Annotated in this window: 54 protein-coding genes, 1 tRNA gene and 2 pseudogenes (1 of these 57 cut by a window edge); 30 read left to right on the top strand and 27 right to left on the bottom strand. The window is 73.2% G+C overall.

Going from position 1 to position 55,579, the window contains the following annotated elements:
• Positions 1–621, bottom strand: partial view of an MFS transporter gene (locus ACW69E_RS19345; RefSeq protein WP_457499520.1) — the 5' portion only. Its footprint begins 750 nt before the window's first position; 621 of the gene's 1,371 nt are visible here — the first part of the coding sequence; the start codon lies at positions 619–621; its stop codon lies beyond the left edge, outside the window.
• A 44-nt stretch (positions 622–665) separates the two neighbouring features.
• Between ACW69E_RS19345 and ACW69E_RS19340 the strand changes: the two genes are divergently transcribed.
• From ACW69E_RS19340 to ACW69E_RS19325, 4 genes are all read left to right on the top strand, one after another.
• The gene (locus tag ACW69E_RS19340; protein WP_457499519.1) at positions 666–1,697 is read left to right on the top strand and encodes a GlxA family transcriptional regulator; all 1,032 of its coding nucleotides are present in this window, start codon (positions 666–668) and stop codon (positions 1,695–1,697) included.
• Positions 1,698–1,866: 169 nt separating this feature from the next.
• Positions 1,867–2,697, top strand: a complete 831-nt coding sequence (locus tag ACW69E_RS19335) for a hypothetical protein (protein WP_457499518.1) — start codon at positions 1,867–1,869, stop codon at positions 2,695–2,697.
• A complete protein-coding gene (locus ACW69E_RS19330) occupies positions 2,669–3,475 on the top strand; it encodes a radical SAM protein (RefSeq protein WP_457499517.1) in 807 nt (268 codons plus the stop codon). Before ACW69E_RS19335 ends, ACW69E_RS19330 begins: the two co-directional genes overlap by 29 nt.
• Positions 3,472–4,002, top strand: coding sequence for a nucleoside deaminase (locus tag ACW69E_RS19325; RefSeq protein WP_457499516.1), 531 nt, complete (start codon positions 3,472–3,474; stop codon positions 4,000–4,002). Before ACW69E_RS19330 ends, ACW69E_RS19325 begins: the two co-directional genes overlap by 4 nt.
• Before the next feature lie 79 nt (positions 4,003–4,081).
• Here ACW69E_RS19325 and ACW69E_RS19320 read toward each other — a convergent pair whose 3' ends face one another.
• From ACW69E_RS19320 to ACW69E_RS19310, 3 genes are all read right to left on the bottom strand, one after another.
• Positions 4,082–4,447, bottom strand: a complete 366-nt coding sequence (locus ACW69E_RS19320; RefSeq protein WP_457499515.1) for a hypothetical protein — start codon at positions 4,445–4,447, stop codon at positions 4,082–4,084.
• A gap of 172 nt (positions 4,448–4,619) precedes the next feature.
• The gene (locus ACW69E_RS19315; RefSeq protein WP_457499514.1) at positions 4,620–5,312 is read right to left on the bottom strand and encodes a permease prefix domain 1-containing protein; all 693 of its coding nucleotides are present in this window, start codon (positions 5,310–5,312) and stop codon (positions 4,620–4,622) included.
• Positions 5,309–5,650 carry a PadR family transcriptional regulator gene (locus ACW69E_RS19310; protein ID WP_206347253.1) on the bottom strand — a complete coding sequence of 114 codons (342 nt, stop codon included), beginning with the start codon at positions 5,648–5,650 and terminating at the stop codon, positions 5,309–5,311. The genes ACW69E_RS19315 and ACW69E_RS19310 overlap by 4 nt, the downstream gene beginning before the upstream one ends.
• A gap of 83 nt (positions 5,651–5,733) precedes the next feature.
• Between ACW69E_RS19310 and ACW69E_RS19305 the strand changes: the two genes are divergently transcribed.
• From ACW69E_RS19305 to ACW69E_RS19290, 4 genes are all read left to right on the top strand, one after another.
• Positions 5,734–6,240, top strand: a complete 507-nt coding sequence (locus ACW69E_RS19305; protein ID WP_457499513.1) for a hypothetical protein — start codon at positions 5,734–5,736, stop codon at positions 6,238–6,240.
• A 5-nt stretch (positions 6,241–6,245) separates the two neighbouring features.
• Positions 6,246–6,527 (top strand): hypothetical protein, encoded by a 282-nt coding sequence (locus ACW69E_RS19300; protein WP_457499588.1) that lies wholly within the window; start codon positions 6,246–6,248, stop codon positions 6,525–6,527.
• Position 6,528: 1 nt separating this feature from the next.
• Positions 6,529–7,200, top strand: coding sequence for an HD domain-containing protein (locus tag ACW69E_RS19295; protein ID WP_457499512.1), 672 nt, complete (start codon positions 6,529–6,531; stop codon positions 7,198–7,200).
• A gap of 162 nt (positions 7,201–7,362) precedes the next feature.
• Positions 7,363–8,529 (top strand): MFS transporter, encoded by a 1,167-nt coding sequence (locus ACW69E_RS19290; protein WP_457499511.1) that lies wholly within the window; start codon positions 7,363–7,365, stop codon positions 8,527–8,529.
• A gap of 104 nt (positions 8,530–8,633) precedes the next feature.
• Here the strand turns inward: ACW69E_RS19290 and ACW69E_RS19285 are convergent, their stop codons facing one another.
• Both ACW69E_RS19285 and ACW69E_RS19280 read right to left on the bottom strand, forming a co-directional pair.
• On the bottom strand, positions 8,634–8,861 hold the full coding sequence (locus ACW69E_RS19285; RefSeq protein WP_457499510.1) for a DUF397 domain-containing protein: 228 nt from the start codon (positions 8,859–8,861) through the stop codon (positions 8,634–8,636).
• Positions 8,858–9,430, bottom strand: coding sequence for a hypothetical protein (locus ACW69E_RS19280; RefSeq protein WP_457499509.1), 573 nt, complete (start codon positions 9,428–9,430; stop codon positions 8,858–8,860). Before ACW69E_RS19280 ends, ACW69E_RS19285 begins: the two co-directional genes overlap by 4 nt.
• Positions 9,431–9,738: 308 nt before the next feature.
• Here ACW69E_RS19280 and ACW69E_RS19275 point away from each other — a divergent pair, with 308 nt between their 5' ends.
• The 3 genes from ACW69E_RS19275 to ACW69E_RS19265 are packed head-to-tail and all read left to right on the top strand — an operon-like array spanning position 9,739 to position 10,777.
• The gene (locus tag ACW69E_RS19275) at positions 9,739–10,167 is read left to right on the top strand and encodes an ATP-binding protein (protein ID WP_457499508.1); all 429 of its coding nucleotides are present in this window, start codon (positions 9,739–9,741) and stop codon (positions 10,165–10,167) included.
• The gene (locus ACW69E_RS19270) at positions 10,164–10,535 is read left to right on the top strand and encodes a hypothetical protein (protein ID WP_457499507.1); all 372 of its coding nucleotides are present in this window, start codon (positions 10,164–10,166) and stop codon (positions 10,533–10,535) included. Before ACW69E_RS19275 ends, ACW69E_RS19270 begins: the two co-directional genes overlap by 4 nt.
• On the top strand, positions 10,535–10,777 hold the full coding sequence (locus ACW69E_RS19265) for a DUF7848 domain-containing protein (RefSeq protein WP_457499587.1): 243 nt from the start codon (positions 10,535–10,537) through the stop codon (positions 10,775–10,777). The genes ACW69E_RS19270 and ACW69E_RS19265 overlap by 1 nt, the downstream gene beginning before the upstream one ends.
• 55 nt (positions 10,778–10,832) lie before the next feature.
• On the opposite strand, the gene ACW69E_RS19260 is transcribed toward ACW69E_RS19265, so the two are convergent.
• The 8 genes from ACW69E_RS19260 to ACW69E_RS19225 form a co-directional block, all read right to left on the bottom strand.
• Entirely contained in the window at positions 10,833–15,569 is a 4,737-nt protein-coding gene (locus ACW69E_RS19260; protein ID WP_457499506.1) for a tetratricopeptide repeat protein, read from the bottom strand.
• 107 nt (positions 15,570–15,676) lie between these two features.
• Positions 15,677–16,018: a trypco2 family protein gene (locus tag ACW69E_RS19255; RefSeq protein ID WP_457499505.1), complete on the bottom strand. Its 342-nt coding sequence runs from the start codon at positions 16,016–16,018 to the stop codon at positions 15,677–15,679.
• A 239-nt stretch (positions 16,019–16,257) separates the two neighbouring features.
• A complete protein-coding gene (locus ACW69E_RS19250; protein WP_457499504.1) occupies positions 16,258–17,640 on the bottom strand; it encodes a glutamine synthetase family protein in 1,383 nt (460 codons plus the stop codon).
• On the bottom strand, positions 17,637–19,511 hold the full coding sequence (locus ACW69E_RS19245) for an IucA/IucC family protein (RefSeq protein ID WP_457499503.1): 1,875 nt from the start codon (positions 19,509–19,511) through the stop codon (positions 17,637–17,639). The genes ACW69E_RS19250 and ACW69E_RS19245 overlap by 4 nt, the downstream gene beginning before the upstream one ends.
• Positions 19,508–20,944 carry a lysine N(6)-hydroxylase/L-ornithine N(5)-oxygenase family protein gene (locus ACW69E_RS19240; RefSeq protein WP_457499502.1) on the bottom strand — a complete coding sequence of 479 codons (1,437 nt, stop codon included), beginning with the start codon at positions 20,942–20,944 and terminating at the stop codon, positions 19,508–19,510. Before ACW69E_RS19240 ends, ACW69E_RS19245 begins: the two co-directional genes overlap by 4 nt.
• On the bottom strand, positions 20,941–22,836 hold the full coding sequence (locus tag ACW69E_RS19235; protein ID WP_457499501.1) for an IucA/IucC family protein: 1,896 nt from the start codon (positions 22,834–22,836) through the stop codon (positions 20,941–20,943). The genes ACW69E_RS19240 and ACW69E_RS19235 overlap by 4 nt, the downstream gene beginning before the upstream one ends.
• Positions 22,833–24,362, bottom strand: a complete 1,530-nt coding sequence (locus tag ACW69E_RS19230; RefSeq protein ID WP_457499586.1) for a pyridoxal phosphate-dependent decarboxylase family protein — start codon at positions 24,360–24,362, stop codon at positions 22,833–22,835. Before ACW69E_RS19230 ends, ACW69E_RS19235 begins: the two co-directional genes overlap by 4 nt.
• 357 nt (positions 24,363–24,719) lie before the next feature.
• Positions 24,720–26,012, bottom strand: coding sequence for a type III PLP-dependent enzyme (locus tag ACW69E_RS19225; RefSeq protein WP_457499500.1), 1,293 nt, complete (start codon positions 26,010–26,012; stop codon positions 24,720–24,722).
• Between the two features lie 361 nt (positions 26,013–26,373).
• On the opposite strand from ACW69E_RS19225, the gene ACW69E_RS19220 reads away from it, so the two are divergent.
• Together ACW69E_RS19220 and gdhA are read left to right on the top strand one after the other, a co-directional pair.
• Positions 26,374–26,613 (top strand): hypothetical protein, encoded by a 240-nt coding sequence (locus tag ACW69E_RS19220; protein ID WP_457499499.1) that lies wholly within the window; start codon positions 26,374–26,376, stop codon positions 26,611–26,613.
• Between the two features lie 132 nt (positions 26,614–26,745).
• Complete coding sequence (gene gdhA / locus ACW69E_RS19215) at positions 26,746–28,071, top strand: NADP-specific glutamate dehydrogenase (protein ID WP_457499498.1); 1,326 nt, start codon at positions 26,746–26,748, stop codon at positions 28,069–28,071.
• A gap of 116 nt (positions 28,072–28,187) precedes the next feature.
• On the opposite strand, the gene ACW69E_RS19210 is transcribed toward gdhA, so the two are convergent.
• Positions 28,188–28,940: a sulfite exporter TauE/SafE family protein gene (locus ACW69E_RS19210; protein WP_457499497.1), complete on the bottom strand. Its 753-nt coding sequence runs from the start codon at positions 28,938–28,940 to the stop codon at positions 28,188–28,190.
• Positions 28,937–29,437, bottom strand: a complete 501-nt coding sequence (locus tag ACW69E_RS19205; RefSeq protein WP_457499496.1) for an FBP domain-containing protein — start codon at positions 29,435–29,437, stop codon at positions 28,937–28,939. Before ACW69E_RS19205 ends, ACW69E_RS19210 begins: the two co-directional genes overlap by 4 nt.
• A 282-nt stretch (positions 29,438–29,719) precedes the next feature.
• On the opposite strand from ACW69E_RS19205, the gene ACW69E_RS19200 reads away from it, so the two are divergent.
• A complete protein-coding gene (locus tag ACW69E_RS19200) occupies positions 29,720–31,027 on the top strand; it encodes a hypothetical protein (protein ID WP_457499495.1) in 1,308 nt (435 codons plus the stop codon).
• 75 nt (positions 31,028–31,102) lie between these two features.
• Here the strand turns inward: ACW69E_RS19200 and ACW69E_RS19195 are convergent, their stop codons facing one another.
• Positions 31,103–33,187, bottom strand: coding sequence for a SpoIIE family protein phosphatase (locus ACW69E_RS19195; RefSeq protein ID WP_457499494.1), 2,085 nt, complete (start codon positions 33,185–33,187; stop codon positions 31,103–31,105).
• A 13-nt stretch (positions 33,188–33,200) separates the two neighbouring features.
• A complete protein-coding gene (locus tag ACW69E_RS19190) occupies positions 33,201–34,367 on the bottom strand; it encodes an acyl-CoA dehydrogenase family protein (RefSeq protein WP_457499493.1) in 1,167 nt (388 codons plus the stop codon).
• Positions 34,368–34,962: 595 nt separating this feature from the next.
• Between ACW69E_RS19190 and ACW69E_RS19185 the strand changes: the two genes are divergently transcribed.
• The 4 genes from ACW69E_RS19185 to ACW69E_RS19170 all read left to right on the top strand — a co-directional run bounded on the left by ACW69E_RS19185 (position 34,963) and on the right by ACW69E_RS19170 (position 38,752).
• On the top strand, positions 34,963–36,504 hold the full coding sequence (locus ACW69E_RS19185; RefSeq protein ID WP_457499585.1) for a hypothetical protein: 1,542 nt from the start codon (positions 34,963–34,965) through the stop codon (positions 36,502–36,504).
• 162 nt (positions 36,505–36,666) lie between these two features.
• Positions 36,667–37,251, top strand: a complete 585-nt coding sequence (locus ACW69E_RS19180) for a potassium channel family protein (protein WP_101256108.1) — start codon at positions 36,667–36,669, stop codon at positions 37,249–37,251.
• Positions 37,252–37,456: 205 nt separating this feature from the next.
• Positions 37,457–37,861, top strand: coding sequence for a VOC family protein (locus ACW69E_RS19175; protein ID WP_457499492.1), 405 nt, complete (start codon positions 37,457–37,459; stop codon positions 37,859–37,861).
• Positions 37,862–37,894: 33 nt separating this feature from the next.
• Entirely contained in the window at positions 37,895–38,752 is an 858-nt protein-coding gene (locus tag ACW69E_RS19170) for a hypothetical protein (protein ID WP_457499491.1), read from the top strand.
• A gap of 48 nt (positions 38,753–38,800) precedes the next feature.
• Here the strand turns inward: ACW69E_RS19170 and ACW69E_RS19165 are convergent, their stop codons facing one another.
• Complete coding sequence (locus tag ACW69E_RS19165; protein WP_457499490.1) at positions 38,801–39,439, bottom strand: VanZ family protein; 639 nt, start codon at positions 39,437–39,439, stop codon at positions 38,801–38,803.
• Positions 39,440–39,597: 158 nt separating this feature from the next.
• Between ACW69E_RS19165 and ACW69E_RS19160 the strand changes: the two genes are divergently transcribed.
• The 4 genes from ACW69E_RS19160 to ACW69E_RS19145 all read left to right on the top strand — a co-directional run bounded on the left by ACW69E_RS19160 (position 39,598) and on the right by ACW69E_RS19145 (position 42,300).
• Positions 39,598–40,770 carry a sensor histidine kinase gene (locus ACW69E_RS19160; RefSeq protein ID WP_457499489.1) on the top strand — a complete coding sequence of 391 codons (1,173 nt, stop codon included), beginning with the start codon at positions 39,598–39,600 and terminating at the stop codon, positions 40,768–40,770.
• Positions 40,767–41,429, top strand: a complete 663-nt coding sequence (locus tag ACW69E_RS19155; protein WP_457499488.1) for a response regulator — start codon at positions 40,767–40,769, stop codon at positions 41,427–41,429. The genes ACW69E_RS19160 and ACW69E_RS19155 overlap by 4 nt, the downstream gene beginning before the upstream one ends.
• 108 nt (positions 41,430–41,537) lie before the next feature.
• Positions 41,538–41,966 carry a hypothetical protein gene (locus ACW69E_RS19150; RefSeq protein ID WP_457499487.1) on the top strand — a complete coding sequence of 143 codons (429 nt, stop codon included), beginning with the start codon at positions 41,538–41,540 and terminating at the stop codon, positions 41,964–41,966.
• Positions 41,956–42,300 (top strand): deoxyxylulose-5-phosphate synthase, encoded by a 345-nt coding sequence (locus ACW69E_RS19145; RefSeq protein ID WP_457499584.1) that lies wholly within the window; start codon positions 41,956–41,958, stop codon positions 42,298–42,300. The genes ACW69E_RS19150 and ACW69E_RS19145 overlap by 11 nt, the downstream gene beginning before the upstream one ends.
• A 132-nt stretch (positions 42,301–42,432) precedes the next feature.
• Here the strand turns inward: ACW69E_RS19145 and ACW69E_RS19140 are convergent, their stop codons facing one another.
• From ACW69E_RS19140 to ACW69E_RS19130, 3 genes and pseudogenes are all read right to left on the bottom strand, one after another.
• Positions 42,433–42,867 carry a PIN domain-containing protein gene (locus ACW69E_RS19140; RefSeq protein WP_457499486.1) on the bottom strand — a complete coding sequence of 145 codons (435 nt, stop codon included), beginning with the start codon at positions 42,865–42,867 and terminating at the stop codon, positions 42,433–42,435.
• The gene (locus ACW69E_RS19135) at positions 42,864–43,103 is read right to left on the bottom strand and encodes a ribbon-helix-helix protein, CopG family (RefSeq protein ID WP_457499485.1); all 240 of its coding nucleotides are present in this window, start codon (positions 43,101–43,103) and stop codon (positions 42,864–42,866) included. Before ACW69E_RS19135 ends, ACW69E_RS19140 begins: the two co-directional genes overlap by 4 nt.
• A gap of 21 nt (positions 43,104–43,124) precedes the next feature.
• A pseudogene (locus ACW69E_RS19130) lies at positions 43,125–43,301 on the bottom strand (GntR family transcriptional regulator); the annotation flags it as partial.
• Between the two features lie 126 nt (positions 43,302–43,427).
• On the opposite strand from ACW69E_RS19130, the gene ACW69E_RS19125 reads away from it, so the two are divergent.
• Together ACW69E_RS19125 and ACW69E_RS19120 are read left to right on the top strand one after the other, a co-directional pair.
• Entirely contained in the window at positions 43,428–43,844 is a 417-nt protein-coding gene (locus ACW69E_RS19125) for a prevent-host-death protein (RefSeq protein ID WP_457499484.1), read from the top strand.
• Positions 43,841–44,266: a cytotoxic translational repressor of toxin-antitoxin stability system gene (locus ACW69E_RS19120; RefSeq protein ID WP_457499483.1), complete on the top strand. Its 426-nt coding sequence runs from the start codon at positions 43,841–43,843 to the stop codon at positions 44,264–44,266. The genes ACW69E_RS19125 and ACW69E_RS19120 overlap by 4 nt, the downstream gene beginning before the upstream one ends.
• 54 nt (positions 44,267–44,320) lie before the next feature.
• Here ACW69E_RS19120 and ACW69E_RS19115 read toward each other — a convergent pair whose 3' ends face one another.
• A complete protein-coding gene (locus ACW69E_RS19115) occupies positions 44,321–44,755 on the bottom strand; it encodes a DUF5959 family protein (protein ID WP_457499482.1) in 435 nt (144 codons plus the stop codon).
• 613 nt (positions 44,756–45,368) lie between these two features.
• Positions 45,369–45,442 (bottom strand) — tRNA-Gly (locus ACW69E_RS19110).
• A gap of 233 nt (positions 45,443–45,675) precedes the next feature.
• On the opposite strand from ACW69E_RS19110, the gene ACW69E_RS19105 reads away from it, so the two are divergent.
• From ACW69E_RS19105 to ACW69E_RS19095, 3 genes and pseudogenes are all read left to right on the top strand, one after another.
• A complete protein-coding gene (locus ACW69E_RS19105; RefSeq protein WP_093656872.1) occupies positions 45,676–45,864 on the top strand; it encodes a hypothetical protein in 189 nt (62 codons plus the stop codon).
• A 118-nt stretch (positions 45,865–45,982) separates the two neighbouring features.
• On the top strand, positions 45,983–46,558 hold the full coding sequence (gene dcd / locus ACW69E_RS19100; protein WP_093657735.1) for a dCTP deaminase: 576 nt from the start codon (positions 45,983–45,985) through the stop codon (positions 46,556–46,558).
• A gap of 10 nt (positions 46,559–46,568) precedes the next feature.
• Positions 46,569–46,808: pseudogene (locus tag ACW69E_RS19095) on the top strand (phosphoribosyltransferase); the annotation flags it as partial.
• A gap of 96 nt (positions 46,809–46,904) precedes the next feature.
• Here ACW69E_RS19095 and ACW69E_RS19090 read toward each other — a convergent pair.
• The gene (locus tag ACW69E_RS19090) at positions 46,905–47,972 is read right to left on the bottom strand and encodes a Yip1 family protein (protein WP_457499481.1); all 1,068 of its coding nucleotides are present in this window, start codon (positions 47,970–47,972) and stop codon (positions 46,905–46,907) included.
• A gap of 165 nt (positions 47,973–48,137) precedes the next feature.
• Complete coding sequence (locus ACW69E_RS19085) at positions 48,138–49,613, bottom strand: hypothetical protein (protein WP_457499480.1); 1,476 nt, start codon at positions 49,611–49,613, stop codon at positions 48,138–48,140.
• A 222-nt stretch (positions 49,614–49,835) separates the two neighbouring features.
• Between ACW69E_RS19085 and ACW69E_RS19080 the strand changes: the two genes are divergently transcribed.
• Positions 49,836–50,393, top strand: coding sequence for a hypothetical protein (locus ACW69E_RS19080; protein WP_457499479.1), 558 nt, complete (start codon positions 49,836–49,838; stop codon positions 50,391–50,393).
• Positions 50,394–50,524: 131 nt separating this feature from the next.
• On the opposite strand, the gene ACW69E_RS19075 is transcribed toward ACW69E_RS19080, so the two are convergent.
• Positions 50,525–52,789 (bottom strand): heterodisulfide reductase-related iron-sulfur binding cluster, encoded by a 2,265-nt coding sequence (locus ACW69E_RS19075; protein WP_457499478.1) that lies wholly within the window; start codon positions 52,787–52,789, stop codon positions 50,525–50,527.
• Positions 52,790–53,078: 289 nt separating this feature from the next.
• On the opposite strand from ACW69E_RS19075, the gene ACW69E_RS19070 reads away from it, so the two are divergent.
• Both ACW69E_RS19070 and ACW69E_RS19065 read left to right on the top strand, forming a co-directional pair.
• Positions 53,079–54,299, top strand: a complete 1,221-nt coding sequence (locus ACW69E_RS19070; RefSeq protein ID WP_457499477.1) for a PP2C family protein-serine/threonine phosphatase — start codon at positions 53,079–53,081, stop codon at positions 54,297–54,299.
• A 257-nt stretch (positions 54,300–54,556) separates the two neighbouring features.
• Positions 54,557–55,579, top strand: a 1,023-nt coding sequence (locus tag ACW69E_RS19065) for an Hsp70 family protein (protein WP_457499476.1), incomplete at its 3' end; no start/stop codon positions are given.

The raw sequence follows: 55,579 nt of genomic DNA, 5'->3' as shown, positions 1-55,579 counted from the left end.
GGCGAGCGCCACCAGCGCCACCGTCACCGTGGTCGGGCGCCACTGGTACCGCTCGATCGACCAGGACAGCAGCGGCATGAAGACGAACTGCCCGAAGACGCTCGCCGCCGTCAGCAGGCCGGTGACCAGGCCGCGCCGGGTGGTGAACCACCGCTCCACCACCACGGCCGCGAACCCCATCGCGACGGAGCCGCAGCCCAGGCCCACCAGCAGACCCCAGCAGAGGAGAAGTTGCCAGGGCCGGGTCATGACCGTGGTGAGCGCCGCGCCGACGGCGACGGCCGCGAGCGCTCCGGCGGCCACGCGGCGCAGCCCGAAGCGGCCCATGAGCGCGGTGGCGAAGGGCGCGACCAGCCCGCCGGCCGCCATGTTGACCCAGACCGCCAGGCCGATCGAGCCGCGCGACCAGCCCGGGTCGCGGTGCAGCGGCTCGACCAGCAGACCGGGCATGGTGGCGAAGGCGCCCGCGCCCATGACGGCCAGCGCGGCCACGGCGGCGACCCACCAGGCCCGGTGCACGCGGCCTTTCCGCCCGTGGGCGGCGGGCGTGGCCCGGCCGGTACGACCGGTGCGGGTGGTACGGGCGTCCTCGGTGTCGGTGGTACGGATCGTGTGCGTCATGCCTTCGATGCTGTTCGGACCGGCCGGGCCGAACGAGTGGCCCGATGGCCGACATCTGGAAGAATCTGGCCATGGAGGTCTTCACGCACCCTGAACGGCACCGGGTGGCGGTCCTGGTCCGCCACGGGGTGCTGCCGATGGAACTGGGCCTGGTCCACCAGCTGTTCCGCGCGGCCGAGTCGGCCTCCGGCGCACCGCTGTACGAGGTCGTGACCTGCGCGCCCACCCCCGGCCTGATCCGCACCGACGCCGACTTCCCCGTCCATGTCGGGCACGGCCCGCAGGCGCTGGCCGAGGCCGGGACGGTGATCGTCCCGGCCAGCCACGAGGAGGACGGGGCGTACCCCGGCGGGCGGCTGCCCGCCCAGCTCACCGACGCCCTCGCCCGCATCCGGCCGGGCACCCGGATCGCCTCGGTCTGCACCGGCGCCTTCGTCCTGGCCGCCGCCGGGCTCCTCGACGGCCGCCGGGCCACCACCCACTGGAAGTCCGCCGAGCACTTCCGGCGGCTCCACCCGGCCGTACGGCTCGACCCCAACGTCCTCTACACCGACGAGGGCGACGTACTCACCTCCGCCGGCGAGGCCGCCGGGATCGACCTGTGCCTGCACATGATCCGCCGCGACCACGGCGCGGCCGTCGCCAACCGGGCGGCCCGCAGCACGGTCGTACCGCCGCACCGCGACGGCGGGCAGGCCCAGTACATCCCCCGGCCCGTCGCCGAGCCGCGCCACTCCTCCACCGGCGCGGCCCGCGCCTGGGCGCTGGAGCACCTGGACCGGCCCATCACGCTGGCCGAACTGGCGGCGCGGGAGTCGATGAGCGTGCGCACCTTCACCCGTCGCTTCAAGGAGGAGGTGGGCGTCACCGCCGTCCAGTGGCTGAACCGGCAGCGCATCGAGCGGGCCCGGCAACTGCTGGAGGAGACCGACCTGTCCGTCGACCGGGTCGCCGCCGACACCGGCTTCGGCACGGCCGCCTCGCTGCGCCAGCACATGCAGCGCACCCTCGGCGTCACCCCCACCGGCTACCGGGCCACCTTCCGCGGCCCCGCCACCCGCCCGGCCGGGGTGTGACCGGACTTGTCGGCGGCTTCCTCCGGGAGGAGCGCGAGGGGAAACTGCGAGGGCAGGGGGCGGAATTCGGCATTCCGCGCCCGGTGATGTTGGCGGGATTCCATTGGGCGCTCTCGTTGGACGACTCCTCGATGTGCTGCACTGGCTGTCGGTTTCCGGGGGAGGCGGGGTGGCGATGCGCCTGATGACGGCCGTGCGGGTGGGAACGTCTGTCGTCTCGGGTGTGCTGATCGGCCTGTGGGTGAACCTCTTCACCGACCAGCTCTCGGAGCACGGCTACTTGACCGCGTCGATAGGGTTGGGGTGGGGCAATTTCCCGCTGTTCCTCGGGATTGCCTCCCTGGCGGTCGGTGAGGGCTTCGTGCGGAGGCAGCGGATGCTGGAGCGGGACGATTTCGTGCAGCGCTATGAGCTGCTGCGGCAGCGGCAGCGGCGAATCCTGGAAAGTACCCTGCGGATCATGTGCGAGCTCGTCTCCAGAACTCTGGAGGTCACCTGCAACGCTCGTTACTTCGTGGCCGAGCGGGACGAGGACGGCCGCCACTATCTCCGGCAGGACCGCGATCTGGCGGTGCTGAACATCAGCATGCCGCGTGAGTACGGGTTCACCCGCATCTACGTCGACACCCCTCATATCGTGAGCGGCCAGGCGTACCGGGAGCGCGTTCCGCTTTACCAGGAGCTTCCGGTGGATCACAGCAACCTGTACGACCCGGACGTGAGCCGAATGATCGAGCCGCAGCAGAGGTGGGTGCTGGCATGCCCGGTACTCCGGCTCGACGCGGCCACCAACAGCCACGTTCATGGCCGGACGCCGCACGGCGTCATCGTTTTCTACGGCACCGAGGTACCGTCCGGCCCCGATGTCGCCGACCGTGTCCGGGTCAGCCTCGACTACACACAGCAGTTTGCCGAACAGATGTCGCACATCCTCAACATGCTGGAGCTTTCTACCGCATCGGAGATGGCCGGTGAAGGAGATACCGCAGGAGCTGCCTAGATCGGTCTGCTTACGGGTGACGCGCAGATGCAATGTCGCCTGCGCTTTCTGCCAGGCGCCGCCCACCAGCAGAAGTGAACTGTCCGTGCGGGAGATCGGTGAGATCTCCCGCTTTTTCGCGTCCGGTGGCGCCCGGTCGGCGAAACTCGCGGGAGGTGAGCCGACAGTCCGGGAGGACCTGCCCGAGATCATCGCCGCGGTCGCCGGCGCCGGGCTCAGGCCCGTGGTCACCACCAACGGCTTCGCCGTGACCACCCGCACTCTGGATGCCTGCGCGGAGTACGCGGGTGAGTTCAAGTTCAGCATCCACCGGCCGTCCGCCGAAAACGACCGGGTGCTGCGCCGTAAGTCTTTCGACGATATCGAGAGAAACCTCGCCGAGGTGGTGCGCAGGGAAATCGGATTATCGATTAATTCAGTGGTTGTTCCGGGTGGCCTGAACCTCATGGAGGAAATGGCAGGTTTCGCTTGTGAGCGAGGTGCGCGAAAGATAAGTTTCATACCCGTGGTGTCCCGGGGGCGCGCCAACGGAAAGCAGGAGTTCTCGTTCCGTTCCGAGGAGTTGTCCGAAGTGCTCCGCTGTGTGCGGGAGTTGGCGCGGACGTACCAGGGGCGTATGCACGTTCGCTGCATCGACATCAGATCCCGGGACTACTGGATCGTGGAGAACGACGGGTCGCTGTGGATCGAGCGAGCCACCGAGGACGCCGATGTGCGTATCTGTGGAAAGGAATCCTTGATGTCCACCTGTAGCACGCGCCCTGTGGAGGCGGGATGACGGACCGGGAGATCGACGCGGGGATGCTGAGGTGCCTGCGGCTGGCCCGTGAGGCGGCGCTCTCCGGAAACTACGGGCTGGGGGCCGTGGTGATCCGGGACGGTGTCGTCCTCGGGGAGTCGGGCAGCGGACTCGTCCAGGGGCACGACCCGACCGCGCACCCGGAGGTGCAGGCCATCCGCCGGGCCGCCGAACGGGTCGGCTCGCGCTACCTCGCCGGCGCATTCCTGCTGACGACGCTGGAGCCGTGCCCGATGTGCACCGCCGCCGCGATCTGGGCCAGGATGCGCGGCATCGCCTTCGGCGCCGCCCAGGAGGACGCCCGGAGCTGGGCGGCCGAGCACCCCGACGAGACGTTCACCTGGCGGCAGATCGACCTGCGGGCCCGTGACGTGGTCCGGGCCGGGCGTCCGCGGCTGGAGGTGCGCGAGGGGGTCCGCCGGGACGAGTGTCTGGAACTCTTCGCCCTCACCGCCCGGAAGGCCGCGGGGCAGGCCCCGGTGGGCGGTGCGGCGGGGTGCCGCTGAGGCGGGCGGCCCCAGGCGTATGGGAGCGGCCCGCCCCGGGTGGGGCGGGCCGTGGTGCACGAGGGCCGGAATGCGCCGGTCAGCTCGGCCAGTAGGTCCAGCTGGAGCAGCCCACTCGGTCCTCGCAGACCCGGAACTGCTTGATGCGGGAGCTGTAACTCGCCCACGGGCCCCACCTCCCGTCCGCGCCGCTGCCGTCCCACTGGGAGACATGGGCGCCGTTGGCCAGATAGGCGTCGGCGTAGACGCCGTTGCCGTCGCGCTCGCCGTCGTAGGCGCGCATCGCGTAGGCGGTCGCCTGGGCGGCGTCGCTGCCGTGGTAGCGCGTCACGGCCGCCGACGCGGATGTGGCCGTGGTCAGGGCCAGCAGGATCGCACCGCCGAGTACGGCGGCCGTACGCGCGACTCTCCTCGTCGTCCCGGTCGTCCTGGTCGTCCCGGTCATGTTTCCCCCTTGCCGTCGCTTGCGGTCACTTGCGGTCGATGCGGTGCACACGGGCCGGGCGGCCCGCTCCTCCAAGTCTGGGGAGGAGATGTGTCGACTTCTCGCTTTCGGCGACGAACAGCACGAAAGGGGCACAGGGGGAACGGAATTGCGGACGCCGACGGGGGAGCGGCTATGCGCGGGCGCAGTCGCGGCAGGCGCGGGCGGAGGACGCCACCACGGTGTGGAGCACGGCGGCGAGGACGCCCGCGAGCGCGACCACCGGCCAGTTTCCCGACAGGGGGGAGGACGCGGCGAGGGTGAGTGCGGACACGCCCAGGCAGACGCCGGCCGTGGTGCCGGCCCAGGCGGTCGCCCGGGGAAGCCGTTGCGGGGTGGGCAGCCGCCGGGCGAGGGGGCCGGTGGCCGCCAGCGCGGTCGCCGCGAGCAGCGCGGCGACGGCCGCGGACCCGGCCAGGGGGAACGCCAGCAGACGCGTGGCCAGAGGCAGTTGGCCGCCGTGCCCGGTGGCCAGGAACAGGTACCAGCAGACGGTCAGCAGCGGAGCGGCCAGGGCGACGGCCCGGGCGGTGTGACGGACCTGGGCGACGGTCAGCTCCCGCTGGCAGGAGGGCGCCACCTCCGCCACGGTGCCGAACTCCCGCACGGCCCGCCGGACGGCGAGCTCGCGGGGCAGCCCCTCGGCGGCGTACGCGGCCACCGTGTCGGCCAGGCCGTCGCGTATCTCCGCCACCAGCCGGGCCTTGGCGCGGGCCGGGCCGCGCAGGGCGGACGCCAGCGCCTCGGCGTACTCGTCGGCGTGTTCCTCGGCGTACGTCCCGGTGTGTGCCCCGGCGGGACCGGTCCGCCGTCCGGTGCCGCTCATCCGGCGTGCCCGGGGTGCGGGGCGGGGTCCAGGACGGAGCCGATCGCCGCCGTGAACGCCTGCCAGGCCGACCGTTCCTCGGCCAGGGCGCGCCGCCCGGCGTCGGTGAGTTCGTAGCGGCGCCGCTTCCGCTCGCCGGTGGAGTCCCAGCTGCTGCGCAGCAGTCCGGTGCGCTCCAGGCGGTTCAGCGCGGGGTAGACCGTGCCGGTGCGCAGTTCGAGCGCGCCCGCGCTGCGCCGCTGTACGGCGGTGATGATCGCGTACCCGTGCAGCGGCCCCGGCTCCAGCACGGCCAGCAGCAGTCCGTCCAGGTGTCCGCGTACGGCGTCGGCCTTCATGAGTAGGCAGCCTACACAATCCTTGTGTAGGCATGCTATGTATTGGCAGCCAATATATCTACCATCGGGGTGAGGAGACCGCGGTGACCAAGGTGCTGCTGTCCGTCCACGTCCTGGCGGCGATCGTGGTGATCGGGCCGATCACCGTCGCCGCCTCCCTCTTCCCGCGCCACGCGCGGCAGGCCGCCGGGTCCGGGGGCACGCCTGGGGAGGGGCGGGACGCGTGGATCGCCGCGTTCCTGCACCGGATCTGCCGGGGCTACGCCGTCGCCGGCATCGCCGTACCGGTCTTCGGAATCGCCACGGGGGCTCAACTCGGCGTCCTCACCGACGCCTGGCTGATCGCCTCGCTCGTCCTGACCGCGATCGCCGCGGCCGTCCTGGTCCTGGCGATCGTCCCCGGCCAGCGGCGGATGCTCCGGCCGGCGGGCGGCGCGGGGGCGCGTACGGCGGCGGACGACGCTGCGGACGACGGGAAGACGCGCTCGGCGGCGGCCCGGCTGTCCATGCTCACCGGCGCCTTCAACCTGCTGTGGGCGGTCGTCGTCGTCCTGATGATCGTCCGCCCCGGCTCCACCACGGGGGCGTGAGAGCCGTGCGCACCCTGCGGATCGCCGCCGGCGCCGAGGCCGCCACCCTGGCCGTGCTGCTGGCCAACCTGCTCACCGTCCACGCGCGGCCGGTCACCTCGCTCACCGGCCCGCTGCACGGCACCGCGTATCTGGTCGTCATCGCCGCCACCTGGCAGGCCGCCACCACCGCGGACACCGGCGCACGGTGGTACGCCCTCGTCCCCGGCGTCGGCGGACTGCTCGCCCTGCGCCGCATCCGCAAGACCCCCGCCCCGCCCCCGACATCCGGCATCCAGGAGGGATGACATGACGGACCCTTACGAGGAACTGCCCCTGCCACGCACCGCGCCGGCGCTGGAGGCCCTTCACCACGCGAAGCGGACCGAGCACCCGGCGATCTTCAACCACAGCCTGAGGACCTACCTCCACGGGCGCGCCTTCGGCGAGCGGCGCGGCCTGCTGCCCGGCCGCGACTACGACGACGAACTCCTCTTCCTGGGCTGCGTCCTGCACGACGCGGGGCTCACCCCGGAGGGCGACGGCGACCAGTCCTTCGACCTCGACGGCGCCGACCTGGCCGCCCGCTTCCTCACCGAGCGCGGGATGCCCGCCGACCGGGTCGAGATCGTCTGGGACGCGATCGCCCTCCACCTCCACCATGACCTCGCGATGCGCAAGCGCCCGGAGATCGCCCTGGTGACGGCGGGGGCCGCGCTGGACCTCGGCCTCGGTGACCCGCGCGCCCTCCCGCCCGGCCACGCCGAACGCGTCCACGCCGCGCTGCCCCGTCTGCACGCGGCGGCCGTCCTCCACGACACGATCGTCGGCCAGGCCCTCGCCAAACCTCACAAGGCCCCGCCGTTCAGCCTGCCCGGCGAGCTCGTCCGACAGGCGACGGGCGCGCCCTGGCCCACCTGGGAGGAGCTGGACCGGACCACCGGATGGAACGACTACGACGGCTACCGGCCGGGAAGGTGAGCACGGACCGCCCGCCCGCTCCCTGTTCCCTCGGCGCCGGTGAGCCACCGATGTAACCTCAAACCGGGGTGAACGGTGCGAATGGATCTCCTCCGGTCCCTTCCGCCGCGTCGGGCAGCGGCTCCGGTGCACGCCGCAGGGCAACAGGAGAAGGGGGCGGTCGTGGCGCTCTCCACGGGCAACCGGATCGGCCTGGCCGGAGCGGCGGTGGTCGGGGTCGCCTTCGGCATGGCCCGGTACGCCTACGGCCTGACGCTGCCCGACATCCGGCAGGCCCTGGAACTCTCCGAACCCGTACTCGGCCTCGTCGCCGGCGCCACGTTCGCCGGCTACCTGGCCGGTCTGGTGCTCGCGGGGCCGCTCGCCGCCCGCCGCGGCTCGCGGGCGCCGACGACCGTGGGCGGGGCCTGCGGCGCGGTGGGCGCGGTGACCGTGAGCTTCGCGCAGCACCCCTGGCTGCTCGCAGTCGGCGCCGTCCTGGCCGGCAGCGCGGGCGGCTGGGTCTGGGCGCCCTACTCCGACATCGTGACGCGTACGGTGTCCCCGCGTCAGCGGCCCAGAGCGCTGGCGATCATCACGACCGGCACCAGCGGCGGACTGGTGGTGCTGGGCGGCCTGGCCGCCCTGGCCGCACTGGGGTCATGGCGCCTGGTCTGGGGCTGCATCGCCCTCGCCGCCGTGGCCGCCGCTGCGGTGAACCTCCGCCTGACGCCGCGAACCGGGCCGGTCCCCCGGCCGGACGGACGGCAGGGGGCCTCCTCGCTCGCGAGGGCGCTGCGGGTCCCGGCCGCCTACTCCGCCGTCTACTTCGCGGTCGTCGTCATCTACTTCACCTACGCCGCCGATATCGTCTCCCGCGACCTCCCGGCTGCAGCCGTCCCGGCGCTCTACGCGGCCATCGGCGTCACCGGCATGGTGGGCGTGGCGACCGGGGCCATCGCGCGGCGGCTGGGCAGCCCCAGGGTCGCGGCACTGTGCCTGGTGACGGTGGCCGCCGCGCTGGCCCTCCTCGGACTCGCGGGCGACTCCCCGGCCGCGACGGCGGTCTCGGCCTGCGTCTTCGGCGCGGGGTACATGACCGGGTCGGCGGTGCTGGCGGTCTGGACCGCCGAGCTGGTGCCCGACCGCGCGAGCGCGGCGTTCACCGGCTGCCTGGTCGTGGGGGCCGTCAGCTCGGTCGCGGCACCGGCCCTCGCCGGTGCGGTGATCCCCGGCCTGGGGCTGGGGCCGCTGCTCGTCCTCACCGCGGCGGCGTCACTGCTCAGCGGGGTGGTGCTGATGCTGCACGGGATGCCAGGAAGGAGACCCACTGCGGGGAGCGGGCGGTGACACGGACGACCGGCGCGGGGCGTAGGGCCCCGGCCCCACGCGTGGCGGGAGAACGGCGGGGTGGGCTTCTCCGCCCCGGGAGCCTTGCGGCGTCCGTCCCCCCGTCAGGAGTCCGCGACCGCGCTTCGCGCCACCGCCGAGAGGAACGCGGCCCAGGCGGGGCGGGAGACGCGGGCCGGGGGGACGCCCAGGTTCTTGGAGTCGCGGACGGCGATGCCGGCGGCGCCGGGTATCTCCGCCACCTCCACGCAGTTGCCGCTCTGTGCGTTGGAGTAACTGGACTTCCGCCACTGCTCGATCGGCAGGTCGTGTCGAACGCTGCCCGCAGTCATCCGTTGATCAGAGCTCCTTCCTTCCACAGTGCCTCGACGTGCGAGGCGAAACGGTCGAACATGCCGTCGTCCTGCAGCCGCCGCAGATGGAGCATGGGCGAGTCGTGACCGACCAGGTTGGACAGGTGAGGGGTGACGAGCATCTGGTCGTCGAAGCGGAACACCGACAGTCCGATGTGGCCCTCGTGACGGCTGTAGCGGGCCTCGATGTTCTCGGTGTCCCCGAGCCGTTCCAGGTGCTCCAGCGTGATGCGGATGCGGGTGGAGACGGTCAGCGCGGTCTGCTCCACCGTCTCGCGGCGCCGGGTCGTCTCGGAGTCGGGCTCGCCCAGCAGGAACCGCACCGCGACACCGGCGCGGGCCTTCTTCCTGAGCACGGTGGCGAGGTTCGGATGGTCGAGCCAGAGGAAGTAGTTGGTGTACCCGGCGAACGTCAGCTCCTCGCGGGCGTCCGTGATCAGCGAGCGCCAGAGGGACGACGGGCAGGCCGAGCGGTACGGGTAGACCGAGACGACCTCGCGGTCGGGGCCGGTCTTCATGACGGCCTTCACGGCGTTGGGCCACAGCACGCTTTCCTCAACTCCCAGTCGGTCGGCGACAACTGCGCGGGTACCGGGGCGGGGTACCCGTCCTTCATACAACCACCGATCGACTGTTCGGCCTTCGACTCCACAGGCGCGCGCCAATTGGTAGGAAGTCATACCGGAATCCGAGACGGCGCGCCGCAAGGCCTCGTTCAAGGTTCTTCACCTGCCATAACCGACATTCTCCGACGTCGGAGGAGTGTGTCAGTTGTGGCAGGTAAATGACGGTGGATATGCCGGAGTTGGCCGATAACCATCGGTGTCGGAATGATTACCAATGGTTGGAGCCCCCTATGGCTGTCGTGGAGCGGAACATCGCGGACAACCACATCCATGCCTGGGAGATAACCGTCGAGGCGCGGGAGATCGAGGTGTGGCGGCGCGAGGTCGCGGCGGCGGTGCGCGCGATGGGCGGGGACCGGGCGGCGGTGGAGACGGCGCGGCTGGGGATCTCGGAGCTGCTGTCGAACGTGTGCAGGCATGTGGCCGACCGGCGGTGCCGGCTGGAGGTGAGACAGGGGCGGGGCACGGCCCTGGTCCGGCTGTACGACCGCTCCCGCCGGGCCCCCGCCGTCCAGGTGCCGGACTGGGACGCCGAACGCGGGCGCGGGTTGTGGCTGCTGCGGGAGACGGCCGATGCCATCGGCTACACCTGCGTGCCCGGCGGCAAGTGGGTGTGGTTCACTGTGCTGCTCGACTCACCTGCGGGGGAGGGCGGATGAGCGGCCGGTGGCCCGCCGCGTACCGGGCCGAGGCCGTCGCCTACCTGCACACGCCCCGGCCGCGCATGTTCCATCTCGGGGACTGCTTCTCGGCGCACGCCGGTGAGGTCCAGTGGTGGGCGGGGGAGCGCGCGGTGCGGATCGCGGCGAGCCTGGGCCCCGACGACCCCGGGGCCGCCGCCCGGTTCCTGGCCTGGGGGCACGAGGCGGCGGCCGACCGCACCCACCGGCTGCTGCGCGCCGGACGGGCGGTGGTCTACAGCCACACGGGCGCCGAGTGCCTGTGGGAGATCTCCCTGCGGCCCGTGCCGCAGGACCCCGCGCCGGGGCGAGGGCCGGGACAGGGGCCGGGAGGCGGCGTCCCGTGATGTTCCGCCGTCTGCGTGCCGAGCCGGACACGGCGGGCTGGACCGGCGAACCGGACACCGCGCCCGACGCGCCCCCGGCCACGTACCGCATGACCTGCGAGGTGTGCGGCGCCGCGTCGCACACCGGCGTCGAGTTCGGCACCGCCTTGGACTGGCAGCTCCACCACGCCGCCCGCCACCCCGCCCACCGCGCCTACACCCAGACCGTCACCCGCCCCTGGCGGGCCCGGCTCCGGTCGTGAGCTACCGGTCGACGTGTTCGGCGCGGAGGGACGGGCATCGGTGCCTCAGGACTTTCTACTGCCGCAGGCGGTCGTAGGTGTCCCGCGCTTCGCGCAGGTACGGCTCGGTTGCGGCCGCCTCGTCCCGCGCGATCCGCTCCAGCAGGGCCACGGCCTCGGCCGCCGCCTCCCTGGCGAGGTCGGAGCGGTCCCCGGTCAGGAGCCGCGCGCGGGCGAACGCCGAGAGGGCCCGGGCGTGTGCGTCCCGGTGGGCCAGGTGGTCCTGGCGTGCGAGCAGCTGGGCCAGTTCCCGAGCCTTCTGCGTGGTGTCGGCAGCCTCTCGCGCCCGCCCGGCCTCGGCGAGACGGAGGCCGTGGTTCGCCAGTGCCATGGACATGGCCGAGCGGAGCAGGGGGAAGGCGTCGACGAGGGGTTGGAGGATGGTGACGGCCTTCTCCGAGGCCTGGAGTGCCTCCGGGTGCCGTTCGGGGACCGCGGCCAGATGCTGCCCGAAGTTCATCAGTGTCTGGGCGAGTTGTATCTTGCCGGCCGGCCCGGCGGGCTCCGCGCAGGCCTCGCAGCGACCGACGGCCTCTCCCAGGAGGTCCAGGGCGTTCTCCTCGCCCAGTTCGGCCGCGATCATGCCGTACGCGGAGAACGCCGCCGCGGTGGCGAAGGCAGTCGTGTCCGGGTCGGCCACCGAGCGGCTGACGTCCACAGCCCGGGCGCCGGTTTCGAGAGCGGCCCCGCCGTCTCCGGCGGAGAAGAGCAGGGTGGCCAGTTGGGACTGGGCCGAGGCCAGGGGCGCGGCGTATGTGTCCCGGGCGTCCGCGTGGAGTGCCTCGAACCTCTCCACGGCCTCCCGGGCCGGCGGCAGGGCGTCGGCCCGGCGACCGCAGTACAGCAGGCGACTCCCGAATATCAGCGCCGCCTGGGCCACCTGCGCCTGCACCTGCGTGGGCGGGGTGGCGTCGTTGCCTTGATGCTCCAGCACCTCGCGGCGGAGTTCCAGCACCTCCTCGGCGACCGCGAGGGACTGCCTGAGCCGGCCCAGCGTGAACAACTGGCTGCCGTACTTCTCCAGGTGCTCCGCGAGCAGGTGGCGGTGACGGACGGGATCGCGGCCCACGAGCCGACGGCTTACCTTCATGGCCTCCTCCGCCCGGCGGAGGGCACGCTCGGGCTGTCCCGCGAGCTGCATCACGCTTCCAGTATCGAAGAGGGCCGTGACCAGATCGGCCTCGTACCGTTCGGGTGCGGACCTGGCCAGGGAGCGCAGTCCGCGTACGGCCTTCTCCCCCGCCGTCAGCGCCTCCGCGAGCCGCCCCAGGCCGACCAGGCAGTTGTACTTGACCAGCCAGTTCTTGTTGAGGACGTCCGCGAAGGCGGCGGCCTTCCCCCGTGCCAGCCGGGTGTTGATGCCGATGGCCTCCTCGACGGTGCGCAGGGCTTCCTCCAGCTCCCCGGTCCGGAGCAGCAGCGCGGAGAGGTTGTTGAGGCAGGTGGCCAGACCCGGACGGAATGCGGCTGGATCGGTGGCGACCAGTGACCGGTAGATCGACGCGGCCTTCTCCAGAGCGTCGCGGGCGTCCTTCAGCCTGCCCACGCCTTCGAGGCACTGATCGAGGGTGATGAGGGCCATCGCGAGCTCGGAGCGGAACGCGCCCGGGTGCTCCTCGACCAGTCCCTCGAACCCTCCGACGGATTCCTCGGCGGCCTCCAGAGCCAGGTCCGGGCGCTCGTGACCGAGCAGGCTGTTGGCCAGGGTGTTCAAGGACAAGGAGAGGCCGTACGTATGGGCCTGGGAGTGCTTGACGGCCAGTTCACGGTACATGGCCACCGACTTCTCGGCGGCTTCCAGCGCATCGTCGCGCAACCCCAGTTCCGCCAGGTCGATGGAGAGCGCGTTGAGGGTGTTGGCGAGGTCGGCCCGGTACGCCTCGGGTCGGGCATCGCTCAGCTTGCTGCGGATGGCGATGGCCTCGCGGACGGCCTCCAGCGCCCGGTCCCTGCGCCCCATGAGCCGGGCGGCGCTCGAGAGGGTGGTGAGTGCCAGGGCCAGGCCGGGCCGGAACGCGTCGGGGTTGTCGGCGGCCAGCCCTTTGTGCAAGGAGACGGCCTCTTCCGCTGCCCTCAGGGCCTCCCTCCGTAGACCGCGCTCCATGAGGTATATGGCCTTGTCCTGCAGGCCGTCGGCCAGGAGGGAGACCGAGTGTTCGTTCCGCCCGTACTGTTCGCACAGGTCCTGGCGGATCTTCACGCACTCCTCGGCGATCCGCAGGGCGGTCCGGTGGTCGCCGAGTTCACTCTCGGCCGAGGCCAGCGATGTCAGTCCTCGCGACAGGTGGTCGAGTGCCACCGGATTCTCGGGGTGGGCCTCCTCACGCATCAGCGCGACGGCCGTGCGGGCGGCCTGGAGCGCCTCCTTCCGCTGGCCGAGCGCGCTGTGCCACATGGACGCGTTGTTGTGGCAGGCACCCAGCTCGGACCGGCGCTCCGGAAGGTGATCGGGCAGGGCCTGCCACAGGCCGATGGCTTCCTGGTTCGTCTCGAGAGCCTCCTTGTGCTGACCCATGGAACCCATTCGCTTGGCCAGCTCCCGCAGGGCCACGGCGAGCCGTGCCCGGCGCTCCGGGGTGTTGTCGGCCTGATCGCGGTGGCTCTGGACGATCCGCTTGTGGAGTTGCAGGGCCCAGGGGGCGAGGTTGTGCGAGCTCCTGGGCAAGTGCTCGGCCAGGTCCTCCAGATCGCTCAAGGGTGTGCCGGGGTCTTCGGTGATCGCCGCGAGCGCGTCCAGCAGCGGTCCGGGGTCCTCCACTGCGGTGGCCACTTCGATCGCGGGGAGCACCAGAACACGCCGGTGGCGGAGGCACCAGTCGGTCAGACGCTCCTTGTCGAGGATGCCGCGGACCGCCGCGCGGGTGGTGAGGGTGAGGAACCGGGCGGCCTGGTCCGGCGTGGCACCGGACAGGAGGCCGTCGGCGAGCTCCGAGTTCTCCAGGTTCATACGGACGCCGACGAAGTGCTCGGCCAGCCGGTCGGGTTGGAGGTCACCGACGAGACTGCCGCCCGAAGGGGGGAGGACGGCCCGGAGCCAGGAGAGCACCGAGCGGATCTGGCTCTTCCTCAGGTCCGACAGATCGGGTACACGCTGGGCGAGCGTACTGGCCTGGCTCTGGTCCTGCGGGTACAACACGACCGCTCCCGCCACCGCGTCGAACAGGGCGTCCTCCGACAGTAAGGGCTGGCTCACCCCGTGCGAGGCGGCCACGCGCAGCCAGTGTGACTGCTCATGAGCCAGCAGTTGTTCCTCCACCTCCACGGTGCTGTCGCCGGACCCGGCGACGGGTGAGGGCGACGGTCTTCTGGAGCCGGCAGCGTCGAGGAGGCTCACCAGAGCAGCCATGTGCAGGGTGAGAGGGGAGCCGAGGTGTTCGCCGGGTTCGACGGGGGCAAGCCCCTCGGCCAGGCTCTTCCATGTGGGAAGGTTCTTACCGGTGTGCTCCCAGCCGGGCATGTGCTCCAGGACCGACGAGAACGCGAGGGCGGCCTCCTGGTACGAGCGCCGCTGTGCCCCGGCGTCCGTCTCCAGATCAGGCAGAGGGATGTTCAGCGTTCCCCGCATGAGGGTCGCTACGGGAAGGGACGCTTCGCTCCTCCGCCGGTCCTTCCACCAGTCGTCCGACCGTGCCGTCATCACGACCTTGACCCGGGCCCCCCGGTTCCGAGCGGCGAACTCCACCGCGGCCGCGGCCTCCTCCACGTGGCCGTCGGCGCCGTCGACCACCACGAGCAGCGGCACTGTGGGCGGTGGCATCCGGCGGATGTCACCAGGGGTGACGCCCTTGGAGCCCAGCCACAGAACCGCCCAGTCCTCCTCTCCCGAAGCCAGTTCGCGGGAGAACTCCAGAACCAGGCGGGTCTTCCCCCGGCCGCCGGGAGCATGGACCAGGGCCGCTCCCGGTCCGGGGCGCCGTGACCACTCGCGCAGGAGGGCCAGTTGTCCGTCACGCCCGCCGAAGGGGACGATCCCCCGGGCGGGGTGGAGCAGTTCGATGACCGAGGAGGGAGCCTGGACCAGGCCGGGACCGTGGTCCCGATCGGCGAACTCCGCGTACTCGACGGGCTCGAGGACATGGATGCCCGGCGGCCCGTACCGGTTGACGGTGTCCAGGAAACCCTCCGCCCGGAGCAGGGCGGTGGCCGTCTCCGCCTCCAGCCGGGCGGGCCGGTGACCCGGCAGTTCGGCGAAGACGACGCCGGTCAGGAGGTCTCCGCAGAACACGGCCGCCCCGGAGACACCCCGCCACGGCGAGCCCTCGGCCGGAGGCGGCGGGGTGGTGTCGCAGTCGACCACGTACGTGCCGCCGATGAAGCCGTTGCCCGGATTGATCGTGCCGAGGATCTGGGTGCTCTCCCCCGGACGGTGTTCCGCGTACGGGAACCCCCACACGCGGCACTCCACGCGGTCCCGCTCCCCGACGATGCGTCCCCAGCGCGGTCGGTCCGGTGCGAACCGCCGGTCTTCGGAGGACTTGTTCCAGTCGGGCACTTGGACCAGGGCCGCGTCGACCCCCCGGTCGTGCCGCCCTCCCGGATCGTGGGGATACGCACCGAGGGGCATGCCGCGCCACTCGACCTGTCCCTCGTGTGTGGGCTCCTCCCCCTGTCTGCGCACCCGGACCGGAGCACCCGTCTGCCCCACGACGTGAGCGGCGGTCAGGACGAGGCCCGGCAGGATCTCGTATCCGGATCCCCATCCCTCAGCGGGTTTCTCAGCGGTCGACACCTGTACCACGCGTACGTTGTCCATCCCCCGGCCTATCCACCGCTCGGCGGCGTATCCGTGCCCTCCCTCCGGCCCGACGACCGGAGGGAGGGGATCTGTCCGTTGTCAGTGCTGGGATTCAGTGCCGGGAGTCAGCGCCTGTGAGAGCGCGTCGCACCCTCGGGGAACGCTTCGGGGGGGCCGGGGGCCTCGCCCTCGGACGAGACCAGTACGGCACGTCCGTCGGACCGGCGGGGGGTGAGGGTGAAGGCCACACGGTGGCCGCGGCCCCGGGACAGGGCGCCCTCGGCGCCGGCCGTGAGGACCCATGCGCGCAGGCCCGACTTCCCCCGGACCTCCTGCCGGAGTTCGACCTGGAACTCCATCTCGATCGGGCCGACCTCGAAGGCGATGTCCTGGCCCGCGCCGCGGGACGCGGCCTCCATCAGGCCGTCGCGCACGGCGGCGACGGCATCGGCGAGTTCGATCTCCATGTGATCCCCCCGGATCCGGCGATGTGCTCGGTCGCCGTCCGCTTCTCCCGGAGGTCGGCGGACCGCCCCGCCGGACCTCTCCCCATCGGCCGGCGGCCGCGAAGGCGCGGACGTGCGGTCAGACTGTAACGACCCGTCGTGGTGCCTGTTGTGCTTTCTGTGGAATCTTCCCCGGCCGCCCTGTCCGGGGAAGCATCGAGAGACGTGTCGTCCGGCAGGCCTCGTGGCGTCGCTGGGCGTCACAGCCGTTCGAAGCCGCGGACGCGCTCCCAGTCGGTGACCGCGCGTTCGAAGGCGGACAGCTCCGCGCGGGCGGCCCGCGCGTAGTGGGCGACGGTCTCCTTGCCGAAGAGTTCGGCCGCGATGCCGCTGTTCTCCCAGCGGTGCAGGGCCTCGGTGAGGGTGGCGGGCAGGCGGGGGACGGACGGGTCGGCCAGGGCGTTGGCGGTGTGCTCCGGCGGCAGGGTCAGGCGGTTGTCGATGCCGTACAGCCCGGCGGCGACGGCGGCGGCGACGGCCAGATACGGGTTGGCGTCGCCGCCGGGGACGCGGTGCTCGATGCGCAGGGAGGGCCCCGAGCCCACCACCCGTATCGGGCAGGTGCGGTTGTCGCGGCCCCAGGCGACGCCCGTCGGGGCGAACGCGCCGGGCTGGAGGCGCTTGTAGGAGTTGACGTTGGGCGCCATCAGCAGGGCCAGGTCGGGCAGGCAGGCGAGCTGACCGGCGACGAAGTGCCGCATCAGCTCCGACATGCCGTCCCCGGCGGACGGGTCGGCCAGCACGGGTGTGCCGTCGGCGCCGCGCAGGGAGAGGTGGACGTGGCAGGAGTTGCCCTCGCCCTCGTCGAACTTCGGCATGAAGGTGAGCGAGGCGCCCTCGGCGGCGGCGATCCGCTTGGCGCCGTCCTTGAACAGGACGTGGTTGTCGCAGGTGGCCATCGCCTCGTCGTAGCGGAAGACGATCTCGTACTGGCCCGGGTGGCACTCCCCGCGCGCGGTCTCCATCCGCAGCCCGGCGCGCGTCATCGCGCGGCGGATGCGGCGGGCGACCGGCTCGACCTCCTCCAGGCCCTGGAGGGAGTAGTCGGTGTTGTAGCGGGCGGCGGGGCGCAGGCCGGTGTAGCGGCGCTCCCACGCCTCGCGGTAGGAGGCGGTGAAGACGAGGAACTCCAGCTCGGTGCCGGCGTACGCGGTCAGGCCGCGGGCGGCCAGCCGGTCGAGCTGGGCGCGCAGGACGTGGCGGGGGGCGACGGCGACGGGCTCGCGCTCGTGGCTGTGCTCGAGGCCGCTGCCGGGCCACACCGCGTCGGCCAGTACGAGGGCGGTGCCCTCGTCCCAGGGCAGGACGGTGCGCAGGGTGGCCGGGTCGGGGCGCAGGACGAAGTCGCCGAAGCCGCTGTCCCAGGCGTCGATGGCGTAGCCGGGGCCGGTGTCCATCTCCACGTCGGTGGCGAGCAGGTAGACGCAGGCGCCGAAACCGTCGCGCGCGGCCTCCTGAAGGAAGTAGGGCACGGACAGGCGGCTGCCCATCAGCCGCCCCTGGAGGTCGGGTACGGCGACGACCACCTCCTCCACGCGTCCCGCCTCGGCCTCGGCGCGCAGCCGCTCGTACGGGTCGGTCAACTGGGCTCCTCGGTGGAAGCGGCGGGTGCGGCTGCCGCGGACGGTTCGGTGAGGGGCTTCGCGTCGGCCAGGGGGTTGGGGACGGTGCCGTGGACGACGTCGAAGCCCTCGTCGCGTTCGGCGCGGTCGTGGAAGCCGCCGCCCAGCAGCTGCTCGCGGTTGAGGGCGACCCGGTCGAAGGACGGGGCGAGCAGGTCGAACTCCTCGAACCGGTCGGCGAGTTCGGGAAAGCGGGCGTGGTAGCGGCCGACCTCGGCGCGCACCAGGGACCAGAAGTCCGCCTCGGGGACGCCCAGATGCTCCTCCACCAGGGGCGCCAGGAAACGGAAGTGGCCGGCGAAGACGGCGCTCAGCAGCGAGTGCGCCAGCTCGTGCGCCGGCCAGCGCAGCAGTACGGCGTCGGCGCGCTGTGGCAGCCCGGCGTACTCGGGACGGCGGCCGGGGAGCAGGTTGACGTCCTCGGCGAAGTCCTTGAGCGCGATGCCGACGGGCACCTCGCGGGCGTCGTGGAGGAGCACGGTGTTCTCGCCGTGCGGGCAGAAGGCGATGCCGTGGCGGTACAGGCAGTGCAGCAGCCCCGGCAGCAGGGCGGCCAGGAAGCGGGCCAGCCAGGTACGCGGGGGCAGGGCGGAACGTTCCACCAGTTCGGCCACCAGCGCCCTGCCGTCCGAGCCGGTCTTGAGCAGGGCGGCCATCGTGCGGGCTCTCTCGCCCTCGCGCAGCAGGGCGGTCACCGGCTCGCGCCACACCGCGCCCAGCAGTTCGTGGTAGCGGTAGGGGGCGTCGGTCACCGACTCGTACAGCGGGTGGTGCACGGCGACGGAGGCCACCTCGCCCAGGGGGTGGAAGCGCAGTTCGTCGCGGAGGTAGGGGTCGCCGTCGCGTATGGTGTGCAGCCAGGCGCTGACGTCGGGCGCGGCCTTGGTCGGTTCGGTGGAGAGCCCGCGCCACACCAGGGTGTTGCGGATCAGCAGGGGCACCTTGACGTTGCGGCGGCCGGGGTGGTCGAGGTTGGCGAGGGTGCGGATCGACTGCAGGGGCCGGTAGCGGTCCGGGCCCTCGCCGAGGGGGACGATCCGGCCGTCGGCGAGGTAGGGGGCGAAGAGGGTGGCCACGGCCTCGTCCCAGTGGAAGGGGTGGACCGGCAGCCAGACGAAGTCGCCCGGGGAGTGGGGGCCCTGGGCGCAGGCCTCGGCGAGAGAGGCGGCGAAACGTTCGCGCACGGCCGCGTCCAGCTCCTGCTCCAGCAGCGCGTCCGCGTCCAGGCCCGGTGCGCCCGGATACCCCGAATACGAGGCCAGGGTGGTGTGGACGGCCGCCCAGCGCAGCCGCACCTCGCCGGCCGCCTCGGGGGCGTAGGCGGCGGCGTCGGAGGCGGAGAAGCCCAGGCGGCCCTTGTTGAGCAGCATGCAGGGGTGGCCGTCCTGGTGGGACTCCAGCTCCAGGTGGTCCAGGTCGGCCAGTTCGGCGGCGGGTAGGTCGCGGGATATGACGTGGGCCTCGGCGCGGCGGGTCGCGGTCAGCTCGCGCAGCACCTCGGCGGTGGTCGGGCCGTCCCAGCCCAGCACCGAGCGGGCGTCGAGCAGCAGCCGCTCCGGGCCGGCCTCCTCACCCTCCTCCTCTCCCGTGACGCCGCCGGGCGCGGGCCGGCGGCGCAGGGTGCCGGGGACCAGGCGCCAGGAACCGAAGGAGCCGCGGGCGGCGCGGAACGTCCAGCACACCCCGCCGCCCAGGTCCAGCCGGTACGCGTCGGGGGAGGCGGCGGGGTCGGGTTCGGGGACGAGCAACTCCTCGTAGGCGAACTCCTCGACGGCCCTGGTCAGCAGTCTGCGCCCGGCCTCCCGCCAGGCTTCGCGGGGGACGGTGCTCACCGGGCCGCCTCCCCGGCACGTGCCCCGGCCTCGCGCGCCCCGGGCTCGCGCGCCCCGGTCTCGGGCGCGCCGAAGGTCGTCCAGGCCGCCCGTTCGGGCACGGGCAGTACGGTGCGCCCGGCGGCGGAGTTGAGGATCACCGCCGCCCGCCAGGCCCCGAGGGTCAGGTCGGGCGCGCCCACGCCGTGGGTGTGCATCTCGGCGTTCTGCACGTACAGCGCGCCGGTGACGCTCTCGTCGAGCGCGACGCGGTAGTCGCCGCCGACGCGGTAGCGGCCGCGCGCGTCCCAGTCGACGAGCTTGTCCAGCGGGTCCAGGCAGGCCGGGCGCACGGCGGCGTAGCCGGTGGCCGCGACGACCGCCGAGGTGCGCACCTCGAACTCCGTGCCCTGCCCGGTGTGGCGGCAGCCCAGCACGTAGCCGCGGCCCCCGGAGTCCTCCACGGGGCGCACGGCGGTGATCTCCACGCCCGGATGGAGGTCCGCGCGCGGCCGGCCGCCGCCGATGGTCCGCTCGTACAGCTCGTCGTGGATCTCGCCGAGGGTCTGCTCGCTGACACCCTTGTAGAGCTGCCACTGCTCGCGCACCAGCCGGTCGCGGACGGCCTCGGGCAGGGTGCGGAAGTAGCGCACGTAGTCCGGGGTGAAGTGCTCCAGACCGATCTTGGAGTACTCCATGGGCGCGAACGCCGGGGTGCGCGCCAGCCAGCGCACGTACGGGCCGCCGCGCCCCTCGCCGTCCTGGTGCCGCAGCAGGTCGAGCACGACCTCCGCGCCGGACTGCCCCGCCCCGACCACCGTCACGTCGTCCCTGCCGGCGAGGGCGGCGCGGTGGGTGCGGTAGTCGGCGCTGTGCAGTACGCGCCCGGCGTGCGCGGGCGCGAGCAGGGGGCGCATGGGCTCGGGCACGACCGGGGTGGTGCCGACGCCGAGCACGACCCGCCGGGCCAGTACGCGCTCCTCCCGGCCGCCGTCCCGGCCCCCGCCGGAAGGCGCGCCGGAGGGCCGGTGGGTGACGGCGAACGCCTCGGCCGAGGCGTCCCACTCCACCGCCGTCACCTCCGCGCCGAAGCGGCACGAGGGCAGGCGCTCGGCGACCCAGCGGCAGTAGTGGTCGTACTCGCGGCGCGGGATGTGGAAGCGCTCGGAGAAGAAGAACGGGAACAGCCGCCCGTGCTCGCGCAGGTAGTTCAGATACGACCAGCGGCTGGTGGGGTCGGCCATCGTCACCAGGTCGGCCATGAAGGGAACCTGCAGGACGGTGCCCTCCAGCAGCAGGCCGGGGTGCCAGGAGAAGGCGGGACGGCGGTCCAGGAAGAGGGTGTCCAGCCCCGGCACGCCGTCGCAGAGCGCGGCCAGGGAGAGGTTGAACGGGCCGATGCCGACGCCGACGAGGTCGTACACGCCGTGCGGCGGGGTGGAGTGGTCGGTCACCGCTGTGCCTCCGCGAGGGGGTTGGGAAGGTCGATGTAGACGGACTGGGTGTGGACGTCGCCGACCAGCTCGTCGAGCCCGTCCACACAGGTGAGGAAGTTGGCCTTGCAGCGCAGCGTGGGCGCGTCCAGCAGCGTCTCCAGCAGACCCTTGGCGCCGGGCTCGGCGGCGCGCAGCCGCTCCAGCGCGCCGCGCAGCACGCGCAGCAGGCGCTCCTCGCGGGCCAGGCCGAACGAGCCGAACGCGCCCACCAGGCCCAGCAGGTTGCTGATCCCCAGGTAGTAGGCGACGCGCTCGTCGACGAAGGAGTCCTCGAAGACCAGCTCCACCCCCTCGTACAGGCCCGGCACCAGCCGCTCCAAGGAGGCGGCGCGGGAGGCGGCGACGTAGTAGCCCTGGCTGTCGCGGTAGCGGCCCGCCACCGGCAGCCCGTCGGCGCCCAGCGCCACCAGGGTGTTCTGGTGGTGCGGCTCCAGCGCGATCCCGTGGTGGGCCTGGAGGCGGATCAGGGGGACGGCCAGCACGTCGAGGTAGCGCAGCAGCCAGCGCTCGGAGGCCTCGGCGGCGGAGACGCCGTGGGCGCGGGCGGCCCGCTCCACGGCCTCGCACAGCGCGGAGCGGTACGGCGGCGGGGAGCCGTCGCCGGGGCCGGTGCGCTCGGCCAGCAGACCGGCCACGCACAGCGCCTCGCCGGCCCCGCCTCCGGTCCCGCTCCCGCTCCCGCCCCGGAAGGGGTTGTCCCGTATCGCCGTCTCCAGGCCCGTCTCCGGGCCCGCTTCCGGGGCGTCACCACCACTCCCCTCGCCGTGGCCCACCGACACCCAGGCGAAGTCGCGCAGGATGCCGAACTCCGGGTGCTCGGCGCGCAGCCACCCGCCCGGCCCGGGGCGGTCCGGCGATCCGGCGGTCAGCAGCCGCGCGGCCCGTACCCCCAGCCGCAGCTCCCCGCGGAGGTTGTTGCGGCGGGAGTTGGTGATCCGCATGCCGAGCGACAGCTTCAGCATCGCCTCCGCGTCCGGCCGGTGCACCGTCCGCAGCGAGGAGGTGGGATACCAGGCGGGACCGGCCGGCCCCAGCGGGCGCAGCAGCCCGGCCTCCAGCAGCGCGGCGGTCTCCGGGCGGCGTACGGCCTCGCGGGCCTGCCAGGGGTGGGCGGGCACCGGCACCATGCCGGCGGGCACCTCCACACCCGCCGCCAGGGACCGCAGCAGCTCGGCGACAGGGCGGCCGTCCGCGCTCTCGCCGACCACCGCGTCCGGGTGCGCGGCGAACCAGTGCAGGGGGAAGGAGCCGCGCAACTCCGGCGAGTAAGCCTCCAGCTCGGCGTCCGAGGCCTCCCCCCGGCTCTTGGGCGCGGGGTGGAGGGGATGGCCCAGCAGCAGTGCCTGCTCGGCGTCCAGGAAGGGGGTCGGACCCGCCGTGCCCGGGGCCTCCGCGCGGCGCCGGGCCAGATGGACGGCGGTGCGGCGGGCCGAGTCCAGCACCCGGGCCACCGCGTCGCCTCCGTCCAGGAGGGAGCGGCCGCGCCGCAGCGCGTACTCCCGGACCAGACCCGCCGCCGCCAGCGCGATGTCGGCCGGCAGGCTGCCGCCCTGCTCGGAGGTGACCACGCGCACCTCGCCGAAGCGGTGCCAGCCGGTCGCGGACCGGTAGCGCACCGGGACGCGCAGCGTCATCCTGCTCAGCGGCAGCACCAGATGCAGCGACTGCCCGGCGGCCGGCACCTCGGTGCCGGTCTCGCGGACGTACGCGCGCAGCAGCCGCTCGGCCGCGGCGGCGCCGGCGGCGCGCTGCGGGTCGGGGTGGTCGAGCGGGTCGGGACCGTGCGGGCCGGTGCCGTGCGGGCGGCCGTCGGGCGCGGACGGGTTTCCGCCCAGCGGGTCCGGGCTCACAGGGACTCCTCCCCGGCCTGTGCGTCGGTGCGTTCCCCGGCCCGCTCCTCCGCCAGGCCCGCCTCGGCGACCGCGTCCAGCAGCCGCTCGACGTCGGCGGGCGTCGCGTGCGGGTTGAGCAGGGTGAGCTTCAGCCGCACCCGGCCCGGCCCCTCGCCCGGCAGTTCGGTGCGGCCGACGACCGCGCGGCCCTCGCGCAGCAGCCTGCGCCGCAGGGCGGCGTTGATCCGGTCCGTCCGTTGGGGATCGGTCCGTTCGGAACCGTCGTGCCCGCGCGGCACGTAGCGGAAGAGGAACGCCGTCAGCACCGGATCGGCGTGCAGCTCCAGCCGGGGGCGGGCGCGCACCGCCGCCGCCCCGGCCAGCGCGAGGTCGTGGCAGGCGTCCACCAGCCGGCCCAGCCCCTCGCGGCCCAGGGTGCGCAGGGTGACGGCGATGGAGAAGCCGTCCGCGCGGCGGGTGGTGCGCAGCGACAGGCCGAGCAGGCTGGGGTAGCCGGCCTCCTCGTCGTCGCGCGGGTTGAGGTAGACCGCGCGGCGGGCCAGCGAGGCGTAGGTCTGCGCGCGCCGGACGAGGAAGACGCCCGCCGCGACCGGCTGCCAGCCCAGCTTGTGCCAGTCCAGCGAGACGGAGTCGGCCAGCTCGACGCCGTCCAGCAGCGGGGCCAGCCGGTCCGACAGCAGCGCGCCGCCGCCGTAGGCCGCGTCCACGTGGAACCAGGCGCCGTACTCGGCGGCCAGGCGCGCGCACTCGGGCAGCGGGTCGACCGTGCCGGTGTCGGTCGTCCCGGCGGTGGCGACGACGGCGACGGGCAGCTCGCCGGCCTCCGCGCACCGCCTCAGGGCGCCGGCCAGCGCGCCGGGGTCCATGCGCTGGGCGTGGTCGATGCCGACGGGCACCACCGCGTCCTCGCCCAGGCCCAGCAGCGCGGCGGCGCGCTGTACGGAGAAGTGCGCGGCGGCGGAGGTGAACACGCGGGGGCGCGGGCCGGTGCGCGGCACACCCTCCAGTTCGACCTGCCGCCCCGACGAGCGCCCCAGCACCCGGTCGCGGGCCAGCATCAGGCCCATCAGGTTGGACTCGGTGCCGCCGGAGGTCAGCACCCCGGCGGCCTCCTCGCCGTACCCCACCAGCCCGGCCAGCTCCGCCAGCAGCAGCGTCTCCAGGGTGGTGGCGGCCGGCGCCTGGTCCCAGGAGTCCTGCGAGGGGTTGAGGGCGGAGACGGCCAGGTCGGCGGCGACGGCGACGGCAAGCGGCGGGCAGTGCAGATGGGCCGCGCACAGCGGGTCGGCCGGGTCGGCGCTGCCGTACGCCAGCAGGGAGGTCAGCCGGGGCAGGGCCGCCGCGCCGCGGGCTGCCGCGTACTCCCCGGCGACGCGCGCGGCCAGCTCGCCGGGTTCGAGCGCCGGTACGGGGCCGCCGCGCCGGGCCGCGCCCTCCTCCAGCGCCGCGAGCGCGGCGCGCAGCAGCGGCTCCAGGGCGCCGGGGCCGTCCACGGAGCCGGACAGCGGGGCGGCGCCGGACAGGGCGGAGGTGCCGGGCGGCGGGGCGGTGCCGGGCGGTTCCGTACCGGTGTGGGCGGCGGACGCCAGCAGCCCGTCGACGAGTGCGCGCAGCGCCTCGGCCCGGCCGCCGCCGTCCCGGGCACCCGGTACGCCCGGCGCCGGGGAGCCCGCCTCCGCCGCGCGGACGCGGCCCGTCACGCCGGCCGCCCGGTGGGCGCGGCGGCGGAGCCGGGGGCCGCGGGGCCGGCGGCCCCGGTGGCCGGTGTCGGAGGTGCGGTGGGCACGGTCATGGCGTTCTCGCTCCGTTACTGCGTCGCTCCGTCGGGAGGAAGGCGTCGGCGGTACGGCCCGGCGGCCGTCTCGGGGGGTGGTCGGTGGTCACAGCAGGTGGCGTTCCGCGACGGGATGGCCGAGGAAGCCGTGCATCGCGAACTCCCAGCCGTAGGAACCCGCGTAGGGGAAAACGACCAGATCCCCCGCTCGGACTCGGTCCACCCGCACATCGCGCAGCAGGGTGTCCTCCGGAGTGCACAGCTCGCCGACCACGGTGACGCGCGTACCGGCCGCCTCCGGGCGCGGCAGGCCGTCGGGCCAGCGGTCGACGGGCAGGACGGCGATGTTGTGCACCAGGTCCCAGGAGGTGGGGAGCTGGAAGTGGTTGATGCCGCCGCGCAGCACGGCGAAGGCGGTGCCGTAGCTGTGCTTGACGTCGGTGACCTCGGCCGCGTACCAGCCGCAGTCGGCCACCAGGAAGCGGCCCGGTTCCAGGACCACCCGCACGCCCGGCGGCGGCTCGCACTCCGCGACCAGCTCGCCGAAGCGGGCGACGTCGAAGGGCCGCTCGCCCGCGAGCTCCTCGAAGGCCACGCCTATGCCGCCGCCGACGTCGACCATGCGCAGGTCCACGCCGTGCCCGCGGGCGGTCGCCGCGCTCCATTCCACGCAACGGCGCAGGTGGGCGGCCTGGGACTCGGCGTCGAGGTTGTTGGAGGCGGCGTGGATGTGGAAGCCGGTGACATCCAGTCCCGGCAGCCGCAGCGCCTGCTCCAGCACCCCGGGCACGTCGGGCTCGGGCACCCCGAACTGCGACGGCCGCCCGCCCATGCGCAGCGACCCCGAGGCCGGAGCGGCGGTGGTACCGGCAGCCGGGTTGACGCGCAGCGCCACCCGGGCGGTGGTGCCCTCGGCGACGGCGATACGGCTGACGCGGTGCAGCTCCAGCAGGCTCTCGGCGTTGATCGCCTCGACCCCGGCGCGCACCAGGGCGGTCAGCACGGGCACGGACTTGGCGGGCCCGGCGGCGACGACGGGGGCCGGGGAGGCGGGGGAGTCCGGCGTACCTCCGGGACCGTCCCGCTCCCGCAGGGCGGCCAGGGCCAGCTCCAGTTCGGTGCGGGAGGCGACCTCGAAGCCGTCCACGTACGGGGCCAGCGCCCGTACGACACCGGGGAAGGAGTTGGCCTTCACCGCGTAGTGGACGGCCGCCCACTCGGGCAGCGCGGCGCGCAGCTCGCGGGCGCGCGCGGCGGCGGCCCGGCCGTCGTAGAGGTAGGCGGAGACTGGCGTCTCGCCCTCCGCCAGTTCCAGCAGGCGCCGGCGGACCGGCTCGGGCAGGATGTCGGCGGGGTAGGCGGAACGCGGGGCGGCGGAGGGCGGGAGAACGATGGACACGGGCTCTACCTCGCTGGGTGCGGCACGGTCGGGGAGGCGGTGCGGTCGTCCGGTGCGCGGCGTCAGCCGCCGTCGGAAGCGCTCACGTCCCCTCCCTCCGGGTGCTTGCCCGGGCCGCCTGAGCGGCCGTCAAATTAGGTGAGGCTAACCTAATGGTTTCCCTCTGCTCGTCCAAGAGCGCCGCGCGGCGCACGGGCGCTCGTACCCCGCTTCCCGCGCGGGCGCCCGCGCACGCGCGCCAAAGACGCCGAAGACTTCGAATCCCTTACCAGCCGGAGCGTTTGTAGTCCTGGGCGGCGGTCACCGGTCGGCGCCGAGAAGGATGCGGAGCAGGGCGTGATACGCGTCATACAGTGCGTCCATGGCCAGGACGAGGATCGGCGTCGGCCTGGACGGCGAGCATGCCGAGCGCGTCAGAGCCCATGCCGAGCGTACGGGCATGGGCATCTCCGCCCATCTGGTCAACGCCGCCGCACGGCAGATGGCGGAGACCGAGGCCATGGAGGCCCGGTTCTCCCGCGCCGTCCCGTTTTCCGGCCGCCGGGCCGGGGTACCCGGGGCACCCCGGGAGGAATCCGCGGCCGAGGCGTGTCACGCTTGAAGTCCGCCACGTCGACGAAGACGCCGAGCACCCGATCTCCATGGGGGTGCTCGGCGTCATGCGTTTCACGGGTTCCGCAGGGGTCAGCGGAACCGGCGGAACAAACAGGAGCCGCACCTTCTAGGAGTACGCGTGATCGAGAAGATCTACGACCGGATACTGCACCGCAATCCCGGCGAGAAGGAGTTCCACCAGGCCGTGTGGGAGGTCCTGGAATCCCTCGAACCGGTCTTCGCCCGGCGCCCCGAGCTGCTGGACGAATCTCTCATCGAGCGCCTGTGCGAGCCTGAGCGGCAGATCATCTTCCGCGTCCCGTGGAGCGACGACTCCGGGAGGACCCACGTCAACCGCGGTTTCCGGGTGGAGTTCAACAGCGCCCTCGGCCCGTACAAGGGCGGTCTGCGCTTCCACCCGTCCGTCAACCTGGGGGTCATCAAGTTCCTGGGCTTCGAGCAGACCTTCAAGAACGCCCTGACCGGCATGCCGATCGGCGGGGGCAAGGGCGGCAGCGACTTCGACCCCAAGGGCAAGTCGGACGCGGAGGTCATGCGCTTCTGCCAGTCCTTCATGACCGAGCTGTACCGCCACCTGGGTGAGTACACGGACATCCCGGCGGGCGACATCGGGGTCGGCGGCCGCGAGATCGGCTACCTCTTCGGCCAGTACCGCCGGATCACCAACCGCTGGGAGGCCGGCGTCCTGACCGGCAAGGGCGTCCTGTGGGGCGGGTCGCAGGCCCGTACCGAGGCCACCGGCTACGGCCTGGTCGTCTTCACCGAGGAGATGCTCAAGACGCGCGGCGAGACCCTGGAGGGCAAGCGCGTGGTCGTCTCCGGCTCCGGCAACGTGGCCATCTACGCCATGGAGAAGGCGCGGCAACTCGGCGCCGTCCCGATCGCCTGCTCCGACTCCGGCGGCTACGTCGTCGCGGAGAAGGGCATCGATCTGGAACTGCTGAAGCAGGTCAAGCTCGACGAGCGCGGCCGGCTGTCCGAGTACGCCGAGCGCGGCGGGGCGCGCTTCGTCCCCGGCGGCCGGGTCTGGGAGGTGCCGTGCGAGGTGGCGCTGCCCTCGGCCACCCAGAACGAGCTGGACGAGAAGGACGCCGCGACACTGGTGCGCAACGGCGTGCAGGCGGTCGGGGAGGGCGCGAACATGCCCACCACCCCGGGGGGCGTGCGCGTGCTGCGCGAGGCCGACGTGCTGTTCGGCCCCGGCAAGGCGGCCAACGCCGGCGGCGTGGCCACCAGCGCCCTGGAGATGCAGCAGAACGCCTCGCGCGACTCGTGGACCTTCGAGCACACCGAGGCCCGGCTGACCGAGATCATGCGGCACATCCACAACCTCTGCCACACCACCGCCGAGCGCTACGACCGCCCCGGCGACTACGTGGCCGGCGCCAACATCGCCGGCTTCGAGCTGGTGGAGCAGGGCATGGTGGCGCAGGGCCTGATCTAGCCGGTACGCCGGACACGGTGGGTGCGCCGGGCGCCGGGGGCGGCGGAGGAACGGTTCGCCGCCCCCGGCGCCCGTGCCGTTCCGCCCCGCCGCCGGGCGCCTCGCAACCGGCGGGGCTACAGCAGGGCACCCATGGCGGCGAGCAGTACGGAGGCGGCGACGACCGCGCCGTTGACCGCCGCCAGGCGGGCCGGGGGGACGCGGCGGGCCAGCCGGGTGCCCGCCAGCAGCCCGGCGAGCTGCGGCGGCAGGCACACCGCCGCCAGCAGCAGCGCGTCCGTGACCTGCGCGTTGTCGCCGACGGCGAGGAACGTGGCGACCCGCACCACGGCCGCCACCAGCAGGACGCGCGTCACCACGGTCCTGAGGTCGTGCGGGGTCAGGACGCGCTGGAGGTGGACGACCAGCGGCGGCCCGCCGATGCCGGTGAGGCCGCCGACGAATCCGGCCAGCAGACCGGCCGCCCCGTCACGGGCGTCCAGCGGCCGGGACTCGCGGACCGGGCCCCGCCGCCCGGCGTCCACCACCGCCGCCAGGCCGGCGAGCACCGCCAGCACCAGGGCGGTGGCGGCCACGGCCTCGGGCACGCGGGTCAGGGCCACCACCCCGGCGGCCGTCCCCGCCGCCATGAACGCGCCGGTCAGCAGGCCCTCCCGGCCCCGGCGGACGCTCCGGTCCGCGGTGGTGAGCGCCGCGCCGGAGGTGGCGTCCAGGACCCCGGAGGCGGCCACCGCGGTCGGCTGGCCGAACAGCAGCGACGCCACCGGGACGAACAGCGTCGCGGGCCCGAAGCCGGTGAGGCCCTTGAGGCCGTGGGCGACCGCGGCCAGGAGGGCGACGGCCGCGAGCTGCTCCGGGCCGATGCTCACGCGTGGAGCCGGTCGAGGAAGGCCAGGAGGTTGGCCCTGGTGCGCTCCGCCTGCTCCTTGACCGTCAGCGACTCCTCCAGGCGTCCGCCGCCGTCGGGGATCCTCCTGCCGCGCACGTACAGCGAGCAGGCCAGGTCGGCGCACATGTACAGCCCGACCGAGTCGCCCTCGCGCCCTGCCCGGCCGGCCTTGGGCGCGGCCATCAGGGCCACTCCGTCGGCCGGGTGCGTGGTCAGGCACAGCGAGCACATGCCCCCGCCGGGGCGGGCGCGGCCCGGCTGCCGGGCGGGGGAGCGGAGCGCCACGCCCGTGAGCAGGCCGCCGCGTTCGACGACGACACAGCAGCGGTCGGGGGCGGCGGGGTCGCGCCAGCCGAGGAAGTCCAGGTCGTCCCAAGGCTGTTCGGTCAGGTCGCGCGGCAGCGCCATGCGTTTGGCCTCGCCCTTGGAGCAGTTGACGAACGACGCGCGGATGTCCTTCTCGGTCACGGGCCTCATGGCGGGCAGCCAACCACCCGCGGGGAATCCCAGGCAAAAGGTTAACGCTCACGGGGCACCCGGCGTTGGCGCGGTCCGGTACCGCAGGCGGGCACCGGACGCGGGCACCGCGCGGATGCCGGCTGACGTCTGAGGGCTGACGGTGCGTCACGGAGGCCGCGGAGCGGGGTGGGCGGGACGGCGGGCGTGCGCGTGTCTGAACGGCTAAAGGTCCGAAATGATCCAGAATGATGGAAAGTGCTCCATGTTGACCATAGTTGTCCCGTTGCCGAGGAGCGTGGCATGCATGTTCGCGAAGGGCTCCCCGACCAGCCCACCCGCGTCGGCCGCATCGACTGGCCCAAGGAAGGCGACAACGGTACGCACCTGCGCCTGAGGAGCGGGCACGTCGTCGTCTTCGACCGGCAGCCCTGGCGGATCCTGGAGATCGACGAGTACCGGGACCACCCCTGGCCGCTCTCCTACGAGCAGGCCTGGCGCGAGCACCTCGAACTGTGGCGGCACTCGGAGGACCTGCGCCGGATGAACGGGCGGCTGAACGCGCAGCCCCCCGAGCGGGCCGACTTCTACAAGCGGCCCGTGGTGCTGGTCCTGCGCAACGAGAACTACCCGCGCTCCGCGCCCAAGCACTGGTGCGCGCCCATCAGCCACGGCTGGCAGGTCCTGCCGGAGCACTACGCGGTCTGCCGCACCTGCGGCGAACTGCCGCCCTGCGGCAACGGGGAGTACCGCGGGGAGATCGGCCCCCGCGCGGCCGCGCAGAAGGAGGGCGCGGGCCTGTGCGTGCCGGCGGGCTGCTGCATCGGCTGCGCGGAACCCATCAAGCCCCGGATGCGGACGGTGCGCTTCCCCGGCCCCAACCTCTGGTATCCCGACCTGGGCGAGGGCAGCGCGGTCTTCCACGCCCGCACCGCCTGCGCCGACCAGGTCGAGTGCTACCGGCTGCAGTGGAAGGCCGAGCACGTGCCCACCGCGCCGCAGCCGACGGCACCGCTGTGGTCCCCGGGCACCGCCGAGAACGTACTGCCGCCGCAGACCCGGCTCTCGCCGGACGCGTCGAGGTCCGCCGGGGGGTGGAACACCGCTCCGGCGGCCGGCGGCAGCGGTGCGGGTGCGACGGTGGCCGCCCCCGCGGGTGCCGCGGCGCCCGCGGCGCCCGCGGCGCCCGCGGCACCCGCCGCGCCGGAGACGGCGGGGGCGTCGGCGGCGCCCTCCGTGCCCGCCGCGTCCCGGGCGGAACCCCAGGCCGCGCCCGCTCAGCCGGCCCAGGCTCCGCAGCCCCCCCGGCCCGCGGAACCGGCGCCCGCCCCCGCGCCCGAGCCCGTACCGCTGGTCCCGGCGACCCCGGCGACCCCGGCGGCCTCGACCCCGCCGGCGGCGGCGTCCGAGGCGCCCGCCGTGCCGCCCGCCGAGGAGCTGGACGCGATGCGCCGGCTCACCGAGGACCTCAGCAGCTCCCTGTCCGGGTCCGCCGACCGTCCCGCCTTCCACGACGCCGAGCAGGCCGCCCGGGTGATCGAGGAGCTCACCGCCGCGGTCCGCAACATCGCCCTGTGCCTGAACGGCACCAACCTCCGCACCCGCCCCTGAACACCCGCCCCTGAGCGCGGGCTCCCCGGAGGCGGGCCCGCCGGAGACGGGCCCGCCGGAGACGGGCGGCGGCGCTCAGCCCAGGCGGCTGAGCGCGAGGACGGCCAGGTCGTCGCGGAGCCGCTCGCCCCACCAGGAGTGGGCGTCCTCCAGCAGAGCCGCCACCACGCGGTCGGCAGGGCGCCCGTCGGCGGGCGCCGACGGGCGCCCGGCGAGCAGGGAGGCGAGGTCCTCGGGCTCGCGGCGGTCCTCCGCCCCGGCGCCCTCGGTGAAGCCGTCGGTGTAGAAGACCAGGGTCTCGCCCGGCCGCAGCTCCACCTCGGTCACCGGGTGGTGCAGCTCGTCCAGGACGCCCAGCAGCGGGCCGCGCACCTCCAGCGGCACGGCACGCCCGTCGGCGCGGCGCAGCAGCGGGGCGGGGTGCCCGGCGGAGGCTATGCGGACACGGCCGGCGCCCGAGGGGTCCGCCGGATCGGAGGGCGGCTCCAGAACGGCGTAGGCGAGGGTGCAGAAGGGGGTGTTCTGGCGCCGCAGCGCGTTGTTGACCAGGCCCAGTACGTGCTCGGGGTCGGTGGTGTGCTGAGCCGCCGCCCACAGGGTGTGGCGGACCAGGCCGGTGATGGCGGCGGCGCCGGGCCCCTTGCCGCAGACGTCGCCCAGGGCCAGGACGTACCGGCCGTCGGGGGCGGTGAAGGCGTCGTAGAAGTCCCCGCCGATGTGCAGGCCGCTGCCGAAGGGGTGGTAGCGGGCGGCGAGGTCAAAACCGGGCAGCTCGGGCAGGCGGGGCGGGAGCAGCGGGCGCTCCAGGGCCTGGGTGGTGGCGCGCAGCCGGTGCAGCAGGCGGTCCCGCTGGATGCCGACGGCCACCTGGTCGGCGATGTTCTCCAGGATGGAGAGAGTGGAGCCGGGCAGGGCCAGCCGGGTGCTCAGGGTCAGCACGCCGATCAGTTCCCCGCCGGAGACCAGTGGGTAGCCGGCGAAGGACCCCGCCGGGCGGCCGGACCCGGCGCGCCGGCCGTCGGGGGGTGTGAGGTCCAGATGGGGGCGCCCGCGGTCGATGATCCGCCCGACCAGTTCCTCGTCCGTGTGCTCGGGGTGGAGGCGGTCGGCGGTGGTGGTGCGGTCGACGTCGGCGCAGGCGGCGGGCTCGGGTCTGCCGGACGGCGTCAGGGTCCACAGGCAGGCGCGGTCGGCGCCCAGCCGGTCCGCGGTGGCCCGTACGCAGCGGTGCAGGCGCTCGGCCAGCGGCCCGGAGGCCGTCATGGCGGCGGCGACCTCCGCGCTGAGCAGGGCGTGGCCGGTGCGCTCGGCGAGTTTGCGCTGCGCGTGCAGGCGGTCGGTGACGTCCTCGGCGAGCACCAGGACGCGTTCGCGGCCCCCGGAGTCCGTCACCTTCTGGGGGGCTATGCGCATGGCCTGCGAGATGCCGTCGGACCTGGTGCGCTCGAAGACCACGTCGGGGCCGGGCGCGGACTGCTCCCGGGCGGTGGCCAGGTGCTGCCGCAGCGTGGCGCGGGCGTCCGGCGGGAACAGGTCGGCCAGCGGACGGCGGAGCGAGCCGTGGTCGTCCAGCTCCAGGACGTCCGCGGCCCGGTGGTTCCAGGCGAGCACCGCGCCGTCGTCGTCCAGCATGAGCGCGCCGATCGGGGCCTGGGTGAGGAACTCGCCCAGCAGCCGCTCCCCCAGCTGCCGGCCCATCACCGTGCCGCTGACGAGCTGCCGCTGGGCGGCGGCCCGTACCGCGGTCTCGGCGCGCCGCCGGGTCACGCCCTCCAGCAGTTCGCGGGCCGTCTGCGGCAGCAGGCCGGCCTGCGCGTCCGGGATCCGGCGCACGAGGTCGGCGGAGAAGAGTATCGGCAGCGTGGTGAGCCGGGAGTCGGTGGCGGAGGTGGCGACCACCACCGCCGCCAGGTCCGCCGGATGGGGGCGCAGTGCGTGGATCAGGCCGACCGGGGCCGGCACCTGCCGGCCCACCACGGCCACGGCGGGCCGGCGTCCGCCGGGCGTCCCATCGGTGTGCGCCAGGACGCTCGTGGCCGTGACGTGGACCAGTTCGGCCTCCTGGCCGGGCGCGGCCCCCTCGCCGAACGCGGCCTCGAAGTCCTCCGCGGTCTCGGGGAGGACGTCCACCAGCAGGATGCGGGTTCTCTCTGCGGACATCGTCGGTACCCCGTCAGCCTTCCAGCAGCGGTTCGTCCAGCAGCGCCTTGCCGGCCCACACCCGCAGCACGTCGGTGACAGGGGCCATCACATGGGCGGCACGGGCGTCGCGCAGCATCCGCTGCAGCGGTGAGTCGGTCCCGTAGCCGATCCCGCCGACCAGGGTCAGGGCGTCGTTCACGGTCGCCTCGGCCGCGTCGGCGACCTCGGCCTTGGCCGAGGCCAGTCCCGGCAGGGCCTCGGGGCCGCCGAGCTCCGCCTCGGCGGCGGCCTGGTAGATCAGCCGCCGGGTGCGCTCCACCCGGGCCCACATCGTGCCCAGCCGGTGCTGCACGACCTGATTGCCGGCCAGGGTGTGGCCCGCGCGCGTGCGCCGCCGCATCAGGTGGGCGCGGGTCTCCTCCAGGGCGGCCGCGGCGACACCCAGGTAGGTGCCGGACATGGCCATCAGGAAGTAGGGGGCGACGACGTTGAACATGTACCAGATCTCGTCGCCCTCCCGTCCCAGCAGGCACTCGGCGGGGATCTCCACACCGGGCAGCTCCAGGCCGCGCGAGGCGTTGCCCCGCATGCCGAACCCCTGCCACTCGGGGCCCCACTCCAGGCCGGACGTGCCGGCGTCGACGACCGTGCAGGAGAACTGGCCGGGCGGCGTCCTCGGCCCCACGGCGATGGTGGACAGGACGTAGGAGTCGGCGTGGCCGCCGTTGGTGACGAAGCTCTTGGAACCGGTCAGCCGCAGCCGGTCGCCGCCGGGGTGCTCCACGCGCTCCATGCGCGTCTGCGGCAGCCAGAACTCGCCGCCCGTCCCGGGCTCCGACAGGGCCAGGGTCGTCAGGTGCTCCCCGGCGGCGATGGGCTCCAGGTACCGCTCCCGCTGGACGGTGTCGGCCTGGGCGGCGATCACCGCCGAGCCGACCAGGTGCATGCCGAAGCAGATGGACGTCGAGGCGCAGGCCTGGCCCGTCACCTCGCCGACCTGCGCCACGGCCAGCAGCCCGTGCCCCATGCCGCCGGAGTGCTCGGGCACCACCAGCCCGCCCAGCCGGGCCAGCAGGGCCGCCATGCCCTCCTTCGGCCACCGCTGCTCCGTGTCGACCGTCGCCGCCTGCGGGGCCAGGACCTCCTCGGAGATCTCCCGGGCGACGGACACCGCGGTCCCCAGTTCGATCCGCACCACCGCTGTACTCCGCTTCCTCGTAAGAACCCGGTCGACAGCATCGGCGGGCGTCACGGTTTCCGGCATCATTGCCGGACGGCAACGGTGCCGTAGCCTACTTGAGACATCTTCCGTATCGGGAGGCCAGGACTCCGGCGGGCCCGCGCCCGCCCCGCGGCCCGCCCGGCACCCCGCCCCGCGGGCCCGTCCGGCGGCCGTCCGCGCCCTGTCCGCAGCAGGTGGCGCCGGTGCGTACGTGCGGACGAACGCCCAGGTCAGTGGCTTTCCCCCACCTCTTCCGTGCCCATTCCCGGGGTGGTGCGGGCCGCCGCCTCCTCCGTGCCCGGGGGCCCGCCGGAGGCGGCAGACCACGCATATGGGGCGTGCGTCACAGCGCACGGCTCCTCCCGTGCGCCCCCTCCTCTCCGCCGGGCCGGCCCGTACCCGTCCGCACCCGTACCCGTCCGCACCCGTAGGCCGGCTGCCGTAGGGCCGTCGTCCGATCGGTGCGGCCGCCGCGCGGGCGCGCGCCGCCCCGGCCGGCGCGCTGGTACAACGGCGGGCGGGGGGCAGACCGCAGGCCGCAGGACGACCGGGTGGAGGCCTCGTGAACGCCATGCCGGGCAGGACGCCGGGCAGAGCACCGACCTTCGGCCGCACTGTGCCGGTCCCCGGCGGGCTCCTCGCCCCCGGGGGAATCAAAGGCCTCGCAGCCGTCGGCACCGGCGCCACGGCCGCGGCGCCGGGCTCGCCGAGCGCCCTGCGGCGGGAGGCCCGCAAGCTGGCGGCCGTCTGCTTCCTGCTGGCGCTGTCCGCCGCCCTCCTGGTGCCGCTCACCCTGCCGCTCGGCTGGGACGAGACGGTCTACGCCAGCCGCTTCTCCCCCTACGGCCCCCCGACCCCCTTCAGCGCCCCGCGCACCCGCGGCGTGCCCCTGCTGCTGTCCCCGGTCGCCTCCTGGAGCGACTCGGTGGTGCTGCTGCGCGTCTGGCTGCTGGCGCTGTCGAGCGCCGCGCTCTACCTGGGCTTCCGCCCCTGGCTGCGGGTGGTGCCCCGGCCGTCGGCGGTATGGGTGGCGGCGGCGCTGTACGGCTCGCTGTGGACGGCGCTGTTCTACGCGGGCGCCGCCATGCCCAACCACTGCACGGCGATGGGCGCGCTCGCGGCGGCGGGCTGCTTCGCGGGACGCGGGCCCGGCCGCGGCGCGCGGTACGCGGGGCTGGCCGCCGGGCTGGCCGTGGCGACCCTGATGCGGCCCAACGAGGGCGCGGCCGCCGCGGCCCCCCTGCTGCTGGCCGCCGTCGCGGTGCCCGCCTGGCGCGGTCGGGGCAGGATCTGGGCCGTCGCCGCGGGCGTCGCGGCGGGCGCGCTGCCGTGGCTGGTGGAGGCGCGGCTGCGGTTCGGCGGTGTGGCACAGCGGCTCGCCGAGGCGAGCGAGGTACAGGGCGGCATGCGGCCGGTGCTGTCGGTGGCCGACCACCTCACCTCGCTGGACGGCCCGCTGCTGTGCCGCCCCTGCACGGGCGACGGCGTGGGGTGGGCGGCGGCCGCCTGGTGGCCGCTGCTGGCGCTGCTCGCCGCGCTGGGGCTGGTCGCGGCCCGCCGCACCCGTACGCCGTGGGGCATGGCGGGCACGGGGGACGCGGCACCTCTGTGGCTGGCCGCGGCCACGGCCGGCTCGCTCATGGCGCAGTACTTCTTCCTGCTGCCCTACGCCGCTCCGCGCTTCCTGCTGCCCGGTTACGCACTGCTGGCCGTACCCGCCGCCCTCGGCCTGCTCCACCTGGCGGACCGGGCCCGCCGCTCGGTTCCGGTGGCCGCCGTACTCACCGTGGTGCTGGCGGGCCACCTGTCCGTCCAGGCCGGTCTGGCGCACACCCACGCGGGCATCCAGGAGCAGGCGCGCGAGGACTGGCGGCGCATCGCGGCAGTGCTCCACGCGCACGGCGTACGCGCCCCGTGCGCGGTCACGGGAAACGACTCGGCGATCCCCGTCGCACACGCCGCGGGCTGCGTCAGAACGGACCCGCGCGCCCCCGAGCGCTCCGACGCGGTGGTCATGCGCCGGGCGGCCCCGCCGTCCTGGGCACGCGACTGGCCGCGCCACCCGGTGCCGGACACCTACAAAAGCGGCTGGACGGTATCGGTCCGCCCCTGACGCCGTGGGCGGCCCGGCGGCCGGTCCCGGCACGAGCCCGAGCGCCATCCGCCCGACCGCCCGACCGCCCGACCGGCTGTCCGCCTGTCCCCCTGTCCGCTGAAGTCCCCTCATGCCCGCCGGAGCCCTCGCGGGCCGCGACCGAACCACCGGGAGACGCGCATGCCGCCACCCGACCCGCCCCACCGGCCGCCTCCGGACAGCTGGGAGGGCGTCCGCGACGCCCGCTCCGCCCACGGCGTGCCGGCGGTGATCGCGGCGGTGCGGCTGGCCTTCATCACCGCCGCCCTCCTGACCGCGTACTACCTGCTGCCCGTGGACAAGGAGTTCACCGGCGGCACGGCCGTCATCCTCGTCCTGGGACTGCTCGCCGTCCTCGCCCTGTTCCTCTGGGAGATCCGCGAGATCGAGCACTCGCCCCGCCCGATCCTGCGGGCGGCCGAGGCGCTGGTGAGCGTGCTGCTGCTGTTCCTGCTGCTCTTCGCGACCGTCTACCACCTCCTGGAGAGGGCCGAGCCCGGCAGCTTCAACGAGCCCCTCACCCGCACCGACGCCCTGTACTTCGCGCTCACGACGTTCGCCACCGTCGGGTACGGCGACATCACCGCACGCTCCCAGCCGGCCCGGATCATCGTGATGGTCCAGATGACCGGCGGCCTGCTGCTGGTGGGCGTCGCGGCCCGGCTCGTGGTCGACACGGTCAAGTCGGCGCTGCGCCGCCAGGCGCCCTCCGAGCCGGAGGCGTGAACCGCGCGTCGTACGCCGTCTCGCCGCCGTTCCGCCCGGCCTACGGCACCCGGCCTACGGCACCCGGCCTACGGCGCCCCGCCGGGCTCCTCGTTCCGGGGACGCAGGACCGGCGGCCGATGCCCGCCGCGCTCCCGGCCGATAGCGTGGCGGAAGCTCCTGACCGTCAACCACCGCCCCGCTGAGGCCCGTTGAGGAGACCGCCGTGCGCGTCATCGCCTTCGATCACCTGGTGCTCAACGTCGAGGATGTCGAACGGTCCCTCGACTTCTACTGCGGCCCGCTGGGCCTGGAACCGGTGCGTGTGGAGGAGTGGCGCGCCGGGAAGGCACCGTTCCCGTCGGTGCGGGTGAGCGACACGACCATCATCGATCTCGTAGCCGGCCCCCGCGACGGCTCCAACGTGGACCACATCTGCCTGGTCGTCGAACCGCTGGACTGGCAGGAGGTCATGGACTCCGGCACCCTCACCGTGGTGGACGGCCCCGGTCCCCGCTTCGGCGCGCGCGGCACCGCCCAGTCCGTCTACATCCTCGACCCGGACGGCAACACCGTCGAACTGCGCTGGTATCCCCAGGACCGCTCCCCGGAGGGTCCCCGGGACGCCTGACAGGGGCGGGGCCGCCCTGCCATCCTGGACGCCATGTCCAGGGGGAGTGACGAAGAGGACACCGGGCGCGGTCTCGCGCGCCGCCGGCGCTGGACGGGGGCGGCCGTCACCTGCGTGGCGACGGCGCTGGCGCTGGTCCATGTGCTGTTTCCCGGTCTGAGCATCGACAGCACGGCGGTCGCACTGCTCGTGATCGCGCTGGTGCCGTGGATGGGCGATCTGTTCCACAGCATCGAACTGCCGGGCGGCGCGCGGCTGGAGTACCGGCGGCTGGAGGAGCGCATCGGCGCGGCGGAGGAACGCGCCACGCGCCTGGACCAGCAGGTGGACGGGGCCGCGGCGACCGCCCGCGTGGCCCTCGCCGCGGCGGGCAGCCCCGACCCGGAAGGCTGGGACGAGACGCGGGGTGACGCCTCGTGGGCGGTCGGCGCCCTCGAACGGCTCGTCACCGAGTACACACAGGTGCGCGAGCGGATGCCGAGCAGTTCCCTGCGCACCGCGCGCCAGGAGCGGATCTTCGGCGAGATGCTGAAGGTGGTGCCGCGCGTACCCGGCTTCGACACCGACGCCATGCTGGCCTCCGACGAGCCCGGCGAGCGCCTGGCCGCCCTCGCCCGCCTCTACACCGAGCCGGACCCGGCGAAGCTGGAGGTCCTGCTGGAGGCCACCGCCCGCGAGGAACTGCCGTTCCTCATGTACTGGTGCGCCAACACCACCGACCGCCTGCTGAGCGGCACGGCCGCGGACACGTACTCCGTCCCCGTCGGCCTCGTCCGCCGGCTGCGCACCCGCCTCGCCGAAGTCCCCGACGGCAGCGACCGCGCTCGTTTCCTGCGCCGCGTCCTGCGCCACCTCGACCCGTCCGACCCCCCGCCCGACGCCGGCGGCTGAGCCGGCCCCCGGGCGGACCGGCTCGATCGGCCGGCGCCGCGGGACCCGTCACGGCCGACCGGGTCCGACGGCGCCCGAGGGGCGACCGGCGCAGGGCTCGGCGCGGCGGTTCGCGGTGTCCTCCGCCGCCGCGGAGCCCGGCAGGGCGAAGGCGCGCAGTTCCCCGGCCGCCGTGCTGCGGAGCACCGTCCGGATGATCAGGTAACCGACCGCTCCGCCCAGCGTGTTGGCGATGAAGTCGTTGACGTCCACCGACCGCCCGTTGTTGAACAGGACGTACATCAGGCACTGTGCCAGCTCGATCGACGCGCTGAGCAGTGCCGCCCGGGCGGCGACCCGCTTCAGCGAGGAGCCCTGCCGGGAGATCAGCGGAACCAGCATCCCGAACGGGACCAGCATGACCACGTTGGGCACGAAGCTGAAGTCGGCGACGAGCAGGGGGACGGGCTGGACCAGCTCGTACCACGGCACCTGATTCGCATACGTGCCGTAGGTCACGGTGACCGGGAAGACCGTGATGCTCAGCACACCGGCGAGGTAGAAGGCGCCGAGCAGGCGGGTCACGGCCTGCTTCCCGGTCCATCCGGGTCTGCGCCGCGCCGCGCGTACGGCCAGTACGAGGCAGTACGCGGCCAGCAGCGGTCCCAGCACGGTCGTGGAACCGATCTCGAAGTCGATGTCACCCATGGCATGCTCCTCGCTGTGACGGACGACCGCCCCGTGCGTGGTCCGGGCGGCAGTGCCACTCTCGTCCGCCACACCGCGGCGGCGGATCTCCCCGAAGACGGAATCTCCACCGCCCACTGCGACTTTCGGCCGACCCCTCTCCGGCTACGCTCGCCCGTATGAGGTCTCGGCGAGGGCCCCGGCCGCGCGCCGTGGTGTGGTCGGTGATGGTGGCGCTGCTGCTCGGCCTCGGGCTGTTCGACTACGGCTACGGCATGTTCCACGGCGCCGCGGCGGGTACGCCCAAACTCGGATGTGCCCTGCTGGCGGTCGCCGTCCTCCTGGTCTCACCCCGGCTCGGGCCCCGGACGCTGCCCGCTTCGGCCGGTGCCGCGGCGGCGGCGTCGCTGGCCGTCACGGCCGCCCTCCACGCCCCCGCGGACCCGTACGGGTTCACCGAGCCGGCGGCACTGCTGGGACTGCTGGCGCTCGTCGCCCGGCGCGCCGCACCGGTGTGGGCGGCGGTGACGGCACCGGCGCTGATCGCGGCGGTCGTCCTGCGGCCGCTGGCCGCCGGGGTGAAGGAGACCAGCGTCGTCGTCGCGTTCTTCCTCGCCCTGGCGGCGACGGCGGCACTGGGCGTCGGCCTCACCGTACGCATGGTCACGGCGGACAGACGGCGGCGGGAGGCCACCGTACGGCTGGAGCAGCGCGCCGAGTTCGCCAGGGACCTGCACGACTTCGTCGCCCACCATGTGACGGGCATCGTCGTACAGGCACAGGGGGCCCGCGCGGTCGCGGCCGGGAAGCCCCATCTGCTGCCGCCCGCGCTGGAGCGGATCGAGCAGGCGGGGGCGGAGGCGCTCAGGTCCATGCGCGCCATGGTCGGAATGCTGCGCGACGCGGATCCGGACGGGAGCCCGGACGGTGCGGGCACCGTACTCGCGCCGCTCGCGGGCATCGACGGGGTGCGGTCCCTCGTGGAGGGCTTCGCTCCGGTCGGCGGGGGCCGGGCGCGGCTGCGGACGGAGGGCGTACTGGAGGACCTGCCGGTGGAGGTGACCACCACCGTGCACCGGGTGGTGATGGAGGCCCTGACCAACGTCCGCAGGCACGCCCGCGACTTCACCGAGGTGGAGGTGTGCCTGGTCCGGTCGGGGGACCGGATCACGGTGGAGGTGAGCGACGACGGGCGGGCGCGCCCCGCTCTGGGCCGGGTCCTGGGCGGGGGGTTCGGCCTGCGGGGACTGGCGGAACGGGTGAACATGATCGGCGGAACGGTCCAGGCGGGCCCCGGGGCGTCCGGGGGCTGGAGCATCAGGGCGACGCTGCCGGTGGGGGGTGCCGCATGACGATCCGGGTCCTGATCGCGGACGACCAGGCCATGGTCCGCACCGGTTTCGGGATGATCCTGGCCGCCGAGGAGGGCATCGAGGTCGTCGGGGAGGCGGCGGACGGCGTGCAGGCGGTGGAACTGGCCGAACGGTGCCGGCCGGACGTGGTGCTGATGGACATCCGCATGCCCAGGCTGGACGGACTGGAGGCGCTGCGCAGGCTGACCCGCCCCGGCCTGGTGAACCCGCCCAGGGTCGTCGTGGTCACCACGTTCGACGACGACGAGTACGTCCACCGCGCGCTGCGCGGCGGCGCGTGCGGCTTCCTCGTCAAGGACTCCGGTCCCGCGCTGCTGGTCGAGGCGATCAGGGCGGCGGCCTCCGGAGAGGCCCTGGTCAGCCCGTCCATCACCGTGCGTCTGCTGCGCGGTCTGTCGGACGGCGCCCCGTCCGGGCCCCGCCAGGAGCGGCACTCCGGACTGTCGGCGCGCGAGACGGAGGTGGTCCGGCTGGTGGCCACGGGGCTCACCAACGCGGAGATCGCCGGCGAACTGTCCATCTCGGTGGGCACGGTCAAGACCCACCTCGGCAACGTGCAGGCCAAGCTCTCCGCCCGCAACCGCGTCGAGATCGCCGCCTGGGCCTGGCGATCCGGCCTCGCCGGCCGGCGGCGATGAGCGCGGCCGGGCCCGCCCCGTGAGCCCGGGAAGCGGTGCTCGTCCGGTCGCCGTTCCCGCGATGCGGCGTGGCTGCCGCTCCCGCGCCGCTGCTCCTACGCTGCGTCCATGCGCACCGTGTTCCTGTTTCCCGCCGCCGATCGTGCCGACACAGTGGCCTGCCTGGACCGGCACATGGCGGGGGGCGACGGGGCGTGGACGTTCGCCGAACGCGTCCATGTCGTGATCGACGACGAGGAGACCGGCTGCTTGTTCCGGGACTGGGAGCCTGTTGACGTGGCCCTCCTCGACGCGGCCCTCGGGCATCACCCCACCTGGGCGGTGCAGGCCGACATATCCGGGCGCATCGACGGAACCGCTGAGGTGCGCCACCTCGCCGCGCTGTTGCTGGAGCGAGGCGGGGTCGCGTTCGACGACTACTCCGGGCATGCCTGGACCCTGCGGGAGATCGAGGCGGAGGCCGAGGTCGAGGGCCTGCGCTTCTTCGACTTCCGCACGTACCACGAACGCCACCGCCACTGCCATCCTGGGCCGTGAGGGCGGTGGAGCGGCTCCGGCCTCGTACGTCTGCCTGCCGTGCCGGGCCTCCTGCAAGCAGCCCTACCCCGGTGACCACGAGCGGCGGTGCCCCCGCTGCGGCGAGGGGCTGGTCCACGTCGGGTCGGCCTTCGCGGCGCCCCGGAGGTGGGACGACGAGGGCTGGCGGGTGCTCACCGTGCTGGTGAACGCGGGTATCCACTTCCACAAGAGCTGCTGCGGCGGGCCCGGCTACCGGCCGCGCACCCTCCGCGAGGTGCGGGAGCGGATGTACTACGCGGCACGCACCGGAGAACCGATCGCCCGGGCCCTCGTACGCCCCGAACTGCCCTGACCGCTCCCACGGTTCCGCCGAGCACCCCGGCGAATCCGGCTCGTCGCCGCCCGGCCACCACCAGCCCGACGTGAACCGGATGCCACGACGGTGGGCGCCACTCCTGTCCTGCGTCGTCTGCTCACAGGGTGACTACAGGTCATCGGGCAGCAGGCGGAAGGCATGACTGCCGGTAAGAGGTGTGATGGCCCTGAAGTCCCGCGGGTCGAGTGTCAGAACGATCTCGGTTTCGTATGCCTCGGCGAGAACGACGTTCACCGCGTCCGCCAGGTCCAGCCGCAGGGCCGCGTAGCGGTTCTGGACGTCACGGGCCCTGCGCAGGGTGTGGGCGGACAGTCCGGGAACAGCGACGCGACCGGTGCGCTCCTGCGCCAGCAGCCAGTCGTTCACCGCGTGGGCCGCCCTGCGATCGACGTTGCGCGTCGTGATGTGTTCGATCTCCAGAATCACCAACGGGGAGACCACGGTGAGGGCGGCCTGCCGCATGGCGGTGCGAGCCGCCTCGTGCTCGGGGTCCGAGCTGTTGAGAGCGGCGACCAGGCCGGAGGTGTCGCCGATAACGATCACCGGGTGTCCGCCACACCATCCGCCACGGCCTGGTCGATGTCGTCGGCGGTGACCGGACCGCCGAAGTCGAGACGGGGGATGTCCCAGTCCTCGTCCCATCGCCGGGTGCGCAGGGCGGCGATGTGGAAGGCCTCACGGAAGTACTCTGATTCCGGCCTGCCCTCCCGGGCGGCGGCTTCCTTGATCAGGGCCAAGTCCGCTTCGTCCACCATGACGGTCGTCTTCTTCAGAGGCATATGGTTATGGTACCTCCGCCATATGGGCGGTAGTCGATCCATCGTTCCAGTGTCGGCCAGTGGACCCGCCCCGGGGAGCACGACAGGGGTGCCGTCGGTGATGGCCATGGGTTCCCAGGACCGGGAGAGCTGGACGGGCCGGCCGTCGGCGAGGAACTCGTAACGGGTGACCACGCACAGGTCGCCGGGGTCGATGGCGCCGCAGCTGCGGCTGCGTGTTCATCGCCCGGCAGATCCCTGCTCTGCGACTTGCGTCAAGTACTTCGAGTACTTGACGTACCTGCAGTAGGGGGCATCCTGAACGGAACACCGGAGGAGGACGCCATGTCCGCGGTGCACTACGAGAGCCACGCCGAGGCGTGTGCGCACCTCAGGGATCCCCTCGACGCGGCCGGTGAAGGCCGCGTGGCGACGGTATGCCGGGACACGGGTCGGGCCGCGGTCGTGGACGTCGAGCGACTGCGCCACCGCCTGACCCTGGCCTGCCCGGCGAAGGCACAGGTCGTCGCCGGGGCCGGGGGCTGGTCGATCTTCATCCCCGGACTTCCGGTGGCAGCGGACGGAGCCTCCTTCGACGAGGCCGTCGGCGAGATGGTGGACGCCTTGCGCGAGTACGCCGAGGACTGGCAGGACCGCCTGCGTTCGGCCCCCAACCACCAGGACAAGTGGGGGCTGGTGCAGCTGATCGCCCTGAGTGACGACCGACAACTGGCGGACTGGCTGGTCGGGACGGGTCGGTGAGCAGGTCGCAGCCGGATCGTGGATGCCATGAGCGGTTCCGCACGGTCGAGGAATGGGCGCGGGTGCGAGACACGCGCGGGTGTACCGGTACTCACCACATCGTTCACGACCTGATGCCGCACGACGGCCGAGTCCTGCGCACGCTGATCTCTCACCCGGTGGACCGCACGGTCTACGGCGCGGGGATGTGGAGACACATCCTGCGTGACCAACTCGATTTCACCGAAGACGAGTTCTGGGACCGCGTGCTCGACGGCCGGCTCCCGGACCGGGGGGCTCCGGCGGTGCCGAAGGAGGCGCTGCCCGCGGATTTGGTGTATCTGCTGATCCACCGGGTCGGTCTCGCGGAGGAGACGGTGGCCGGGATGACCAAGGACGAGGCGGTGGCCCGGCTCCAGCGGTACTGGACCGAAGGAAACTGAGGGGGCGGTCGCCGTGGGAGGCCCCGTTTTCTCCGAAGCCTTCTCCGAAGCTCCTCACTCCGCGGGGATCAGGTGTGCCCAGGTGGCGCGGAGTCTTTCGAGCAGGAGGCGCTGCTCGCCGATCCAGCCGCGGTCCATGGTGAGGGAGACGGCCAGTCTGGTGGTCTGCTGGTCCGCGATGGTGACGGTGATCCGGTCGTGGTCGTCCTCCCGCCAGTCCAGGCGGATGCCGATCTCGGCGACTCGCGCGGCTTCGCGCCAGACGGCGTCGCGTCCTGCGGCGACCTCGTCCAGTACGCGCGCCCAGTCGGCCAGGTCTCCCGGTGCCACACAGGTGTCGTGGACGCCGGACACGAAGTCGTTGTGGACGAGGAGTTGTCCCTCCACGTCCGGGACGCCCGGGGCGTAGGAGTCGTTCAACTCGACCACGACGCTGCCGCCGTGCTCGCCGGTGATCCGCAGCAGTGCGAACCGTTCCCGCTCCTCCATGTCCCGCCCCCGGGTGTTCAATCCAGTGCCGATACCGCGCACCCTAGGTGGCGCCACTGACGCCGCCTGCGGCGTCGTGCGTGTTCTCCACAGCGTCTCGCTTCACCCCCGGACTCCCGGCTAAGCGGAGACCATGGCGTGAGGTCGGTGGAGCGGCTTGGCGGGAGGCGGGTCACGGCCCGCTACCGACAGACTGCACGCATGGCGAATTCCTAAGCCCAGCCGGCCCTGAGGACCGGGGACCCGGACGAGGCGCTCCGGACGGCTCGGCGGCTTCTGGAGCTGGCTCGTACCAGCACCGTCGAGGTGGACTGCGAGGCCATCGCCCGGACTCCTCGGGAACTGGACGGGTCGCTCGCGCGGATGCCGGAGGCCGACTGGTGGCCGTACGGGCCGGTCATGGCGCCCCTCTGGCGGCGAGACACCGGCAGAAGCCGGGGAAGTGACGCGGGGGAGCTCGCCGACGGCATCGACGCCCGGGTACGCGCGGCCCTGGAGTCTTCGGAGAAGGGCGGCGGCCCTTCTGGCACGGATCTGGCACGGGACGCTTAGAACGGCGCTGAGGAGTCCGGGCAACGAACAAGGCCCAGGTCGCCGACCTGGGCCTTCGTCATGGAGCGGGTGACGGGAATCGAACCCGCGCTCTGAGCTTGGGAAGCTCATGTTCTACCATTAAACTACACCCGCGAGGAGCCGACGATCACGTCGCTCACCGACGCACACTGTACCCCATACCGGGCCCCCGGCGCACAGCCGCGGGGTCCTTTTCGTCGTGTCCCCGGGGCGTGTGACGGGCGGGTTTCCGGGAAGCGGGGGAAGGGAGTTGGGGCGTACGGTGGGTGCGGAGCGCCGGGTGCGGGGCAGGCCGATTGATCCCCTAATGTGGCTTTGGTCGTACACGTAGTGGGGAGAGGCAGGCGATGGAGTCCACCGTCGTTCAGTGTGCCGATGGGCATGTGTTCAGCACCTCGACGTTCCCGATGCAGAACCTCGGCAGCGGCCGGATCGGTCCGGGCCGGCTGCTGCGGTGTCCGCGGTGCGCGCGGCTGAGGCAGGCGGTGCCGGTGGCGCGGCAGGCCGTGACGGGCATGGAGGTCGTGAGGCGCTGAGACGCCGATGAGCCGAGACACCGAGGTGTCGAGGCGGCCGTGGTGAGCGGCCGTGACGGGTGAGGGCACGCGGGCCCGGTGCGCAGGCGCCGGGCCCGCGGTCTGTACGCTCGACGTCGTGCTTCTCTCAGACAAGGACATCCGGGCCGAGGTCGACTCCGGGCGGGTGAGGATCGATCCGTACGACCCCGCGATGGTGCAGCCGTCCAGCATCGACGTGCGGCTGGACCGCTTCTTCCGGGTGTTCGAGAACCACCGCTACCCCCACATCGACCCCGCGGTCGAGCAGTCCGACCTGACGCGGCTGATCGAGCCGGAGGGGGACGAGCCGTTCATCCTCCACCCGGGCGAGTTCGTGCTGGCCTCCACGTACGAGGTCGTCACCCTGCCCGACGACATCGCCTCCCGGCTGGAGGGCAAGAGCTCGCTGGGGCGGCTGGGTCTGCTGACCCACTCCACGGCCGGCTTCATCGACCCCGGTTTCTCCGGGCACGTGACGCTGGAGCTGTCGAACGTGGCGACGCTGCCGATCAAGCTCTGGCCCGGAATGAAGATCGGGCAGCTGTGCATGTTCCGTCTCTCCTCGCCCGCCGAGCACCCCTACGGCTCCGCCCGCTACGGCTCCCGCTACCAGGGGCAGCGCGGCCCGACGCCCTCGCGCTCCTACCTGAACTTCCACCGCACGCAGGTCTGAGCGAGAAGCGAGGAGCGAGAAGAGGGTCCTGGTCGCCGACAACGTCGCCGACAGCGGCAGGACGCTCAAGCTGGTGCACGACTTCTGCGCCGAGCACGTGGCCGAGGTGCGGTCCGCGGTGGTCTACGAGAAGCCGCGGTCGCTGGTGAGGTGCGAGTACGTGTGGAAGCGCACCGACCGCTGGATCGACTTCCCGTGGAGTGTGGAACCGCCGGTCGTGCGGCGGGAGGGGCAGGTCCTCGATTCCTGACACGCCTGACGTGTGAAGGGGGGCCCGCGCCGGTGCGCGGGCCCCCTTCCACATGCGGGTGTACGTGAGGGTGTGCGGGCCGTACCCGCCGCGCGCCTACAGGGTGCCGAGCTTGAACAGCGCCAGCAGCGCGATCAGCTGGATCGCACAGGCGCCCAGCGCCTTCGGCCAGGGCAGGTCGTGCGAGCGGCGGACCATCGAGGTGAGCAGCACGCCCGCCGCGAGCAGGGTGATCCAGCCGACGACCTGGACCACCGTGGCGCTGCCGCCCAGGAACATCGCCAGCAGCAGTCGTGGCGCGTCCGTGATCGTCATGATCAGCATGGACAGGCCGACCGTCGGGGCCCACAGTCCCTCACCGCCGAGCTGGCGGGCCAGGGTGTGGGTGACCACGCCCATCAGCAGGGCGGAGACGACGACGGCCACACCGGTGATCAGCACGAACGGGACCGCGCTGGAGAGCGTGGAGTTGATCGCGTCCTCGCGGGCCTGGTCGAAGCCGAAGACGGCGAGGAGGCCGTAGACGAAGGTGACGATGAGCGCCGGGCCCCACACCGAGTGGTCGCGCATCTGCCAGAAGGTGGTGCCGGGGCGCAGCACGATGCCGCTCAGCAGCTGCTTCCAGTGCAGCCGCGGGCCGGAGGGCGCCACGGGCGGCTGCCCCGCCGCGTAGGTGCCGCCGTCGGTGTAGCCGTCGCCGGCCGGGTGGCCCGGCTGCGGGACACCGTGGTCGGGGGCCTCTCCGAAGCTGAACATCTGGGTGTGCCCGGGGTTGTTGGCGGGGTCGTGCGCGGGCGGGCGCACCTGGCCGCCGTATCCGCCCTGCCCACCGTGCCCGCCGTGTCCGGGGTGGTGGCCGCCGTGCCCGGGGTCGCCGAAGTACTCCGGCTCACCGTGTTGCCCGCCGCCCTGGCGCCACAGGGTGTGCCCGGGCCGGCCGGGCTGTACGGGCGGCTGCCCCGGCTGCGCGGGAGGCGCGTACGGCGGCTGCCCGGGTGCGCCGGGGGCCTGCTGCGGGGGGAGGTGCCCTTGCTGTCGTGCGTTCCGGGGATCCCGGCCGTGTCCCATCCTGAATCCAGCCACGCCCTCGAACGTACCGTGTCCGGCCGTACGGGGTGCCGTGGGCCGGGCGGCGGACCGTGCATTGCCGCCGAGCTGTGACATCACCCAGGGGAACCCCGTAGGGGGCGCCCCCGGGCGGGGGTGGGGCCACCCGCAGGGCGGCGCCCGGGGACGGCCGTGGGACGGGCCCGGGGACGGCCGTGGGGCCCGGTCCGCCGGACCGGGCCCCACGGGGGCATGTGCGCGCCGAAGCGGCGGCCGGAGGTGTCAGCCGGCGAAGTTGACGCCGAACAGCGGGGTGCCTGCCGTGGAGACACCCACCCTGCTGACGGAGAGGAAGTAGCCGCCGCCGGCGATCCGCGTCCCGTCGGAACGGAGCGCGGTGACCGCGCCGTTGCCGTTGTTCTCGCCGAGTGCGCCGACCGTCAGGTCCGCCAGGCCGTCGCCGTTCATGTCGGCGAGGTGGACGTCGCTGCCGAACTGGTCCTCGGCCTCGTTGCCGCCGGGGATGCCGGGGGTGTCCTGGTGGATGAACTGCGAGCCGGAGCCGGTGAGGCCGGAGCCGTCCGCCGCGCCGTACAGGACGACGACGGCGCCCGTGTACTTCGCGTCGCCCAGGGACTCGCCCGGTGCGCCGACGGCCAGGTCGAGGTGGCCGTCGCCGTTGACGTCGCCCAGGTCCAGTTCGGAGCCGAAGCCGTCGTACCGCTCCGAGCCGCCGGGGACGCCGGGGGAGTCCTGGGTGAAGGACCGGCGGGTGCCGTTCGGGCCGGAGGGGGAGCCGTGGAGGACGTTGACCAGGCCGCCGGTGCGGCTGCCGGGGACGCCGGAGTCCGCGTCGAAGTGCATGCCGATGACTATGTCGCCGAAGCCGTCGCTGTTGACGTCGCCGATGTCGGTGATCAGACCGGCGGGGAGCTTCTGCTGGCCGCTCGCGGTCAGGCCGGAGGCGGAGCCGGGGACGTAGTAGTTGGCGTTCCAGTGGTAGTCGCCGCCGTCGGCCGCGTCCCTCTCGTAGCCGTCCACGACCAGGTCGGCGATGTCGTCGCCGTTGACGTCGCCGGAGTGGAGGTTCATCGGGCCGGTGTCCGCGCCGCTGAGGATGGCGGGGCGGACACCGTAGGCGCCGCGGTACTCCCCCTTGCTCTTGCCGAAGCCGCCGCGGAAGACGCGGACGTAGGAGGAGCTGGTGCCGACGGCCAGGTCCGCCAGGTCGTCGCCGTCGTAGTCGGCGGCGTCCAGCACGTACCCGAATCGGTCGTGGGAGCTCGGCGCGGGGTCGGGGACGGTGGTGCCCCCGTACAGCCCCGAGGGGGAGCCCCAGATGATCTGCACCGTGCCGCCGTTGACGTCCTTGCCGACCTTCTCGCGCGGGGTGCCGACGGCGAGGTCGGTGAAGCCGTCGTTGTTGAAGTCGGCCGCGGTGGTGTCGTGGCCGAAGCCGTCGCCGGCCTCGGAGACGCCGGGCACCCCGGGACTGTCCTGGCTGATGACGGTGCGCTTGGAGGTGGTGGTGATGCCGTTGGCGGAGCCGTAGAGCACCACGACCTGGCCGGCGTTCTTCTGGCCGTTGACGGTGGCGAAGGGGGCCGAGACGGCGAGGTCGCGGAAGCCGTCGTTGTTGAAGTCGGCGGTCGGGCGGTCGCCTTCGGCGGCGGCCGGACCGGCGGTGGCGGCCATCAGACCACCGGTCAGCGCCGCCACGGTCGCGGCCGCGAGGGCCGTACGGAAACGATTGTGCACTCGGAACTCTCCTGCTGCACGATGAGGATGCCGCCGGGCATCCCGGGCTGATGCGGCCAAATCCGCCCGTTTCACCGGGCGTTGGCCAGGAATTCACGCGGAGGTGGCCAACGGGAGACCTCCGGGGAGGCGCGGAGGTTGTACGGGGGGCGGGATTTTCTTCACCGCCCGGGCACGGGACCGTCTGTCGCCGGTGCGGGTTCGTCGGCCATACTGCCCGCCGTGGAACAGCTCAGAGGTCCGGTCATCCCGCCCGTAACCGCAGCCGGCACCGATCCGGCCTACATCCCCGGGCTCGCCCCGCCGAGCCCGGACCGGGCCGGTGAGGAGGCCGCCGACGAGGAGGTGGAGCAGAAGCAGGAGGAGACCACTGCCGGGGGGGCCGCCTCGGAGGACGCCGAGAGGACCGCCGGTGAGCCCACCGGTGAGCCCGCCGGGGGGCAGGAGACCGGCGACCGCGACGAGGCGGAGGACGAGGACGGCGAGCGGGACGGGGAGGGCGGGCCCGCCTTCGAGGCGTCCGACCGCCGCGGCTCGGTAGCCGCCGGCCGCTTCGGGGTGGTGTTCCGGCTGGACGGCGAGGAGGCCCGGTTCTCCTGGGAGGAGATCGGCGCGGTCGAGACCAACCTCCCGCGCTTCGGGCGCCGGTTCTCCGTGTCGGTCTGCACGACCGCCCGCCGCTGGTACGAGGCCGACGTCGACGCCCCCTCCCGGAAGGTCCTGAAGGAGTGGGACGAGGAGTTCGACGCCGTCCTGGACGAGTGGTTCGGCGAGGACTGAGGAACCGGCGCAAGGGCCGGGACGGTACGGCACGGCCGGCCCGGCAGGAGGACGGCACAACGGCGGAGGCCGGCCCCGCGGGACGCGGGACCGGCCTCCGCCGTCTCTGTGCGCTGCCCGGAGCGTGAGCGCTAGGAGGCGGGCTCGGGCTCGGGAGCCGGCTCCGCGCCGGCCGTGCCCTCCGGCTCCGCCGGGGTCTTCACCGACTCCAGCAGGAGCTGGGCGACGTCCACGACCTGGACGTTCTCCTTGGCCTTGCCCTCGTTCTTCTTGCCGTTGACCGAGTCGGTCAGCATCACCAGGCAGAACGGGCAGGCGGTGGAGACGATGTCCGGGTCGAGCGACAGCGCCTCGTCCACGCGCTCGGTGTTGATGCGCTTGCCGATGCGCTCCTCCATCCACATCCGCGCGCCGCCGGCGCCGCAGCAGAAGCCCCGCTCCTTGTGGCGGTGCATCTCCTCGTTGCGCAGGCCGGGCACGCGGCCGATGATCTCGCGCGGCGGTGTGTAGACCTTGTTGTGGCGGCCCAGGTAGCACGGGTCGTGGTAGGTGATCAGACCCTCGACCGGCGTGACCGGCACCAGGCGTCCCTCGTCGATGAGGTGCTGGAGCAGCTGGGTGTGGTGGATGACCTCGTAGTGCCCGCCGAGCTGCGGGTACTCGTTGGCGATCGTGTTGAAGCAGTGCGGGCAGGTCGCGACGATCTTCTTCTTGGACCGCTCGACGGTGACGCCCTCGTCCTCATCCTCGCCGAATGCCATGTTCAGCATGGCCACGTTCTCGGCGCCGAGCTGCTGGAAGAGGAACTCGTTGCCCAGACGGCGGGGGGAGTCGCCGCTGCACTTCTCGTCGCCGCCCATGATCGCGAACTTCACGCCCGCGATGTGCAGCAGTTCGGCGAAGGCCTTGGTGGTCTTCTTGGCCCGGTCCTCCAGGGCGCCGGCGCAGCCGACCCAGTACAGGTACTCGACCTCGGTGAGGTCCTCGATGTCCTTGCCGACCACCGGGACCTCGAAGTCGACCTCCTTGGTCCACTCCAGGCGCTGCTTCTTGGCCAGGCCCCAGGGGTTGCCCTTCTTCTCCAGGTTCTTGAGCATCGTGCCCGCCTCGGACGGGAACGAGGACTCGATCATCACCTGGTAGCGGCGCATGTCGACGATGTGGTCGACGTGCTCGATGTCGACGGGGCACTGCTCGACGCAGGCGCCGCAGGTGGTGCAGGACCACAGCACGTCCGGGTCGATGACGCCGTTCTCCTCCAGCGTCCCGACCAGCGGGCGCTCGGCCTCGGCCAGGGCCGCGGCGGGAACGTCCCTCAGCTGCTCCTCGGTCGCCTTCTCCTCGCCCTCCATGTCCTTGCCGCCGCCGGCCAGCAGGTAGGGGGCCTTGGCGTGCGCGTGGTCGCGCAGCGACATGATCAGCAGCTTGGGCGAGAGCGGCTTGCCGGTGTTCCAGGCGGGGCACTGCGACTGGCAGCGGCCGCACTCGGTGCAGGTGGAGAAGTCGAGGATGCCCTTCCAGGAGAACTGCTCGACCTGGGAGACGCCGAAGGTGTCGTCCTCGCCCGGGTCCTCGAAGTCGATCGGCTTGCCACCCGAGGTCATCGGCTGGAGGGCGCCGAGCGCCACGTCGCCGCTGGACTCGCGCTTGAACCAGATGTTGGGGAACGCCAGGAAGCGGTGCCAGGCGACGCCCATGGTGATGTTGAGCGACACCGTGATCATCCAGATCAGCGAGACGCTGATCTTGATCATCGCGGTGAAGTAGATCAGGTTCTGCAGCGTGCCGGTCTCCAGCCCGTCGAAGGCCTCGACCAGCGGGTAGGAGACGAAGTACGCCGCCTCGTAGCCCTCGACGTGGTGGATCGCGCCCTCCAGGCCGCGCAGCACCAGGATCGCCAGGCCGATGGTGAGGATGACGTATTCGACGAAGTACGCCTGCCAGGCGGTCGAACCGGCGAAGCGGGACTTGCGGCCGGGGCGGGTGGGCAGGTTCAGCAGCCGGATCGCGATCAGCACCAGGATGCCGGCGACCGTCATCAAGCCGATGAACTCGATGTACATCTCGAACGGCAGGAAGCCGCCGAGGACGGGGAGGACCCAGTCGGCCTGGAAGAGCTGCCCGTAAGCCTGGGCCAGGGTCGGCGGAAGGGTCAGGAAGCCGATCGCGACGAACCAGTGGGCGAAGCCGACGATCCCCCACCGGTTCATCCGGGTGTGGCCGAGGAACTCCTTGACCAGGGTGATCGTGCGCTGCTTCGGGTCGTCGGTGCGGCTGCCCGCCGGTACGGACTGGCCGAGCCTCACGAAGCGGTAGATCTGCGCGACGGCGCGTGCCAAGAGCGCAACGCCGACCGCGGTGAGTACCAGCGAGACGACGATCGCGGCGAGTTGCATGGCGGCTCCTCGAACCTGCGGGGGCGGTGCCTGCGGCTGCAAGCTTACTAAGCGGTAACTTATCCGATCTGTTCGAGACTACCCATGAACGGAGGCCGTCTGTAGCCACTCGTACGGTGATCTGCGTCGCTGAGGCGGCCCTTGTCCGAGAGGTGGCCGCGGAGCCTTGGAGGCCCGGGAACGGAAGGGTGGATCCATCCTATAGACCTCCCGTACCCCATCCTCCGAATCGGTGTCGAATGCGGTAAAAAGGGATGCGTTCGTTTCCCGCGGCCGGGAGGAAGTCCCTATGCGCACTCCGCGCGCGGGGCTCGCGCGGGCCTCCGTGAGGCTCTGGGAGAGCTTGTGGGAGCGCCTGTGGGGGCGGTTGTGGGTCTGGCTCCTCCTCCCCTGGCTGCTCGTCCTCGTGGTCGCCGCCGTCGAGGTCACCGGCGGGCTCCAGGGCCGCGTCGCGCACGCCGGCTCCCTGCTCACCCCGGCACCCGCGCTCGCCGCCGTCCGCGGGCGTCCCCGTGACGTGCTCGCCGTCTCCGCCGCCGCCCTGGTCCTCGGTCTGGCCACGTCCTTCGAACCGGCCGCGGCCGGTACGGACACCTCCGCGACCGCGCTGGTCTCGCTGGTGGTGGTGAGCGCCGCCAGCCTGGTGGCGGCCGCGGCCCGGCGGCGGCGCGAGGGGCAGCTCGTCCGGATCCGGCAGGTCGCCGAGGCGGCCCAGCTCGCCCTCCTCTCCCCGGTGCCGCGCCGCGCGGACGGGCTGCGCCTGGCGGCCAGGTACAGCGCCGCCGAGTCCGACACCCTGATCGGCGGCGATCTGTACGAGGTCGTGGTCCACCCGGGCCGGGTCCGGCTGGTCATCGGCGATGTGCGCGGCAAGGGCCTGCCCGCGATCCGTACGGCGGCCGCGGTGCTGGGCGCCTTCCGGGAGGCGGCCCAGTACGAGTCCGCGCTGACGACCGTGGCCGGACGCTGCTCGCGCGCGGTGGAGCGGTGCGCGCGCGAGGCGGCCGGCGGCGCGGGCCCGGACGCGCGGGCGGAGGCGGAGGAGCTGTTCGTCACCGCCGCGCTGGTGGAGATCGAGGGCGGGCGGCTGCGCGTCGTCGACCTGGGGCATCCGCCGCCGCTGCGGCTCACCGCCGAGGGCTGCGAGCCGCTGCCGGTCGATCCGCTGCCGCCGCTGGGGCTGGTGCACGGGTTCACGGCCGGGTGGGACGACGACCGCGGTCTGACCGTCCACACCCGGTGGCGCCCCGGGGACCGGTTGCTGCTCCACACCGACGGCATCGACGAGGCGCGCGACGACCGGGGGCGCTTCTTCCCGCTCGCCGAGACGCTGCGGGAGCTGCGCGACGTGCCCGTCGAGCGGCTGCCGGACGAGCTGCTGGAGGCGGTCGCCCGGCACACCGGCGGGAGACTGCGGGACGACGCGGCGGTCGTCGCCGTCGAGTTCACGGCGGCCGGGGAGGCGGTCGCGGGGGCGGCCGGGCGGGAGAAGGCGGAAGAGGAGCGGTGAGGGCCGGATGAACCGGGCGGCACCGGGAAGGCTGCCCCGTCCGGGAGCCGTGACGGCCCGGCGCGCGTCCTGACCCGCGGGGACGCTTCCTCCCGACTACCGGCGTTCCACGGGCAGTTGGAACGGAGGCACCCGGGCCTGAGTTCGCTTGCCGGAGGAGAGTTGAGTCGGTACGGCTCAGGTCTCTTGACGCTGCCCACCCTCCTGCTGCACTCTTGAGCCAGATCTACTCAAGGCATGAGCTGGAGGAACCCGAAATGGCACGAGCGGTCGGCATCGACCTGGGTACGACGAACTCCGTCGTCAGTGTTCTCGAGGGCGGTGAGCCCACCGTCATCACCAACGCCGAGGGCGCCAGGACCACGCCGTCCGTCGTCGCCTTCGCCAAGAACGGCGAGGTCCTCGTCGGTGAGGTCGCCAAGCGCCAGGCCGTCACCAACGTCGACAGGACGATCCGGTCGGTCAAGCGCCACATGGGCACCGACTGGAAGATCAACCTGGACGGCAAGGACTTCAACCCCCAGCAGATCAGCGCCTTCGTGCTGCAGAAGCTGAAGCGGGACGCCGAGGCGTACCTGGGCGAGAAGGTCACCGACGCGGTGATCACCGTCCCCGCCTACTTCAACGACCACGAGCGCCAGGCCACCAAGGAGGCCGGCGAGATCGCGGGCCTGAACGTCCTGCGCATCGTCAACGAGCCGACCGCCGCCGCCCTGGCCTACGGCCTGGAGAAGGACGACCAGACGATCCTGGTCTTCGACCTCGGCGGCGGCACCTTCGACGTCTCGCTGCTGGAGATCGGCGACGGCGTGGTGGAGGTGAAGGCCACCAACGGCGACAACCAGCTCGGCGGCGACGACTGGGACCAGCGGATCGTCGACTACCTGGTCAAGCAGTTCCAGTCCGGCCACGGCGTGGACCTGGCCAAGGACAAGATGGCCCTCCAGCGCCTGCGCGAGGCGGCGGAGAAGGCGAAGATCGAGCTGTCCAGCTCGACCGAGACCACCATCAACCTGCCCTACATCACCGCCTCGGCCGAGGGCCCGCTGCACCTGGACGAGAAGCTCACCCGGGCCCAGTTCCAGCAGCTCACCTCCGACCTGCTGGAGCGCTGCAAGATCCCGTTCCACAACGTGATCAAGGACGCGGGCATCCAGCTCTCCGAGATCGACCACGTCGTCCTCGTCGGCGGCTCGACCCGCATGCCGGCCGTCGCCGAGCTCGTCAAGGAGCTGACCGGCGGCAAGGAGGCGAACAAGGGCGTCAACCCCGACGAGGTC

The organism is Streptomyces sp. SS8 (assembly GCF_054072955.1).
Note: the sequence above shows the minus strand (reverse complement) of the source record. Positions and strands in the feature narration are given on the sequence as shown.

Bases quoted from the DNA above. Each gene is read 5' to 3' on its own strand.
- ACW69E_RS19325 (WP_457499516.1), top strand. From the start codon at position 3,472: ATGACGGACCGGGAGATCGACGCGGGGATGCTGAGGTGCCTGCGGCTG.
- ACW69E_RS19270 (WP_457499507.1), top strand. From the start codon at position 10,164: ATGAGCGGCCGGTGGCCCGCCGCGTACCGGGCCGAGGCCGTCGCCTAC.
- ACW69E_RS19090 (WP_457499481.1), bottom strand. From the start codon at position 47,972: ATGTCACAGCTCGGCGGCAATGCACGGTCCGCCGCCCGGCCCACGGCA.
- ACW69E_RS19200 (WP_457499495.1), top strand. From the start codon at position 29,720: ATGCATGTTCGCGAAGGGCTCCCCGACCAGCCCACCCGCGTCGGCCGC.
- ACW69E_RS19260 (WP_457499506.1), bottom strand. From the start codon at position 15,569: ATGGACAACGTACGCGTGGTACAGGTGTCGACCGCTGAGAAACCCGCT.
- ACW69E_RS19275 (WP_457499508.1), top strand. From the start codon at position 9,739: ATGGCTGTCGTGGAGCGGAACATCGCGGACAACCACATCCATGCCTGG.
- ACW69E_RS19340 (WP_457499519.1), top strand. From the start codon at position 666: ATGGCCGACATCTGGAAGAATCTGGCCATGGAGGTCTTCACGCACCCT.
- ACW69E_RS19105 (WP_093656872.1), top strand. From the start codon at position 45,676: ATGGAGTCCACCGTCGTTCAGTGTGCCGATGGGCATGTGTTCAGCACC.
- ACW69E_RS19315 (WP_457499514.1), bottom strand. From the start codon at position 5,312: ATGAGCGGCACCGGACGGCGGACCGGTCCCGCCGGGGCACACACCGGG.
- ACW69E_RS19135 (WP_457499485.1), bottom strand. From the start codon at position 43,103: ATGCCTCTGAAGAAGACGACCGTCATGGTGGACGAAGCGGACTTGGCC.
- ACW69E_RS19310 (WP_206347253.1), bottom strand. From the start codon at position 5,650: ATGAAGGCCGACGCCGTACGCGGACACCTGGACGGACTGCTGCTGGCC.
- ACW69E_RS19185 (WP_457499585.1), top strand. From the start codon at position 34,963: ATGCCGGGCAGGACGCCGGGCAGAGCACCGACCTTCGGCCGCACTGTG.
- ACW69E_RS19160 (WP_457499489.1), top strand. From the start codon at position 39,598: ATGAGGTCTCGGCGAGGGCCCCGGCCGCGCGCCGTGGTGTGGTCGGTG.
- ACW69E_RS19195 (WP_457499494.1), bottom strand. From the start codon at position 33,187: ATGTCCGCAGAGAGAACCCGCATCCTGCTGGTGGACGTCCTCCCCGAG.
- ACW69E_RS19170 (WP_457499491.1), top strand. From the start codon at position 37,895: ATGTCCAGGGGGAGTGACGAAGAGGACACCGGGCGCGGTCTCGCGCGC.
- ACW69E_RS19265 (WP_457499587.1), top strand. From the start codon at position 10,535: ATGTTCCGCCGTCTGCGTGCCGAGCCGGACACGGCGGGCTGGACCGGC.
- ACW69E_RS19075 (WP_457499478.1), bottom strand. From the start codon at position 52,789: ATGCAACTCGCCGCGATCGTCGTCTCGCTGGTACTCACCGCGGTCGGC.
- ACW69E_RS19125 (WP_457499484.1), top strand. From the start codon at position 43,428: ATGTCCGCGGTGCACTACGAGAGCCACGCCGAGGCGTGTGCGCACCTC.
- ACW69E_RS19220 (WP_457499499.1), top strand. From the start codon at position 26,374: ATGGCCAGGACGAGGATCGGCGTCGGCCTGGACGGCGAGCATGCCGAG.
- ACW69E_RS19180 (WP_101256108.1), top strand. From the start codon at position 36,667: ATGCCGCCACCCGACCCGCCCCACCGGCCGCCTCCGGACAGCTGGGAG.
- ACW69E_RS19205 (WP_457499496.1), bottom strand. From the start codon at position 29,437: ATGAGGCCCGTGACCGAGAAGGACATCCGCGCGTCGTTCGTCAACTGC.
- ACW69E_RS19255 (WP_457499505.1), bottom strand. From the start codon at position 16,018: ATGGAGATCGAACTCGCCGATGCCGTCGCCGCCGTGCGCGACGGCCTG.
- ACW69E_RS19165 (WP_457499490.1), bottom strand. From the start codon at position 39,439: ATGGGTGACATCGACTTCGAGATCGGTTCCACGACCGTGCTGGGACCG.
- ACW69E_RS19320 (WP_457499515.1), bottom strand. From the start codon at position 4,447: ATGACCGGGACGACCAGGACGACCGGGACGACGAGGAGAGTCGCGCGT.
- ACW69E_RS19155 (WP_457499488.1), top strand. From the start codon at position 40,767: ATGACGATCCGGGTCCTGATCGCGGACGACCAGGCCATGGTCCGCACC.
- ACW69E_RS19285 (WP_457499510.1), bottom strand. From the start codon at position 8,861: ATGACTGCGGGCAGCGTTCGACACGACCTGCCGATCGAGCAGTGGCGG.
- ACW69E_RS19115 (WP_457499482.1), bottom strand. From the start codon at position 44,755: ATGGAGGAGCGGGAACGGTTCGCACTGCTGCGGATCACCGGCGAGCAC.
- ACW69E_RS19070 (WP_457499477.1), top strand. From the start codon at position 53,079: ATGCGCACTCCGCGCGCGGGGCTCGCGCGGGCCTCCGTGAGGCTCTGG.
- ACW69E_RS19150 (WP_457499487.1), top strand. From the start codon at position 41,538: ATGCGCACCGTGTTCCTGTTTCCCGCCGCCGATCGTGCCGACACAGTG.
- ACW69E_RS19295 (WP_457499512.1), top strand. From the start codon at position 6,529: ATGACGGACCCTTACGAGGAACTGCCCCTGCCACGCACCGCGCCGGCG.